Source organism: Chryseobacterium sp. SC28 (assembly GCF_003932955.1).
In the GTDB taxonomy this organism is placed as follows: Bacteria; Bacteroidota; Bacteroidia; order Flavobacteriales; family Weeksellaceae; genus Epilithonimonas.
In genome coordinates this window covers 1-57,283 of record NZ_QOVY01000005.1, presented here as the reverse complement: position 1 = coordinate 57,283, position 57,283 = coordinate 1, and the positions used below count along the sequence as shown (strand labels likewise).

62 protein-coding genes and 1 pseudogene are annotated in these 57,283 nt (G+C 38.6%); 39 read left to right on the top strand and 24 right to left on the bottom strand.

Annotated elements, in window-relative coordinates:
• Positions 1–193 precede the first annotated feature (193 nt).
• Positions 194–556, bottom strand: coding sequence for a diacylglycerol kinase (locus DTW91_RS04620; RefSeq protein WP_125202227.1), 363 nt, complete (start codon positions 554–556; stop codon positions 194–196).
• A 118-nt stretch (positions 557–674) separates the two neighbouring features.
• Here DTW91_RS04620 and dnaN point away from each other — a divergent pair, with 118 nt between their 5' ends.
• The 16 genes from dnaN to DTW91_RS04540 all read left to right on the top strand — a co-directional run bounded on the left by dnaN (position 675) and on the right by DTW91_RS04540 (position 16,839).
• Entirely contained in the window at positions 675–1,805 is a 1,131-nt protein-coding gene (gene dnaN, locus DTW91_RS04615; RefSeq protein ID WP_125202226.1) for a DNA polymerase III subunit beta, read from the top strand.
• A 115-nt stretch (positions 1,806–1,920) separates the two neighbouring features.
• On the top strand, positions 1,921–2,154 hold the full coding sequence (locus tag DTW91_RS04610; protein WP_125202225.1) for a hypothetical protein: 234 nt from the start codon (positions 1,921–1,923) through the stop codon (positions 2,152–2,154).
• Positions 2,151–2,423 (top strand): Txe/YoeB family addiction module toxin, encoded by a 273-nt coding sequence (locus DTW91_RS04605; RefSeq protein ID WP_125202224.1) that lies wholly within the window; start codon positions 2,151–2,153, stop codon positions 2,421–2,423. The genes DTW91_RS04610 and DTW91_RS04605 overlap by 4 nt, the downstream gene beginning before the upstream one ends.
• 252 nt (positions 2,424–2,675) lie before the next feature.
• Entirely contained in the window at positions 2,676–5,075 is a 2,400-nt protein-coding gene (gene pheT / locus DTW91_RS04600) for a phenylalanine--tRNA ligase subunit beta (protein ID WP_125202223.1), read from the top strand.
• Positions 5,076–5,413: 338 nt separating this feature from the next.
• On the top strand, positions 5,414–6,664 hold the full coding sequence (locus DTW91_RS04595; protein WP_125202222.1) for a site-specific integrase: 1,251 nt from the start codon (positions 5,414–5,416) through the stop codon (positions 6,662–6,664).
• A gap of 630 nt (positions 6,665–7,294) precedes the next feature.
• A complete protein-coding gene (locus tag DTW91_RS04590; protein ID WP_125202221.1) occupies positions 7,295–7,672 on the top strand; it encodes a single-stranded DNA-binding protein in 378 nt (125 codons plus the stop codon).
• 34 nt (positions 7,673–7,706) lie between these two features.
• The gene (locus tag DTW91_RS04585; protein WP_125202220.1) at positions 7,707–8,780 is read left to right on the top strand and encodes a DUF932 domain-containing protein; all 1,074 of its coding nucleotides are present in this window, start codon (positions 7,707–7,709) and stop codon (positions 8,778–8,780) included.
• 52 nt (positions 8,781–8,832) lie between these two features.
• A complete protein-coding gene (locus DTW91_RS04580) occupies positions 8,833–9,357 on the top strand; it encodes a PRTRC system protein E (protein WP_125202219.1) in 525 nt (174 codons plus the stop codon).
• 30 nt (positions 9,358–9,387) lie between these two features.
• Positions 9,388–9,606 carry a PRTRC system protein C gene (locus DTW91_RS04575; RefSeq protein ID WP_125202218.1) on the top strand — a complete coding sequence of 73 codons (219 nt, stop codon included), beginning with the start codon at positions 9,388–9,390 and terminating at the stop codon, positions 9,604–9,606.
• Between the two features lie 17 nt (positions 9,607–9,623).
• Entirely contained in the window at positions 9,624–10,778 is a 1,155-nt protein-coding gene (locus tag DTW91_RS04570) for a hypothetical protein (RefSeq protein WP_094280377.1), read from the top strand.
• A gap of 10 nt (positions 10,779–10,788) precedes the next feature.
• Entirely contained in the window at positions 10,789–11,502 is a 714-nt protein-coding gene (locus DTW91_RS04565; protein ID WP_125202217.1) for a PRTRC system protein B, read from the top strand.
• A complete protein-coding gene (locus DTW91_RS04560; protein ID WP_125202216.1) occupies positions 11,502–12,308 on the top strand; it encodes a PRTRC system ThiF family protein in 807 nt (268 codons plus the stop codon). Before DTW91_RS04565 ends, DTW91_RS04560 begins: the two co-directional genes overlap by 1 nt.
• Before the next feature lie 394 nt (positions 12,309–12,702).
• On the top strand, positions 12,703–13,011 hold the full coding sequence (locus tag DTW91_RS04555; protein ID WP_002993154.1) for a helix-turn-helix domain-containing protein: 309 nt from the start codon (positions 12,703–12,705) through the stop codon (positions 13,009–13,011).
• A 23-nt stretch (positions 13,012–13,034) separates the two neighbouring features.
• Entirely contained in the window at positions 13,035–14,537 is a 1,503-nt protein-coding gene (locus tag DTW91_RS04550) for an SMEK domain-containing protein (protein ID WP_125202215.1), read from the top strand.
• Complete coding sequence (locus DTW91_RS04545; protein ID WP_002993156.1) at positions 14,534–15,982, top strand: argonaute/piwi family protein; 1,449 nt, start codon at positions 14,534–14,536, stop codon at positions 15,980–15,982. The genes DTW91_RS04550 and DTW91_RS04545 overlap by 4 nt, the downstream gene beginning before the upstream one ends.
• Before the next feature lie 5 nt (positions 15,983–15,987).
• The gene (locus tag DTW91_RS04540; protein ID WP_125202214.1) at positions 15,988–16,839 is read left to right on the top strand and encodes a hypothetical protein; all 852 of its coding nucleotides are present in this window, start codon (positions 15,988–15,990) and stop codon (positions 16,837–16,839) included.
• Between the two features lie 2 nt (positions 16,840–16,841).
• Here DTW91_RS04540 and DTW91_RS04535 read toward each other — a convergent pair whose 3' ends face one another.
• The 16 genes from DTW91_RS04535 to DTW91_RS04460 all read right to left on the bottom strand — a co-directional run bounded on the left by DTW91_RS04535 (position 16,842) and on the right by DTW91_RS04460 (position 28,157).
• Complete coding sequence (locus tag DTW91_RS04535) at positions 16,842–17,225, bottom strand: response regulator transcription factor (protein WP_002993158.1); 384 nt, start codon at positions 17,223–17,225, stop codon at positions 16,842–16,844.
• A gap of 273 nt (positions 17,226–17,498) precedes the next feature.
• On the bottom strand, positions 17,499–17,798 hold the full coding sequence (locus DTW91_RS04530; protein ID WP_002993159.1) for a helix-turn-helix domain-containing protein: 300 nt from the start codon (positions 17,796–17,798) through the stop codon (positions 17,499–17,501).
• Complete coding sequence (locus tag DTW91_RS04525) at positions 17,779–18,090, bottom strand: helix-turn-helix domain-containing protein (RefSeq protein WP_125202213.1); 312 nt, start codon at positions 18,088–18,090, stop codon at positions 17,779–17,781. The genes DTW91_RS04530 and DTW91_RS04525 overlap by 20 nt, the downstream gene beginning before the upstream one ends.
• Before the next feature lie 178 nt (positions 18,091–18,268).
• Positions 18,269–18,556, bottom strand: a complete 288-nt coding sequence (locus tag DTW91_RS04520; protein ID WP_125202212.1) for a molybdenum ABC transporter permease — start codon at positions 18,554–18,556, stop codon at positions 18,269–18,271.
• Between the two features lie 111 nt (positions 18,557–18,667).
• Positions 18,668–19,117: a DUF3872 domain-containing protein gene (locus DTW91_RS04515; RefSeq protein WP_125202211.1), complete on the bottom strand. Its 450-nt coding sequence runs from the start codon at positions 19,115–19,117 to the stop codon at positions 18,668–18,670.
• 13 nt (positions 19,118–19,130) lie between these two features.
• The gene (locus tag DTW91_RS04510) at positions 19,131–19,691 is read right to left on the bottom strand and encodes a conjugal transfer protein TraO (protein ID WP_125202210.1); all 561 of its coding nucleotides are present in this window, start codon (positions 19,689–19,691) and stop codon (positions 19,131–19,133) included.
• 20 nt (positions 19,692–19,711) lie between these two features.
• Positions 19,712–20,611, bottom strand: coding sequence for a conjugative transposon protein TraN (gene traN / locus DTW91_RS04505; RefSeq protein ID WP_047095550.1), 900 nt, complete (start codon positions 20,609–20,611; stop codon positions 19,712–19,714).
• Positions 20,612–20,635: 24 nt separating this feature from the next.
• Positions 20,636–21,976 carry a conjugative transposon protein TraM gene (traM, locus tag DTW91_RS04500; protein WP_125202209.1) on the bottom strand — a complete coding sequence of 447 codons (1,341 nt, stop codon included), beginning with the start codon at positions 21,974–21,976 and terminating at the stop codon, positions 20,636–20,638.
• The gene (locus tag DTW91_RS04495) at positions 21,963–22,247 is read right to left on the bottom strand and encodes a hypothetical protein (protein ID WP_024566592.1); all 285 of its coding nucleotides are present in this window, start codon (positions 22,245–22,247) and stop codon (positions 21,963–21,965) included. Before DTW91_RS04495 ends, traM begins: the two co-directional genes overlap by 14 nt.
• A gap of 18 nt (positions 22,248–22,265) precedes the next feature.
• Positions 22,266–22,694 (bottom strand): hypothetical protein, encoded by a 429-nt coding sequence (locus DTW91_RS04490; RefSeq protein ID WP_013632615.1) that lies wholly within the window; start codon positions 22,692–22,694, stop codon positions 22,266–22,268.
• A 12-nt stretch (positions 22,695–22,706) separates the two neighbouring features.
• Entirely contained in the window at positions 22,707–23,330 is a 624-nt protein-coding gene (traK, locus tag DTW91_RS04485; protein WP_125202208.1) for a conjugative transposon protein TraK, read from the bottom strand.
• Between the two features lie 19 nt (positions 23,331–23,349).
• Complete coding sequence (gene traJ / locus DTW91_RS04480) at positions 23,350–24,345, bottom strand: conjugative transposon protein TraJ (RefSeq protein ID WP_125202207.1); 996 nt, start codon at positions 24,343–24,345, stop codon at positions 23,350–23,352.
• Positions 24,346–24,348: 3 nt separating this feature from the next.
• Positions 24,349–24,981 carry a DUF4141 domain-containing protein gene (locus DTW91_RS04475; RefSeq protein ID WP_125202206.1) on the bottom strand — a complete coding sequence of 211 codons (633 nt, stop codon included), beginning with the start codon at positions 24,979–24,981 and terminating at the stop codon, positions 24,349–24,351.
• A gap of 28 nt (positions 24,982–25,009) precedes the next feature.
• Positions 25,010–27,514, bottom strand: coding sequence for a TraG family conjugative transposon ATPase (locus tag DTW91_RS04470; RefSeq protein ID WP_125202205.1), 2,505 nt, complete (start codon positions 27,512–27,514; stop codon positions 25,010–25,012).
• Positions 27,511–27,840, bottom strand: coding sequence for a DUF4133 domain-containing protein (locus DTW91_RS04465; protein WP_002978492.1), 330 nt, complete (start codon positions 27,838–27,840; stop codon positions 27,511–27,513). Before DTW91_RS04465 ends, DTW91_RS04470 begins: the two co-directional genes overlap by 4 nt.
• Before the next feature lie 11 nt (positions 27,841–27,851).
• Positions 27,852–28,157 (bottom strand): DUF4134 domain-containing protein, encoded by a 306-nt coding sequence (locus DTW91_RS04460; protein ID WP_002979435.1) that lies wholly within the window; start codon positions 28,155–28,157, stop codon positions 27,852–27,854.
• A gap of 257 nt (positions 28,158–28,414) precedes the next feature.
• Here DTW91_RS04460 and DTW91_RS12830 point away from each other — a divergent pair, with 257 nt between their 5' ends.
• Genes DTW91_RS12830 through DTW91_RS04425 form a run of 7 tightly spaced genes read left to right on the top strand, consistent with a single transcriptional unit; the run spans position 28,415 to position 36,396 of the window.
• Entirely contained in the window at positions 28,415–28,630 is a 216-nt protein-coding gene (locus tag DTW91_RS12830; protein ID WP_109570615.1) for a helix-turn-helix domain-containing protein, read from the top strand.
• Positions 28,631–28,637: 7 nt separating this feature from the next.
• Entirely contained in the window at positions 28,638–29,534 is an 897-nt protein-coding gene (locus DTW91_RS04450) for a hypothetical protein (protein ID WP_125202204.1), read from the top strand.
• The gene (locus DTW91_RS04445; RefSeq protein ID WP_124803739.1) at positions 29,531–29,821 is read left to right on the top strand and encodes a hypothetical protein; all 291 of its coding nucleotides are present in this window, start codon (positions 29,531–29,533) and stop codon (positions 29,819–29,821) included. Before DTW91_RS04450 ends, DTW91_RS04445 begins: the two co-directional genes overlap by 4 nt.
• A complete protein-coding gene (locus DTW91_RS04440) occupies positions 29,811–31,586 on the top strand; it encodes a DUF2326 domain-containing protein (protein ID WP_125202203.1) in 1,776 nt (591 codons plus the stop codon). The genes DTW91_RS04445 and DTW91_RS04440 overlap by 11 nt, the downstream gene beginning before the upstream one ends.
• Positions 31,587–32,399 carry an endonuclease gene (locus DTW91_RS04435; RefSeq protein ID WP_125202202.1) on the top strand — a complete coding sequence of 271 codons (813 nt, stop codon included), beginning with the start codon at positions 31,587–31,589 and terminating at the stop codon, positions 32,397–32,399. It abuts the gene before it with no gap.
• 31 nt (positions 32,400–32,430) lie between these two features.
• On the top strand, positions 32,431–34,572 hold the full coding sequence (locus tag DTW91_RS04430) for an ATP-dependent nuclease (RefSeq protein WP_125202201.1): 2,142 nt from the start codon (positions 32,431–32,433) through the stop codon (positions 34,570–34,572).
• A gap of 3 nt (positions 34,573–34,575) precedes the next feature.
• The gene (locus DTW91_RS04425) at positions 34,576–36,396 is read left to right on the top strand and encodes a UvrD-helicase domain-containing protein (protein ID WP_125202200.1); all 1,821 of its coding nucleotides are present in this window, start codon (positions 34,576–34,578) and stop codon (positions 36,394–36,396) included.
• Positions 36,397–36,419: 23 nt separating this feature from the next.
• Here DTW91_RS04425 and DTW91_RS04420 read toward each other — a convergent pair whose 3' ends face one another.
• The 5 genes from DTW91_RS04420 to DTW91_RS04400 are packed head-to-tail and all read right to left on the bottom strand — an operon-like array spanning position 36,420 to position 38,753.
• The gene (locus tag DTW91_RS04420; protein ID WP_125202199.1) at positions 36,420–37,055 is read right to left on the bottom strand and encodes a conjugal transfer protein TraD; all 636 of its coding nucleotides are present in this window, start codon (positions 37,053–37,055) and stop codon (positions 36,420–36,422) included.
• A gap of 11 nt (positions 37,056–37,066) precedes the next feature.
• A complete protein-coding gene (locus DTW91_RS04415) occupies positions 37,067–37,516 on the bottom strand; it encodes a DUF3408 domain-containing protein (protein WP_031504351.1) in 450 nt (149 codons plus the stop codon).
• A gap of 4 nt (positions 37,517–37,520) precedes the next feature.
• Positions 37,521–38,288, bottom strand: a complete 768-nt coding sequence (locus tag DTW91_RS04410) for a ParA family protein (RefSeq protein ID WP_013632629.1) — start codon at positions 38,286–38,288, stop codon at positions 37,521–37,523.
• Between the two features lie 34 nt (positions 38,289–38,322).
• Positions 38,323–38,511, bottom strand: a complete 189-nt coding sequence (locus DTW91_RS04405; protein WP_123842502.1) for a hypothetical protein — start codon at positions 38,509–38,511, stop codon at positions 38,323–38,325.
• Positions 38,511–38,753, bottom strand: coding sequence for a hypothetical protein (locus DTW91_RS04400; protein ID WP_125202198.1), 243 nt, complete (start codon positions 38,751–38,753; stop codon positions 38,511–38,513). The genes DTW91_RS04405 and DTW91_RS04400 overlap by 1 nt, the downstream gene beginning before the upstream one ends.
• A 299-nt stretch (positions 38,754–39,052) precedes the next feature.
• Here DTW91_RS04400 and mobA point away from each other — a divergent pair, with 299 nt between their 5' ends.
• The 9 genes from mobA to DTW91_RS04355 all read left to right on the top strand — a co-directional run bounded on the left by mobA (position 39,053) and on the right by DTW91_RS04355 (position 45,749).
• Complete coding sequence (gene mobA, locus DTW91_RS04395; protein WP_125202197.1) at positions 39,053–39,484, top strand: conjugal transfer protein MobA; 432 nt, start codon at positions 39,053–39,055, stop codon at positions 39,482–39,484.
• Between the two features lie 8 nt (positions 39,485–39,492).
• Positions 39,493–40,776 (top strand): conjugal transfer protein MobB, encoded by a 1,284-nt coding sequence (mobB, locus tag DTW91_RS04390; protein ID WP_125202196.1) that lies wholly within the window; start codon positions 39,493–39,495, stop codon positions 40,774–40,776.
• Positions 40,777–40,932: 156 nt separating this feature from the next.
• Positions 40,933–41,373, top strand: a complete 441-nt coding sequence (locus DTW91_RS04385; protein WP_125202195.1) for a DUF1801 domain-containing protein — start codon at positions 40,933–40,935, stop codon at positions 41,371–41,373.
• Positions 41,374–41,591: 218 nt separating this feature from the next.
• Positions 41,592–43,592, top strand: coding sequence for a conjugal transfer protein MobC (mobC, locus tag DTW91_RS04380; protein WP_125202194.1), 2,001 nt, complete (start codon positions 41,592–41,594; stop codon positions 43,590–43,592).
• 149 nt (positions 43,593–43,741) lie between these two features.
• Positions 43,742–44,119 (top strand): ArsR/SmtB family transcription factor, encoded by a 378-nt coding sequence (locus DTW91_RS04375; RefSeq protein ID WP_024566613.1) that lies wholly within the window; start codon positions 43,742–43,744, stop codon positions 44,117–44,119.
• On the top strand, positions 44,113–44,715 hold the full coding sequence (merTP, locus tag DTW91_RS04370) for a mercuric transport protein MerTP (protein WP_125202193.1): 603 nt from the start codon (positions 44,113–44,115) through the stop codon (positions 44,713–44,715). Before DTW91_RS04375 ends, merTP begins: the two co-directional genes overlap by 7 nt.
• Entirely contained in the window at positions 44,715–44,924 is a 210-nt protein-coding gene (locus DTW91_RS12825; RefSeq protein WP_125202192.1) for a GDCCVxC domain-containing (seleno)protein, read from the top strand. Before merTP ends, DTW91_RS12825 begins: the two co-directional genes overlap by 1 nt.
• A 69-nt stretch (positions 44,925–44,993) precedes the next feature.
• Positions 44,994–45,332, top strand: coding sequence for a hypothetical protein (locus DTW91_RS04360; protein WP_024566615.1), 339 nt, complete (start codon positions 44,994–44,996; stop codon positions 45,330–45,332).
• A gap of 6 nt (positions 45,333–45,338) precedes the next feature.
• Positions 45,339–45,749, top strand: a complete 411-nt coding sequence (locus DTW91_RS04355; protein WP_125202191.1) for a Fur family transcriptional regulator — start codon at positions 45,339–45,341, stop codon at positions 45,747–45,749.
• A gap of 485 nt (positions 45,750–46,234) precedes the next feature.
• Here the strand turns inward: DTW91_RS04355 and DTW91_RS04350 are convergent, their stop codons facing one another.
• Together DTW91_RS04350 and DTW91_RS04345 are read right to left on the bottom strand one after the other, a co-directional pair.
• Complete coding sequence (locus DTW91_RS04350; protein ID WP_125202190.1) at positions 46,235–46,489, bottom strand: hypothetical protein; 255 nt, start codon at positions 46,487–46,489, stop codon at positions 46,235–46,237.
• 86 nt (positions 46,490–46,575) lie between these two features.
• The gene (locus DTW91_RS04345; protein WP_228412649.1) at positions 46,576–46,845 is read right to left on the bottom strand and encodes a tyrosine-type recombinase/integrase; all 270 of its coding nucleotides are present in this window, start codon (positions 46,843–46,845) and stop codon (positions 46,576–46,578) included.
• Between the two features lie 202 nt (positions 46,846–47,047).
• Between DTW91_RS04345 and DTW91_RS04340 the strand changes: the two genes are divergently transcribed.
• The 7 genes and pseudogenes from DTW91_RS04340 to DTW91_RS04305 all read left to right on the top strand — a co-directional run bounded on the left by DTW91_RS04340 (position 47,048) and on the right by DTW91_RS04305 (position 57,200).
• Positions 47,048–47,944 carry a cation diffusion facilitator family transporter gene (locus tag DTW91_RS04340; RefSeq protein WP_125202189.1) on the top strand — a complete coding sequence of 299 codons (897 nt, stop codon included), beginning with the start codon at positions 47,048–47,050 and terminating at the stop codon, positions 47,942–47,944.
• A gap of 31 nt (positions 47,945–47,975) precedes the next feature.
• Entirely contained in the window at positions 47,976–49,376 is a 1,401-nt protein-coding gene (lpdA, locus tag DTW91_RS04335; protein WP_125202188.1) for a dihydrolipoyl dehydrogenase, read from the top strand.
• Between the two features lie 414 nt (positions 49,377–49,790).
• A pseudogene (locus DTW91_RS04325) lies at positions 49,791–52,667 on the top strand (CusA/CzcA family heavy metal efflux RND transporter); the annotation flags it as partial.
• A gap of 6 nt (positions 52,668–52,673) precedes the next feature.
• Positions 52,674–53,951 (top strand): efflux RND transporter periplasmic adaptor subunit, encoded by a 1,278-nt coding sequence (locus tag DTW91_RS04320; RefSeq protein WP_125202187.1) that lies wholly within the window; start codon positions 52,674–52,676, stop codon positions 53,949–53,951.
• Positions 53,952–54,115: 164 nt separating this feature from the next.
• Complete coding sequence (locus tag DTW91_RS04315; RefSeq protein ID WP_228412648.1) at positions 54,116–54,562, top strand: methyltransferase family protein; 447 nt, start codon at positions 54,116–54,118, stop codon at positions 54,560–54,562.
• Positions 54,562–56,688 carry a heavy metal translocating P-type ATPase gene (locus tag DTW91_RS04310; protein ID WP_125202186.1) on the top strand — a complete coding sequence of 709 codons (2,127 nt, stop codon included), beginning with the start codon at positions 54,562–54,564 and terminating at the stop codon, positions 56,686–56,688. Before DTW91_RS04315 ends, DTW91_RS04310 begins: the two co-directional genes overlap by 1 nt.
• Positions 56,689–57,023: 335 nt before the next feature.
• Positions 57,024–57,200, top strand: coding sequence for a hypothetical protein (locus DTW91_RS04305; RefSeq protein ID WP_228412647.1), 177 nt, complete (start codon positions 57,024–57,026; stop codon positions 57,198–57,200).
• Positions 57,201–57,283: the final 83 nt, after the last annotated feature.

The following is a 57,283-nucleotide window of genomic DNA, read 5'->3' as shown; positions in this document are numbered from 1 at the left end:
TAAAAACAAATGTAAAAATTTTATGTAAAAATCTGGGATTAAATCTTTCAAATTTTAGGTAGCGAATTTAAGTAAGTGTTGAGATTAGCCGACTTTTAAATCTTTGCTTAGTTTTACACCTTTGCGAACCTTAAAATTATTTTCAATAAATTCAAATAAATCTTGGCGGACATTGCGCTTAAATGAATTTTTTCTAAAAATACAACATCAAATAAGGCCAATAAACCAAAAATCCAACACAGATTGCAGAAATCGCTGCCAGTAAAACCGCTCCGCCAGCCAAATCTTTTATAATTCCAATTTCGGAATCCCATTCGGGCTGGATGTAATCGCAAATCTTCTCGATGCAGGTATTCAGAATTTCTGTTGCCAAAACAGAAAAGCAGCAAAGCAGTATCAATGCAGTGTCCAAATTGGTCAGATCCAGAAAAACGATCAAAAAAAGATTGATTATTAAGCCAAAAATTTGGATTTGAAAATTGCGTTCGTTTCGCAAAACCCACGCGATGCCTTGCAAAGTAAATTTTACACTTTTCTGAAAGGACTGTTTTTTCATTAGACCTAATTTCAACAAAGATAGATAAAACTCAAAAATTGTTAATAAATAACTACATACTGTTTTTAAAATAGAACGAGAATCATTATCTTTGTCAAATTGAAATAAATACAGGTTTATGAGATTTATTGTTGCCAGTGGCGATTTGCAGAAAGCTTTACAAACAGTTAGCGGCGTCATTTCCGGTTCGCAGTCCAGGCCTATTTTGGAGAATTTTCTCTTCGAATTGGATCAGAACCTTTTGACCGTTACTGCCTCAGACGGCGAAACTACTTTGGTCACTTCCCTGGAAGTGAAATCCGATGACAAGGGGAAAATAGCAGTTCCCGCCAAGACTTTTCAGGACTTCCTGAAAACCTATGGCGAGCAACCTTTGATTTTGGTCGTCAAAGATTCCGAAGACGGGAACGGAAGCATTCTGGAGATTTTGGACGAGAAAGACAACTTTTCCGTAGCCCTCGACAATGCAGACGATTACCCGGAATTGCCGGAATTCGACGCCTCTCAAAAAGTGACCATCTCCGGTGGCATTTTGGCAGAAGCTTTGGCCAACACGCTGTTCGCAACCAGCAACGATTCGCTTCGTCCTGTGATGACAGGTGTCTTATTTCAATTCAAAGAAGACGAGACCAATTTTGTTTCCACAGATTCTCACCGATTGGTGGTTTACAAAAGAACAGATGTCACAAATCCCGAACCGTTGGAATTTATCATGCCGAAAAAACCTTTGGCGATTTTCAAAAACATCCTTAGCAACTCCAGCGATGATGTCGTGATCGAGTTTAGCGATAATATGGCAAAATTCACTTTTGGAAACAACATCTGGATCTGCCGCCTGATCGACGGGAAATATCCAAATTATAACGCCGTAATCCCCAAAGAAAATCCAAACGTCTTGACCATCAACAGAAGTTTGCTTTTGAGTTCTATCAGGAGAGCATCCATTATGTCCAACAAATCTACCAATCAAGTAAGGTTCAAATTGTCCGGGAACGTGCTTCACCTTCACGCAGAAGATACCGAGTACGCGAACAAGGCAGATATGCAGATTCCGTGCGATTACAATGGCGAAGATATCAACATCGGTTTCAGCTCCAGATTCTTGACCGAGATGTTATCTGTATTGACGTCTGAAGATGTAAGGATGAAGATGTCGCAGCCCAACAGACCAGGAATCGTAGAACCCGTGGACGGACTGGAGGAGCACGAAAGTATCCTGATGCTGTCTATGCCGGTAATTGGTTTATAAGTGATAATTGATGAATGATTATTTATCAATTTTAAATAATTTACGATTTGAGATTTGATGATTCAAGTCTCAAATTTTGTTTAAATAATTTTTTTACCTAAAAAATAAACGGAAAATGACAACTTTTACATTTGAAGCGGATAAATCCGAAGTTGAAAAAATCCGCACTATATTAAAAGCACTTGGCGTCAAAAAACTTAAAATAAAAGAAGATCCTTCTGAGTCAACTGAAAAAATAAAGTATTCTCGGAAAGAATTTGACGAAATGCTGGATGAATCAAAGAAAAGCAAAAGTGAAAAAGTGCTGAAATCAAAAGATGATGTCAAGACTTTTTTTGATTCGATATGAGTTTTTCTTTAAACTATACCGATAAATTTCTTGATGACTTGAAAAAACACAAAAAGACGGGACAAAAACAATCGCTTTCAAAAGTCGAACGTTTGGTAACGGAATGTCTGGAAAATCCAAAAACTGGAACCGGAAAACCGGAACAACTCAAACATCGAAAAACAGAAACTTGGTCTCGTGAAATCAACAGACAACATCGTTTGGTTTATGAAATAGAATCGGATGATATTCTTTTTCTTTCAGCTTGGGGACATTATGATGATAAGTAAAAACCAGCTGAAAAGTGAAAAAAAAGAGTTGGGGATTCAAGTCTCAAATTTTTTTTAGATAAAGATTTTGCGCAGCTTAATCCGCTTTCCAATAAAATGAAATTTTGCCATTGCGTAGGAAAATAAATACATTGAAATTCTAACGGCGCCTGTAAAATCTATTTTAAGTTTACGCCTTTGTGAGACTTAAAAAATCAAAATAAATAAAAAATACTTTGTGCGCTTTGCGTTCAAATTTAAAAAATTCAAAAAATGAAAATCTCAAATAATTGGCTTAAGGATTACATCAAAACTGAACTTTCTTCGGAGAAAATCAGCGCTTATCTTACAGACATCGGTCTGGAAGTAGAAGGCGTGGATCAATTCGAAAGCGTAAAAGGCAGCCTTGGAGGCATCGTAGTCGGTAAAATCCTGACTTGCGAAAAACATCCAAATGCAGATAAACTCAGCAAAACAACCGTTGACGTTGGAGCCGGCAAGGTGTTGGAAATCGTCTGCGGTGCGCCAAATGTTGCTGCCGGACAAACCGTTCCCGTTGCATTGGTCGGAACCAAGATGTATGCAAAAGACGGAACGTCCTTCGATATCAAAAAAGCTAAAATCCGTGGCGAAGTTTCCGAAGGAATGATCTGCGCCGAAGACGAACTGGGCTTGAGCAACGATCACAGCGGAATTATGGTCTTGGATCCTGAAAAATTTGAAATTGGGAAAAATTTTGCCGATTATTTTGAATTGACGAACGATGAGGTTTACGAAATCGGATTGACACCAAACAGGACCGACGCGATGTCGCATTACGGCGTGGCCAGAGACTTGCACGCTTTCTTGGTTTCTAATAATTTAAAATCAGAATTTACAAAAATAGAATCCAAAATTCTGAACATCGAGGGATCACACGATTTCAAATTGGAAGTCGAAAACTCGGAACTCACGCCAAGATATCTGGGAGCCATCATCGAAAACGTACAAGTGAAACCCTCTCCGGATTGGTTGAAAGCAAGATTAAAAGCAATAGGACTTTCGCCAATTAATAATGTTGTAGATATTACCAATTACATCCTTCACGGCCTTGGGCAGCCGCTTCACGCTTTTGACGCCGACAAAATCTTGGGTAAAAAAGTGAAAGTCGGAACCGTAAAAGAAGGCACGAAATTCAAAACCTTAGACGGCGTCGAAAGAACTATGAACGGTTCCGAGATCATCATCAAAGACGGCCAGGACAATCCAATGTGCATCGGCGGCGTTTTTGGCGGCCTCGAAAGCGGCGTTTCTTCGGAAACCAAAACCATATTTCTGGAAAGCGCTTATTTCAATCCGGTGGCGATCAGAAAAGCGTCCAAATATCACGGATTGAACACCGATGCCTCGTTCCGTTTCGAAAGAGGTGTAGATCCGAACAACGCCAGAACGGCTTTGACCCACGCCATCACCTTCCTACAGGAATTGGCCGGAGGAAAACTGGTAGGCGAGATTTTGGAAAGCTATCCCGAAAAAATAAAAGACCATTACGTGGTTCTCAGATATTCGAAAATTGATCAAATTATCGGCACAAAAATTCATCGCGAAAAGATCAAAGAAATCCTGAAATCTCTTGAAATTACGATTCTTAACGAGATCCAAAACGGATTGGAACTCTCAGTCCCTGTTTACAGAGCGGATGTGACAAGAGAAATCGATGTGATCGAAGAAATTCTTAGAATCTACGGTTATAACAAAATTGAAGCACCAAAGAAAATTTCGTTCACGCCGGTAAAACTGGATTTCGAAGATCAAGATGCGCTGGAAAACGCTTGGGCAAGGACTTTGCAGGCCAACGGTTTCCACGAAGTGATGAACAATTCCTTGACTTCTGTGAAAGACGAAACCGACGCCGTGAAACTGCTCAATCCACTGAGCAACGATTTGGCATTTATGAGAAATTCTTTGTTAGAAGGCCTTTTGGAAAATGCCATCTTCAACATTAACCGAAAATCTCCAGACCTTAAGTTTTTTGAACTTGGAAAAGTTTATCATAAAAAAACAAAGTACCAAGAAAGAAAACAAATGGCGATTTTGACCACCGGCAGAGAGCTTCCAGAAAATTGGCTTCAGCCCAAAAGCGCCACAGATTTCTACCATTTGAAAGCTTACGTCAAAATTCTTTTGGAAAAACTGAATCTCGATCTCCACGAATCCGCTTTGGAAGACGACCGTTTTTCCGACGCGTTGGAAATCGCAGCAGAAGGCAAAACGCTGGCAAGACTTGGCAAAGTTTCCCCACAATTGTTGAAGGATTTCGACATCAGTCAGGAGGTTTTCTACGCAGAAATCGAGTTGGAAAATTGCCAAGCGCTCCGAACCAAAGATAATCTGAAATTCGTGGATATTCCGAAATTCAACAAAATAAGAAGAGATCTTGCATTGTTGGTTGACAAGACGATTTCCTACTCAGAATTATACGAAGTGGCGAAGAAAAACAAATCCCCTTTCCTCAAAAAAATCAACCTTTTCGATGTTTACGAAGGCCAGAATCTCCCCGAAGGCAAGAAATCTTATGCCTTAAGTTTCGAACTCCTGAACGAAGAAAAAACTCTGGAAGAAAAAGAGATTTCCGAAGTGATGACCTCGCTCATCAAATCCTTCGAAAAAGAACTGAAAGCCGAGCTGAGATAGCATCGCACACGTTCACCAATTATTTTTTTGAGGAGCTATTTCCCGCTTTCCGTTGCAATCTTTTTCTTTTTTTTGCAAAAAAAGATTAGAAGAAAGCAAAAATAAGCAAAATGGTTAAGACCATTCATATACAGTAGTTTATAAAACGTGAGGGAAAATTTGGGAGTAGGTGTCCGACAGGTTTTGAGCTTAAAATGACAAGGTTAGGTTACTAAATCGTTACTGACTATAATCCAATCGGCAACGGCATAATACGTTATATTTCAGTCATTTGCACTTGTTTTCATATCCCCTTGTAACTCAATAAAATTTAATTTTAAAAGTTAAACAATTGAGTTATGGAACAAGAGAAAAGATCCACGTTCAAACTGCTTTTCTACCTAAAGAAGAATGAACCTAAGAAGAACGGAAACGTGCCTGTTATGGGACGTATCACTATTGACGGAATACCAAAATCCTTTAGTACCAAACTGGACATCAACCCCAATAATTGGGATTTAAAGCACGGAAGAGTTTTAGGTAAAAGTGCCCAGGCCCTGGGTACCAATGTCAAATTGGACAATATTCGGGTGCGTATCAACAAGATTTACGATGATATGCTCAAGGATGAAGGCTTTGCAACTGCACAAAAAGTAAAGCTGTCCTTTTTAGGGGTTGGTGTAATGGATGATGCCATTCTTAAAGTATTTAAAGACCAGAATGAGGATTTTGAAAGGATGGTCAGCAAAGGAAAACGTTCTCAGAATACTTACAATAAATACAAGACTGTATACAACCATCTTAATGAATTTATCAAGGAACGCTATCACAGGGAAGATTTGGCATTTCGGGAACTTACCTCAGACTTTATCCGCGAGTTCGATTTCTTTCTACGAATAGATAAAGAATGTACACATAATACGGTTTGGGTTTATACCATGCCGGTTATTGCTTTGGCTGATCTTGCGATTAAAAAAGGCCTTATACGCCAAAACCCTTTTGAAGATTACGAAATCAGTATGGAAGAAACTGATCGCAGCTATCTTTTAAAGGAGAATGTAGAAAAGCTAATGCTTCTAAAACCGTCGAAGGACAAATATGAATTTGTAAAAGATATTTTCATTTTCAGTTGCTTTACAGGGCTTTCTTATATTGATATTCAAAAGCTGAAATGGAGCAACATACAGTCATTTTTTGATGGACACCAATGGATCATCAGCAGAAGAAAAAAATCAGATGTTGCGTCAAACGTCCGCCTATTGGAAATTCCGAAGCGTATAATTGAAAAATACAGGGGAGTTACACGTAGTGATTATGTTTTTCCGGTTCCTTCCAATGCTACCTGCAATAGCCATGTAAAGAAAATGATAGAAGAAGCAGAAATTGTTACAGAACAGAAAGTAACCTTTCATACTGCACGCCACACCTTTGCTACTATGTTCCTGACCGAAGGTGTTCCACTTGAAAGCCTTAGCAAAATGATGGGACATAAAAATATTTCTACCACACAGATTTACGCCAAGATTACAAGTCAAAAAATCAGCAAGGATATGGATTTGGTGGCTCCTAAATTTAAGGAGATTGAAGACGCATTTTTGACAGTCTTATAATTAACTTCTATCAATAACGAGCAGAACTTATCGGTTCTGCTTTTTTTATGCCCATACTTTTTGTAGCCAAAGCACATTTACTTTCCTATTCCCCTACTGTAAAAGAGCTTTTCGGCTACTCCTGGAACAGAAGATTAAAAAATATTGCCAACATCTTCTCCCATACAAAATAATTTTTTAATCCTCCGTAAGTGTGGCTCTAATAGCCACACAGCTTTGAAAAAGTGTTTTAAAAATTCAGCGAATTGGAAGTGTTATTTCAATTCACTGTAAACCATTTCTCAATGCCATCTTCTTGGCTTCCACATTCATTTTATCCAAAGACCCGTATGCTTTTTTGTCCCATTTCAAGAGCAAAGGTATTTCCGTGTTCTTAACGCATCACAAAGGTCAGGCAAGTTTGGAAAATAATCTCCACCCTTTGGGTAGTATTTTTTTCCAAAACCTTGGAGCTGCTAAACACGAACCTTTTATGCTCGTGAAACGAAACATAGCATACTCCGGCTCTTTAAACGAATAAAAAAATGTCAGACAGAAAGATTAAAAACATTGGAAATGGTAATGAAACGAAACAGCACCTCCTCTCATTGCCGAATAAATCTAAAAAATAATAACTAAAAATTAAAGAATATGAACATCACAGGAAGACTGACAAGAGATGCGGAAGTACGCACAACGTCACAGGACAAACAAGTAGTAAACTTTTCGATAGCGACCAACGACAGCTACCGTAACAAACAGGGCGAACGCATAGAGCAAACAACCTACTTCGACTGCTCATACTGGATAAGCCCCAACGTAGCGAAGATACTCACCAAAGGCACATTGGTAGAGCTGACAGGCAGGGTAAGTGCAAGGGCGTGGACTGGCAATGATGGAGAAGCACACGCAGGTCTGAATTTCCATACGTCAAACATCAAACTGCACGGAGGGGGCAAGAAATCAGAAACCGCACAAACTACCACAGAAACGAGCAACAACAAGGCTGAGGAAGACCTCCCATTTTAACAACAAATATTTCAAACATTTAAAATCATTTATCATGGCACATAATATCAATTTCAACGAGAGAACAGGACGTTATTCATTCTTTAGCGTACAACAAAAAGCGTGGCACGGTTTAGGGCAAATCGTGGAGCAATACCCAACAAGCGAGGAAGCTATCAAATACGCAGGGTTAGATTATGAGGTAGTAAAATCCCCACTGCTTACAAAAGGTTCGGGGATTATCGAAACTACCAATGGAATAGAGATAGGCAGTACTGAATTAGAAGTACCTAACTATTTCGCCAACATACGCACCGATAATAATGCAGTATTGGGAGTAGTCGGCAAGGATTACCACATTGTACAAAACCGTGAAGCCTTTAATTTCTTTGATGCCATTGTAGGCGGTGGCGAGGGCATTCTGTACGAAACCGCAGGAGCATTAGGCAACGGAGAACGCATTTTCATCACAGCCAAACTGCCCGACTATATTCGTGTGGGTAATGGCGATGATGTTACGGAAAAGTACATTTTCTTAACCACTTCGCACGATGGTAGCGGAAGTATCACAGCCGCATTTACACCAATCCGTATTGTTTGCCAAAACACCTTAAACGCTTCATTACGCAATATGACCAATGTTGTTCGTATCAAGCACACTTCGGGAGCAAAACAACGTATCGAAAACGCTCACAAGATTATGGGACTTGCCAACACATTGAGCAACCAATTAGAGGGGATTTTCAACGAATGGGCAAAAGTAAAGGTAACAGACCGAGAGGTTAAAAAGCTAATCCAATTGGCACTTTGCCCGAATAAGGAAACGCTTGACCTACTCAAAAAAGGTGCAGAAGATGAAATCTCCACCGTATTCAAAAACACCGTTGAAGATGCTTTTGCGTATGCGATGATAAGCGACACCCAACAAATGGACACTACTAAAGGCACATTGTTCGGAGCGTATAATGCGGTTACTGGCTACTATCAGAACGTAAGAAAGTACAAAGACGATGAAGCCAAGTTACAGAGTATTGTACTGGGTGGAACTGCTCAACTCAAGTCACAGAAAGCATTTGAATTGTGTAATGGCTTTGCATTAGACGGAGCAGAAATCTTTAATCTTAATTAAATAACAACAGGCTACCGCTTTAGTCGGTGGTAGCCTTACAAATTTCAGAACTATGAACGCAAATTTTTTCAATCAGATAGCACAGTTGGACTTTACAGGAGTTTTACAACTAAACATAGCCAAAGGAGCAGAAAGCAACCTAATTGTATCAGTAATACTCAACAACGAGCAATGCGGAGATAACGCCAAAAACCTCATTCCTCCATTGACATTTAACGCCACACCACAGGAGTTTGACGAGGGATTTTTTCAGCAGATAACCACACCTATACAAAAGGCTTCGGGCTTAATGGTGGATATGGAAGTATTTATGAAGCAATTGGAAGAAGCTAAAAAACAATCAGCAATGGAGAAAGAAAAAACAGAGAAAGAGAAAAAAGATAAGGAAACCAAAGACAAGAAGTATAAAGACGGTATGGCAAAGGCTGACGAACTGGAGAAAGACGGCAAATTCCGTGATGCGTGGATGAAAGTACCCGATATAACGGAGTTCCCCGAAAAAGCGGACGAAATCCGTAAACGCAAAACGGAATTATCGGAGAAGTTTTCAACACCGAGCCTTTTCGGAGCAGAGTAAACCAATTGTTTAACACTTAAAACGAACATTATGTTATTAGCAACGCAATTAGAGAGGGTATTTATACTCAACGATAAAGGACAACAAATTAAACTGACCGACCCCGAACCAAAATGGAGCGTGGAAGCCGTAATGAATTTCTATGCAAATTCTTATCCGATACTGACCACTGCCAAAGTATCTGCCCCTGTTATCCGTGACGATACAATACAGTACCGATTTGAGAGTGTAATGGGAACGAAAGGTTAAACCAAAAATCAAAAAAAATGAATTATGCAACGCAATATCATATCGGGCATCATCAAAACCCTACAGCAACCGAAACAGAAGACTTTGCACAAACAGTTGGGCGAGTTCGCAGATTGGATGCAAAGACCAAAGAACGCAGACGAAATAAGAAAAGACAAAATGAAATCGGTACCGATAACGGTACTACCAATGGTTTTCTAAAATGCTCATTTCTGCCTAAACTGCAAGAAGCACAAACCGTACAGGCTTGTGGAAAATCGGAAAAGACGGAAAGGGATTTTTATCAGTCCCTTTCCAAATTGGCAGGGCATTACGGTATACAACCTATGCAGTCCAGGCAGTACGGCTATCCCTACAATATCGCTTTAGCTTTGGATTCCACAGAGGAACAGTTAAGAAAGAAGTTTCGTGATTGGGAAGAACTCCGTTTGATACAGGATAGTAAGAAAACGTATTTCGTAAGTGAAGAACGGTACAGTACAGGTGCAACCCTGTATTACATTCCCGTAGTGCCATTGTACCGACTATCTAAGCATCCCAATCGCAAGCAAGCCGTACAGCTATTGCAATCCGTGTGTGCGTACCTATACCACATTGCAGATGTTCCTTACTATCGACAGGAAAACAGTTATCTGTATTGGATGTATGAAATGGTAACAGAGTGGATTGTAAGCGATGACGAGAATGAGGACACGACAACGTATTTAAGCGAGATTAGGCAATCAGAACAGATAGGCGAACGTATGGAGCAGAAAATTTACAACAAGCACAATTTGAGCCGATTTGCAGTCCGTTTAAACTCCTTTAAAATCAAAGACAGCTTTGACCAAGATTGCTACAAACTGGCAAGTGAAGCCTTTGCCTTGTATGAACAATACCCGAATGCTACCATAAACCGTAATGCCCTGCCAAGCGGAGAAGCAAGCGAAGAAGATATGGAAAATAGTATAGGTGTGGAAAAGTACGTTTCGTTCTGTGCCGATGCAAAAGGTATTTTGTTTCAAACACTTTTTGAGAGCGTGAACACCGAGTTGCAAGAATACGGACAAATGGAAGAACCCACCATTGTGAAAAGGTTTGATGGTAGTGATATTACTGCAAATACCCTTGAATTTGAAAACCGTGTTTTTGCCTTAATTGAGGAATTGATATACATACTGAATAACTTTTAGATACTCTAAAATGAAAGATATAACACAAAACTTTGGAACGCTTTACCACCCTTTATCGGCTTTGGTTTTTTACCAAACCAAAGGAAGTAATAGAACCACCTATGTAGAGCATTTTGATATGGATAGGAACGGTAATCCAATCAACGCCCATCCTTTGACCGAGAGAGAAGCTAAAGAATTGGCAAAAGCACTCAATACGGAAAAGGAAAAGAGCAAGGCATTTTTAAAATCTAACGGCATTCTGCCTACCAACGTCCTGCACATTAATCCGAGTGAAAACGGTACGGTACTTTGGTACACCAAAGCACGAAAAGTCAAAATGTTCTTTACTGAAAGTCTTGAAATACCAAACGGTACGGCGAAAGTACCTGCAATGCTTTGGTATGCAAGCAAGCAGAGCCTTATTGTTTTTGCACTTGAAAAAGACAGCAGACCTACCGAGAAAACCGCATTGTTTCACGCTCCGTTTTTCAATGTTTACGAGGACGGACACGTATGTATGGGGACTGTAGATATCAATATCAAAAATTCCGCTTCGGTTGAAGAATTTATGCAAGCGTGGGAAAGCTACTTCTTTAACAGCTATTTCAGCCACTTGGTAAACGAACACAACCCCATAAAAGGAAATTGTGTAAGCCTTTGGAAAGACCTCATCGGCACAGACAAAGCCTTTCCTAAAGATGTATTGAAAAAGACAAACAAGACCATAAAAACGATATTGTAATGAGCAAAGAAATTTTAAAAGTCCATTTTACGGACAGCGATTTGATAAATCCTACCAATCCCATAACGGTAAACGTAATCGGTGCAGGTGGTACAGGCTCAAAAGTAATGACTGCCTTGCTTGAGATGAACCACAGCCTAAACGAGTTAGGACACGCAGGGTTGTTTATTCGTCTTTGGGATGATGATGTAATTACCCAAGCCAATTTAGGAAGACAGCGTTTTGCAGAAAGTGAGGTCGGTTTGTACAAATCTGTTGCTATCATTAACCGTATAAATCGCTTCTCAGGTACGAACTGGAAAGCGGAAGCAAGGAAATTTGAAAAAGACAATAGCGACAGTTTCTCCGAAAATGCAGGAGCAAGTATTTATATTTCCTGTGTGGATAGCGTAAAAGCAAGATTTGAAATTGCGGAAATATTAAGTGAATTGAGCAATGGAAGACCCTATTCCAACCGCCCACGTTATTGGTTGGACTTCGGCAACAGTCAACATACAGGACAAGTTTTACTATCTACCATAGGAAAAATTCGCCAACCCAATTCAGAGAAATATGAAACGGTGGCAAGCCTGCCAATGGTTACGGATGAATTTGGCGAACTGCTTAAACAATCCGAACTGGAAGACGATACACCGAGCTGTTCACTTGCCGAAGCGTTGGAAAAGCAGGACTTGTATATCAATTCCTCATTGGTTCAGATGGGTTGTTCACTGTTATGGGGTATGTTTAAAAATGGTTTGACACCATACAGGGGATTTTTTCACAACCTGAAAGATTTCCGAACCCATCCTATAAAAGTCGCCTGATTGGAAAATCGGGCGGCAAAAAGACACTCCCTCCCGATGGTCGGGACAGTCTTTTTGCATAAATCGGAGCAACCTCTTTGGCAAAATGGGATGCCTACCCACCATTCATTCCGGCACATTTTACCAAACAGGTTGCGACATTATTTGAGGGATGTTCATTATCCCTTTTGTTGTTTTAGGGAACTTCTTTTCTTGCCACATTGGCGACCAAAGAAAAGAAGCAAAAGAACGCCGCATTATTTACCGCCACACAGTTATTAATTTTATCAGATAATTACCTTGAAGAGCCACAATAACTGGTTAATAATATATTGCCTGCTCAATGCGATTAATAGTTAAAGGAATAACGTATATTTGACATTATTTGTCAAGTAGAATATTTCAAATACACAAAATGGATTATAAAAAAACAGTTGGAGAAATATTACGTGCTAAACGAGAGGAGAAAGGGCTTCTCTTAAGGCAAGTTGCTGCTTTGCTCGAAATGGATACAGCAATTCTGAGTAAAATTGAAAGAGGGCAAAGAAATATCAATAAGGAACAGGTTTTTAAACTCGCAGATATTTTGGGCATAGAACGAGAAGAATTACTTATTCAATACCTCAGTGAAAAAATTGCAATTGAGCTAAAAGACGAATCGTTGGCGGATAAAACTCTTAGAGTTGCCGAAAAGAAGATAAAGTATATGTCACAAACTAAATAATAAACCTCGAAATATTTCAAAAATTGAACAGGATTGAATACATCAACAAGATCACTACTTGTGCAGCGAGATTTGTCCACGAAGTGGAAGGGTTTAATGCAATAGGAAATTATCATATTAATATCCATGCAGAGAATTTTTTGGTACCGTTATTAAATGAGGTTTTCGGGTTGGAACTTGAAAATCTTAATTATACAAAAAAGAAAAATTTTCCAGCAATTGATCTGGCCGACTTTAAGAATAGGGTGGCTTTTCAAATTACGTCAACATCTTCTCTTGATAAAATTAGGACTACGCTCGAAACATTCTCAAAGTATGACCTACAAAATGAGTTTGATGTACTCTACTTATATATTCTCACAGAAAAGAAGCCGCAATACAATGATGCAAAACTGAAAGATGTAATACCCGATAGTTTTGGGTTTGAGTCAAGTGACCATATTATAGACAAGGACGTTATTCTTCAGAAAATAAATGCTATAAGCTCAACGCCCAAAATTCAAGCGATTTCTAAATTATACGAGCATGAGTTTTCGGATATACAGATTGAACAGCGCCAGCTTAAGTTCGAAAATGGATACTTGAATAACGAGCCAGAAGATATTTCGCCTAACATGGTTAAAATATCATTTCCGAAGGTTTTGTATAAGGCAGAATTGTTTATTAATGAAGAAGCTATCCTCGAAAATCTAAACGATTATTTGGAGAGTATTGGAAAAAGGAAAGTGAAAAAGTTGAAGCCAAACACACTGGTCAAAAAGGCTTTAAAACAAAATAAAGTATATTTTGAAGATTGGATTTTACATGAAAAGTGTATTTATACTTTTCGGGATTTATCTAAAAACAACGAACCATTGAGAAAAATTATAGATGCTGGCACAATAACTACTTTGGATTGTAAAGACTTCTACGAACAAGATGAAGCGAGTAACAGAGTATTCAAAAACCTTTTAAGAAAATCTCTGATCCAACTTTGCTATTATAAAGGAATAGAATTCTTCCCGCCAAGAGGAATTTTCAGATTTGCCAATTCAAGACCTCCTAAAGCAAAGCAAATTAGATGGAAGGGTAAAAAAGAGTCTACCAAGACAGTAATATTCGAAATGACAAATAAGAAGGAGGGGCACATAATCTGTTATAGACACTTAGCATTCAAAGCATCTTTTTTAAATTTTGAAATAGATTGGTATTTGGTCATAAATCCAACATGGAGCTTTACAAATCCGGGTGGATATAGGGAAAGTCGATTTGAATCAGCATATATGGCAGGAATAAAACGACTTGAGAATAACAATTCTGTTTACAATTACTTTAGATTCTTTGCGTACTACTTATCTTATACGGACCTGTTTGTTACTGAATATCCATACCTGCAGACCTCGAAAAATGAGCCATTAAGTTTATCTCCCAGCCTAGATGAACAAAAATGGATACCCGTTAAAATCGTTGAAGAAACATCTGAGTTTACTCCAACGGAAATAAGCCTTGATAACGAATTAACCAACTCAATTTTTTCTGATCAATGAAATTAAGATATATAGAAGAACCATCATTACAATTTGGCTTAGGACATCAGATTTGTCCTAAAAGTGGCATTTACAATTTTAATCCATTTGATATTGATCAAGTTAGACCTGAAAAAATCACCATTGGAGTAGTTGGAAAATCTGACAGTGTTGATGCAGTTTTAGAATGGATAGAATCATGCAAAACCCATATTGATGGAAAACAAAGTAAAACCCCACATCCCAACCTTTTTCTAAATTTTTGCGGTTTCAATAAAAGTATAGGCTTTAAGTGCGAGATCAATTATGATGATACATACCTAAGAAAGTTAAATAACTCTGATTTAGAGAAAATCGTCAAGAAAAGCAACTCCCTGGAAACGATAATTGCAGAAATTACAGAACTCTATTTAGCTGAAATCAAATTCTTATCTAAAAACAAAAAACCAGATGTAATTCTTTGCGCTTTGCCTGAAAATTTAATGAAACATATTACCGAAGCTAAGGCAAAAGCTTCTGGTGAAGATGAAGAAGAAACTGAAGTTCATGAACGTGATTTTGATGAAGATGAGGTTTCTTCAAAAGAACAGAATTTCAGGAGAAATCTTAAAGCAAAGGCAATGCAATATAATGTGCCTATCCAAATCATTAGGGATAGAGTTGCAAAACCAACTAAAGAGATGCAAGATCCTGCAACGGTTGCTTGGAATTTTTTTACAGCATTATACTATAAAGCTTCAGGAACGCCTTGGGCATTGATCAGAAAAGACACTGCTGAAACTACTTGTTATGCCGGTATAAGCTTCTTTAAAAGTAGAGATAGAAGCTCAACACAAACAAGTATTGCCCAAATATTTAATGAGTTAGGGAAAGGTGTCATTTTAAGAGGTGAGGAAATTACTTTGAAAAAAAACGATAGAACACCACATCTAAGTGAAGAACAAGCATTCAATCTTCTAAAGCAGTCCCTAACTGAATATTATGAAGCCGTAAAAATTTTTCCGAAAAGACTAGTAATCCATAAGACCTCTAACTTCAGTGAAGATGAAGTTTACGGGTTTACCCAAGCAGCTCGTGATTTGCATATAAATCAAGTTGACTTAGTTTCTATACAAACATCTGATTTAAGATTATACAGGAATGGCAATTATCCGCCGATGAGGGGAACACATTTCGCTATGAGTTATAAACACCACTTGCTATATACAAGAGGATCTGTGCCGTACTACGAAACGTATCCAGGTAGATATATCCCTCGAGCCATTGAAATAAAATTAGCACAACATGATGAATCTCCAAACATCATTTGCGATGAAATCCTTGCATTAACCAAAATGAATTGGAATAATACACAATTTGATAGGCAGATGCCTATTACAATTGAATGTGCGAGAAATGTTGGAGAAATATTAAAATATTTGAACCAAGAAGATAGTATGCAGCTTAAATACAGCTTTTATATGTAGAGACTATGGAGAAAGCCGAAAAAATAAAACAATTACTATCCAACCAATTTGAGTTGGATTTATTTGAAGCTTCAATTGCTAGCTTAAATGATCGAACAAACAAACTTCGCTTTAATAATTTTGCATACTCTATAAGGGAGTTGTCACGACATTTTTTATATAACCTTGCTCCGGAAGAACGTGTGAAAAATTGTGTTTGGTTTAGCCCCGAAACTGCAGACGGAAAACCTACAAGAAACCAAAGAATTAAATACGCAGTCCAAGGTGGAATAGACGACACTTTTTTAGATCGTTGGGGATTTGAGGTTGACGAACTCAAAGACATGATAAAGGATGTAAAAGAAACAATCAATACTTTAAGCAAGTATACCCATATTAATCCTGAGGTGTTTAATATTAGCGATTCTGAAATTGAGCGTATGAGCCAAGATGTACTTAACTCTTTTATTAGTTTGGTAGAAACAATTGAGAACTATCGTGAAGATCTTAAACAATTCCTTGATGGACATATCGAAGAGCATATGGTATCATCCGTTGTAACTAATTTTTTTGAGAATGTTGATCGACTTGCACCTCACCATTCACTGGAATATAGTGAAGTGTCAGAATATCATATTTCAGAAATTAATGAATATGAAATTGTAGTGGACGTCTTTGGAGATTTACATGTGATTCTTGAATATGGGTCTAATAAAGAAAGACGTGAAGGTGATGGATTAGACTTGCCAGAAACATTCCCTTTTGAAACGAAGATACGCTATCAAATTGAAGAGGATTTTCCGTCCTCTAAGTTTGAGGTCGATGACTACGATGTGGATACTTCAAGTTGGTATGGAGACGATGATGATGAAATATAGTCTTAAGCACTGAAGATAGCTTTCTTGAAATCATCAACATCGCTTCCAAGTAGTAGATAACTTGAAAACCCAATCTCTAAAAGAGATTTCCCAACTTTCTCATCATCAATATCGCTATGGGCAACCAGTTTGATTGCAGGGTACTCTTTCCTTAATTCTTGAAGCTGTTTAAGCACATTTTGGTCGTAAAAATCCAAGTCAATAATACAGACTTTGGGGAGTTCATTCAATGAAGACAACTGTGTTAGCCCATTTTCAATGCTTTCTGACCGAGATAGTATTTCCATTCCAGATGCAGCGAGATCTTTGCAGATGTTATCGGTTACAGGGCTTTTGTCATTGATAAAAGACAGGGAGATTGTTTCTTGTACAGTACCAGTTTTCATACGTTACCTTTTTTTGAGTTAGATGAAGTTCCTGCACAAAAAGAAAGCGCAGGCAACTACACTTACCGCACATTGAGGTACTGGTATACCCGACAACGAATAAGCGAGCGCCCACGCCTATGGCATGAGCGTTCTTCCTTATCGTCCCGTTGTCTAAAAATTACCAGTTTTCAATGTGGGACTTAAAGCAAAAACACTTTAAGTATTTCTATATTTTACATAGCAAAGATACTAAACTCGTTTCGATATAGAAATATGATTGCTTGAAATCCGTTACTTGTTCTTTTGTCCATTGCAGACATAGTTTTGTTCAAGTATCCGTAAAAGGTCGGTTTGCTTAAAAATGATTTTGCCGCCTATCTGGATGTATGGGAGTATTTGGTCATCACGATATTGCTGTAAAGTCCGTCTGCTGATATGTAACAGCTTGCACACATCTTCGCCCGAAAGATATATTTCACCGTTCATTACAGGACGGTAGTTTTTTAATATCTGTTCGATACGATTTCGTAGCTGTGTAATCATTTCCCTGTGGGCGATGATATCGTCACTATCATTCGTGAATAAATCCATTTTCAGTAGTATTGTCCAGCTGTCCGGCTTCGAGCAAAGCCTGTACATCTGAGCGTTTATAATAATTTTTACGGTTCAGTTTTGAATACGGTAATAGTCCTTTGCTTTTGTAGGTCTGTAAAGTCCGCTTGGTAATGTTCATCATCAGACATACTTCCTGGTTATCGAGCCATTGTTCCGCTTTAAAAATGGGCGTATATTTCTGTGTGGCATTTTCGGTCAATTCCAAAAGTGCTTTTAGCTCATTTTTCATTCCGTCTAGTGCCGACTTTTGTATTGCAATTACTTCCATTGTTTGCTCAATTTTTCTGTGGAAGTCGAATTTAGCAAGGCTTATTATGGGGTTGAGAAATGTTGTACCTATTGGCATTCAAAGGCAGTGTTTGGCGGTTTACTTTGATGTAAACAAAAAAATCGGATAGCCCAAAAGGTTATCCGATTTTACTTTAAGTATTATCAGAAAATTTGTGTCAGCGTTGGGCGGGTTGTTCTGTTTTTACTTTTTTCTTTTCCTTGTCTTTTTTCATTTGTGTATATGACCAAATAAATAGAATACCGATGATAATCAAAGCGTAGGCAATCCATTTGCCGATACGTTCTATAAAACGGGTAAATACAGATGCTTCAAAGCTCGAAAATCCCTCTGCACCTACGTCATTACGCCTGTAAAATTTTCTACGGCTTATCCAATAGACAAGTCCTATCCCTATAACGAGAGGAATAATACCCAGCACTAATTGAGAAGTAACCGCATCCATATTTATTGAGATTATAAATCAAGTAAATTTAAACAAAAACATCTTATACCGAAAGCCGGAAAGCAAAAAAACCGACCTGTACAGTCGGTTTTGCTTTTATTTAAGTAGCATTTAATCACTACTGTTAAACTGAAAGCTCAATTGCTTTTCATTTCCAAAACCATCCGAAATCCAAACATCAAAAGATTGTGATACGGTAGATGTTGAAGTGTAATACAACCGGAACTGCTCCGTTGGCAATTGATATAGGTCATTGGGCTGATACGGCGGTTCATTGTAGTATTGCAATGTTCCCTGTCCATCAAACTGGAAGTAACGGAGAAAATATTGCGTGTTGCTGTAATTGCCTGTACGCTGTATGGTAATACGTATTTCTACGGTCTGTCCGTTGGCAACATCTTTGGGTACTGGCATCACGTTTACCTCGAAAGGAAAATCGTTCTGTATTTCAAGTTCATCATCTTTGCTACAAGATACCAAAGAAACCGAAGCTGTGAGGATTGCCAGCAATACGTATATCGGCAGTAATCCTATTCTGAATTTATTGAATATTGCTATCATTGTTTTTTACGTTTTAAAAGTTAAACCTTAATCCCACACCTGCCGACGGTCGGAATTGTTCTAAGTCTGTCCCCCATAAAACCTTTGTGCGCCCTTGTAGGACTAATACAAAACGGTCGGACAGGTAGGTTTCAAAAATGAGGCGACCGCCTGCTCCGTAGATAAAATTATCTTCGCTCAATATTTTCGCACCGTCGTACAGCATCGCTTCGCCCCGGTTGATGGCTTCGTAACCGACCACGCCCGTTACGGCGAAATTCAGCGTAATGTTCTTACGGGCATCTCCCAACAAAAAGAAGCTGTAACCGCCCTCTGTGGAATAGGTTTCCTGCGGTATGCGCAGGTCTTTGTAATCGTGGTACTGGTGGGTATATTCCAACGCCCAAAGCTGGTAATTACCATTTTTACCGTTTATGGTCATTGCTGCGCTGATGTAGTAATCATTGCCAATCTTATCATTGGACAATAAACCTGCACTTATTTCCAATCCTTTTTGCTTCGGCAGCATCCTTTGCGCCTGTGCAGCCGTGATGCCTATCAGGACAAGCAGCACGGTATAGATATACTTTTTCATATTCTTGCTTTAAAGGGTTATTAAAATTTCAGGTGCATATCGTCAATCAAACGGGCTTTGATTAAATCGGAATTTTCGACCTGCAATGTTTGATGCCTGCCGCCGTTCTTCTCGAAAATCTCAATCAGCAACACCTTATCATCGGCAATGGTAAACTGGTCTAACAGGAAAACATTTTGTTCGGTCGATTTTCCGGCAATACCGTCCAATGGCTTGTAAGTTCTCAACGGAGTTAAAGGGCGTTCCTGGACTACGGTGCGTTTGGCTACCTTTTTATCCACGACTTTGAAATTGATAAAATCAATCTCGAAAGGCACATTGGTACGGTTTCTCAATTCCGTATGGAAATAGTATTTGCCGTTGTGTATGTAAATCCCTTTCAGGATAAACTGAATGCCGAAACTTTTAGCCCCGATATGCTTTACAATGCGCTTGTCTTTCTTGTAAATGGTTTCCAGTAACAAGCCTGCCAGTGAGGGCGAATTGTTGCCCAGTTCCTCGAAAAGCACGTCGTTACCTTTGGCTTTATCCACCGCTTTTTGCATTGTGAGCAGGTCGTAGCTCAAAGCCTCCGGGTAGGAACTGTAATACACGTTGAAGCTGTAAAAACGCCCGTCATTCGTGATAACGGAAAAATTCGTTTCCGGCTCAAAGTCCCTTACCGATGCTTTTACACGCAATACGTTTTCGGCATCTTCAGCCTTACCTGCAATCAGGTATTCGCTGCCCAAATCCACGTAACGAATGGCGGTCGGGAAAATCAGGTGCGAAGTTTTATCGTAGGTCACTTCCATACGGTACGGTTCTATCTTGCCCAATGCAAGCGGTGTTTTTGCAGTTGCACTGTCCTGTGCATAAGTTGTTACGGCAAAGCCGAGTATCAGAGCAATAGCCCAAAAGGTTTTTAAATGATTTTTCATTGTTTTATTTATTTGAGTTCAACATTATTTTTTAGATACAAGGAAGACCTGATAGCCTGCTTTCAGCGTAACCTTTGGCGTTCTTACTTTCTTGGCGAAATAGCCCGAAATACCCTGTACCACGCCACGGCTAAGGTCAGCCGCCACCTGCTGTCCGGCATTCTGCGTGAGCATTACGCTTGTTCCTCCGGTCTGGCTCATATTGCCCGCCATTTCAGTAAGGGCATTGATTTCCGGCGAATACGGAACGTACAAACCTTGTTGCCCGTCCAAATCGTAAATGGTAATATCTACCGGGATGATGTTGCCCTCCAGTTCTACGGAGGTAACTTTTAATTGCAACCTGCCATTCTGAAATTTTGCATTAGCCGTTACAATCGTTCCTTTGGGGATGGTACGCTGCGGAGTTTTAGCAGGCTCTAACAGGCGTAAACGCACACCCGTTTCGCCAACTACCGTTTGGGCTTCGTGTACACAGGCTTTGATACTGTTTTTAGGCTGTACCACCTCTTCAGTAGAACCTGCGGTATAGAACCCCCTGTTTTTTGTTTGGCTCCAATCGGCTGCAAAGGCACTGTCCGACGGTTCACGGTACAAGGCTGATACAATGTTCTTTCTTGTTGGTGTGAACGATACAAATTGCTCTTTTTGGTTAGCACCCGCAGCAGCAGGAGTTGCACCGATGGCAGGAGCAGCGTTTCCGGTATTGGCATTTTGGGGAAGATACTTTGCTGCCATTTCATAGGATTTCTCCATTAATTTGAGTTGGTCGTCAACGGTGGCCACAGGTGGCACATCTTTTTCCGACAACTTTGCTTTCAGTTCGTCCACTTGCTTACGGAGTTCCATTGTTTCAGCATTGTCATTATTATAAAATGAACCCAGTGTGCTTTGTGCATTACGGTAGCTGTTCAATGCAGAATTTCCGTTTCGTCCCGAATTTCTGCCACCACCGCCAAAGCCGTTGCTTTCTTCATCTTCTTCAGGTAAGTTTTCTTCATTGTCAGCAGATGCACTGTCTTCAGTATTCCAATAATCAGAAAGCGTGGTTAGCGCATTCCGCTTTTCCTGCTCTTTGCGTTCGAGCATTTCCTGCTCATACGCCTTGCTTTTATCATCGGGCATCCCTGCTCCGGTAGCCTGCGGTACAGCATCGTTCAACCCGATATTTTCAACCGCTTTTTTATCTTTCGACGGTTTAAATATGAGGTACATACAGCCGAGAAATACCACGCCCATCAAAAGGAATATGATTGGCTTTTTGAGCTTATCCTTATTGCTCTTTTTATTATCCGGCAGATTTGATGCTCCGTTTTGGTCTTCTCCCTCAACGAGAAAGCTGACCCTTTTTTCATTTTCTTTCATAAATCTGATTTTTTAAAATTGTTGATACACTATCCTGCAACCTTGCAGGATTTTTACTTTTAAGGACAGGGTTCTCGATATGCTCTATGACCATACCGTTACCGGACTTTGAGGTATCGTACATCACTTTGCCAATGACCGCTACGGTAAGCAGCAGATAACCCACAAAGAAGTACAGCGTATATTGGTGCTGTTTGCGCAAGGGCAACGCCCGCCAACGTTCGTCCAGCTTGTCAAAGTACCTGTCCATATTTGCTCTTAATTTTTTCATAGCCTTACTATTTCTGTGTTACAGCTTGAAACGCTTAGGACTTTTACCCGCCTGTTGCTTCGGCGCATCGTTAACCAGTGCGACCGCTTCCGTTAATTTGGGTGCGGACATTACGGACAGGTTTGCCAGTTCCGTTTTTTTGAGTAATTGCCCAAAGCCGTCTTTCTTGGCTATTTCCATTCGGCTAAGAGAGAATTTTCCATTCAGGTATTTTACCCACATATTGCATTCTACACAGGGCTTGTCATCGCCCGACCATTGTAGGTAGCCTGTCAGCAGTAAGTCCTGCTTAGGCAAACTGTCTGCACCTTTTTGGCAGCTTTCGAGGTATTCGCTGATGCTGTCTTTCAGCTTTCCGGCATACGCTCCCTGCGTATGGAAATACCCGTTATATCCTTTGTCGGTAAGGATTTTTGCGAACGTGCTTAAATCTGATAATGCTTCCATAAGATTGTTTTTTTAGCGTTCGATGACCTCTATATCCTTATTTTCCACGACTGCAAATTTTTCAATATTGAAGCCCTGCGGATTATTGTCGGAACGAACGGAGTTGACGAGATAGCAGGAAGTAATCAGGTTACGCCTGGTTACGTTGCTTGACCGGATAATGAACTGTTTGGCATAGGTACGCACTGCATACGGGTAGTTGTCGAAGTTGCACACGACACTATCCACCTCTATGCGTTGCTGCACGTTCCCCGAAATGATACGGCTGTAATAGCCCTTTTCCGACAAGTCTTTGTAGTAATCAAAAGCACTTTTATCGGCAAGGTTGAATGCCCTGCTCATATTGCTTTCAATAGCGTTCTTGTCGGGCGCAAGCGTAAAGAACAGTTCGTGAAATCTCCTTACGTGTTCCCTTGCCTCAACCGGGCGGTTGATGCTCGCATCCTGCGATAAGGCAAGCATCAGGGATTTGCCGTTATCCAGTACATAGATTTTTTGGCGTTGTTCTTCTGCAAAGCGGTAGGAACGCCATACGGTGTAACCTACCACGATAATGCAGAGAACCGCAAACACAATGGCATATAATCTTATCTGCCTAAAGCTGTTTTCGATATTTCTTAGCGTTTTAAATTCCATTTTTTAGAATGATTAATGATTATTTATTCATCAGTTTACCGCCGATGTTTCCAACTGTTGAACCTGCGCCTGCTCCGGCGATGTTTCCGGCTTTCATTGCTGTGGAGTTTACATTGCGGGTAAAGTTTCCTGCGCCTCCGGCTTGGATTACCCAACCTGTTACTGTCGGGATAGTGAAGTACCCGATGATGCCGATAATCATAAAGATGATGTACACGGTATTGCTTGTATCAGGTATATAGGTAGGGTCGGCAAGCATTGCTATATCCCGTTCTAAAATGAGGGATTGTATTCTTGCCAACATTGAGCTGAACAAATCCGAAACGGGAAGCCATAGGTAAACGCTGACGTACCTCGTGAGCCATTGCGAGAGCGTGGACTGAAAGCCGTCCCACACGGAAATAGCAAAGGCTATTGGTCCGAGTATGGACAGGACTATCAGGAAAAACGTTCGTATGGTATCAATGACCAAAGCCGCCGCCTGAAAGAGTATTTCCAATAGATTGCGAAACCAATCTTTTAAGGCTTTCTCTATCTTGTAGGCTTGCCTGTCCATATACATACCCGCCATCGTACCAATGTCGGAGGGCGACCATCCCAGTTCGTCCAGTTTTTTATCAAACTCTTCGTCTGATACCATATAGGCGGTTTCGGGGTTCCTGACCATTGCCTCGTATTCCAACTGGTCTTTCTGCTGTTGCAGCTTGTTAAGGTCAAGCACCTGGTCTTCGAGTATTTGGTGGGTTCCTACCACCACCGGGCTTAATACCGCATTGATGGTTCCCAAAACAATGGTTGGGAAGAACATAATACAAAGCCCCAAAGCAAACGGGCGCAGCAAAGGGAACATATCAATAGGTTCGGCACGGCTTAAAGCCTGCCAAACCTTTAATGCCACATAGAACAATGCTCCCAATCCCGCCAAACCCTTAGCAACTGCCGCCATATCGCCTGCAAGTGGCATCATATCATCATAAAGCGACCGCAGGAGTTCGTGAAGATTATCCCATTCCATAGTTTACCAGTATTTTTGGTTAGCAGTTCCGTAGAGTTCAAGCACTCTTTGGGCATCGTTTTTCTTTTTCGCTCTTAGGTAGCTTACAGAAATGTTTTTGTTGGTGTAGTAACGTACAAGGCTGTGGTAATCCTTTACCTCTTTGTACACACGGTCAATAACATCCATACGCTCTTTGTCATTGAGTGAAAGGTCTGTGGCGGTTATAATCTGCTTCAACTCTTTTAGCAGTTCGGTACTTTCATTAAGCAGTGCAGAATAACCGTTGCCGATAGCGACCAATTCCTGCGGTGTGAAATTTGGGTCGTTCATCATCTTGCCAAAATTCTGCACGTACATTTCGGACACATCCCCGACCAACAATACCGTTTGCTGCACCTTACGGGCATCTTTTACAAGGTTGTTGATGGCTTTCAGCTTGTCGTAGTATTCCTTACCCTGGTCGTACACTTTCTTCACTTCGTTGAAGTTCTTTATCACATTGCTCACGGTCGAAGAAGTCTGTATGATTTCGTTCGCAGAGTTGATAATGCCCGAAGCCAAATTAGCCGGGTCGGTTACAACCCACTGGGCTTTTGCTGACGGTGCTACGGCGAGCATCAGTGCCGTACACACCAGATACAATACTTTTTTCATTGTTTCTGAATTTTTAAATTGTTAATGACTATTGATTTGAATTGTCCCGCCTTTGCATTGCGATATGCTTAATGGCGAGTTCTACATTACCATCCAGTTCGGAAGCAAGCTGCATTACTTCCATTTTTTCGGTTTCTTCTGTCGTGTAGGCGAGGTATTCCTCCAAACTAACTTCGGTGGCATAGACTGCCGAGTGCGTACCACCTAAGCCAATCCAAACCTCTTTGTAAAGTCGGCTTGCATCGTTGTTCATATTGATGGAAAGTACCTGCCCTTTCTCTTTGTCCGTAAGTCCGAGCATCGCCTGTATGTCATCAAACTTGTTCATATACTTGCGTTGGTCAAGCAGGATTTTACAGTCGGAGTTATTGATGATACTTTCTTTCACAATGGGCGACTGGATGATGTCGTCAACCTCTTGTGTTACTACAATCGCTTCCCCGAAGAATTTGCGGACGGTCTTAAACAAATACTTGATGTATTCCGCCATTCCCTCTTTCGCTATCGCTTTCCAAGCCTCTTCAATCAGGATGAGCTTACGAATACCTTTCAGTCGGCGCATCTTATTGATGAACACCTCCATAATGATAATCGTGACTATGGGAAAGAGGATTTTGTGGTCTTTAATCGCATCAATCTCAAACACGATAAAGCCTTTGGATAAGAGGTCTAACTGCTTGTTGGAGTTCAGCAGGTAATCGTATTCCCCGCCTTTGTAATAGGGTTCGAGTACGTTCAGGAAGTTGGCAATATCAAAGTCCTTTTCCCTGACCTGCTTTTCTTCCAGTACCTTGCGGTAGTCGCCTTTTACATACTCATAGAAACCGTTGAATGACGGGTAAACATCTTCCGTTTTGATACGCTCGATATAACCGCTTACTGCATTGGAAAGGGCAACTTCTTCCGAACGGGTTGGCGGCTCATCATCACGTTTCCATAAAGTCAGTATCAAAGTCTTGATACTTTCCCTTTTCTCAATGTCGAACACGCCATCATCGGTATAGAAAGGGTTAAAGGCAATCGGGTTATCTTCGGTATAAGTGAAGTAAACACCGTCTTCGCCTTTGGTCTTTCCTTTGATGAGTTCGCATAAGCCCTGATAAGAGTTACCCGTATCTACCAACAGTACGTGTGCGCCCTGTTCGTAATACTGCCGTACCATATGGTTAGTGAAGAATGATTTACCACTGCCGGAGGGACCAAGTATGAACTTGTTCCGGTTCGTGATGATACCACGCTTCATAGGCAGGTCGGAAATATCCAAATGGATAGGTTTTCCTGTAAGCCTGTCAGCCATCTTGATACCGAACGGCGAGGGCGAATTGTGGTAGTTGGTTTCTTCCGTAAAGAAGCACAATGCAGGCTCAATAAAAGTGTAAAAACTTTCCTCACTGGGGAAGTCGCCCGCATTGCCCGGCATTCCCGCCCAATACAAAGTTGCTACGTCCGTCGTGTTGTGCCGGGGCTTACACTCCATCAGTGCCAACGCACTACCGCAATCATTCTTTAGCTGTTTCAGTTCCGCAGGGTCTTCCGACCACGCCATAATGTTGAAGTGCGCACGGATAGATGACAGCCCGAAGCTGTGGGCTTCGTTCAAATACTTTTCTATCCACTCTTTGTTGATTTGGTTGGCACGGCTGTACCTTGCCAGTGAGTGCATATTCCTTGCGGACTTCTCAAACTTTTGCAGGTTGTCTTCGCTGTTATCCAAAAAAATGTACTGGTTGTAAATGTGGTTACAGCTTAACAGTAAACCCACAGGTGCGGCGAACGACAGACGGCAGTCGCTTCGGTCGGTGGACAGCTTCTCAAAGCGGGTATCTGCCGATACCGTTCCGGGCAGGTCGTCCGTATCGGAAAGGGTGTGCAGGCTTAACCTTTTGTTGCCGATGCGTACTTCTTCGTTTCCGAGTGCGATGTCCTGCATTGGTGTTCCTGCTCCCCTCGATAACGTGAGGTATTGCTCCAATAATCCCTGTGTATCGTCCATTCCGATAATGTCCTCTTCGGTCAAACGCCGCAGGCTGACAAAACCGCTATCGTTCACGATACGCTCAAACTGGGCAACCGCCTCCATAAAGCGGTGTATCGTTTCCTTGTTCCTGATTTCCTTTGGTATCAGCGTACCTTTGCAAAGCGAACTGAAGTTGCTTTGCATCCGCATTCTTTCCTTTGTAGTCTTTGTCAGAAACAGGTAACAGTAATGGTTTAAGAATGGTCGCTCGTTGAAATGACGTTGATAAGACTTCGATAAAAAACTCTGGTCTTCAATTGCCAAATCAGGTGCATAGCTTTCCTTGATGTACCAGTCCTGCTTGTGAATGACCGTAAAATCAGGCAGGGTTTTGATAGCCTTGTGCCAGGCGGAATGTATCGCTTCATATTCCGCAGAAGCTACCGTGAACAGTTCCGGCAAGCGCACTTCAAAGCAGGCGGTAATGTCCGCATCTTTGGATAAGATGCAGTTGTTCTCTACTGCCAACAAAGGAAATTTGTTTTCCAGTGTGGTGGTCTTTGCTACATTTCTCATACGGCATTCTGTTTAGGTGTGAATTTTAAATAGCGGTGTACAGGCTTGCGGCAGATGATGTAGCGGGGATGCCTTTTATTGGCTGCAATTTTCATTAGCCCGTGTTCGCCGTACTTCCTGTTGAGCGAAAAGGTCTGCCATACGATGAGCGAAGCACCGCCTGCCCCGAGGAACAGGCAGATGTAAGAGTTTACGCCTGCCATATACAGTATCATCACGAGGATAAGCGTACCGAGCAGCCCACCTGCGAAAATGAACAGGTATTGTGCCTTTAGCCCTTTAAATTCCACCGTCCTGCCGATGCCTTTGTTGATATTGTAATTCATAAGGCAAAGGATTAAAGGAAGAATGAACGCAGGATAGTAGCGGCAACAATCAAGAAGATACACGCACCAAACCACGAAGCTGCGGTCTTACTCGTGTCAGGGTCGCCGGAACTGAATTTGTTGTACACTTTAACGCCCCCGATTAACCCGACTACCGCACCGATGGCGTAGATTAATTGCGTTGCGGGGTCGAAATAACTTGTTACCATTTGGGTAGCCTCGTTGATACCTGCCGAGCCGTTTCCCTGTGCGAACGCACCAATTCCTGACAGCATTGCCACGGCTGCCAGCAAAACTTTTTTTCTCTGTTTTTCCATAATTGAAACACATTAATTTGTTACTGTTTATCTCGCACCTTGCGAGCTTTCGGGACAAATGTCTTGTGGAAAAAGAGGCGTTATAAGAAAGTGGCAGTCAAAGGAAGTGTTTGGCTGTGAGTGGCTTTGTTGGTGGGGACTTCCAGAACGGAAGTACAAATGATGGGAGGCTTTTATTGCAATTTACAGTTGGTTCAATGCAACTTTTAAATTACATTTGTACATTCATAATAAAGTCAATTTTAATCCTTTTTGAGATGAAAATATCAGGCAGACATATTGGAGAAATGCTGAAGGAAGCCAGAGAACAAAGACAGCTAACTCAAGAACAATTAGCCCAAAAAGTGGGTAAGAAAAGGAGTTACATTTCTAAGGTCGAAACTGATTATGGCAATAATATCAAACTTCAAACCCTTAAAGAGATAGTAGAAAAGGGATTTGACGGTACGGTTAAAATTAATTTGGAACTCTGATTTGTATATGGATAAATTATTGAAAAACGCTTTTAAAATGCAAATTCAATCCAAAGAAGGATTTGAGTTCGAAGAATTTATTGATGAACTGTTTCTTTTGAAATATGGTGTTGATAACTATACGCCCATCAGGAGAAATAAGGATAAAGGCAATGACGGTACTATTTTACCCGAACAAAAAATATTGGCTTGTTATGCGCCAAGAAAATATAGCAAAACTGATTTTGAAACAAAAGTTTTAGGTGCAGTAAACAAAGAAGGAGATTTCGAAAAATACAAGAAAAACTGGAAAGATAAATTTCCAAATTGGGAAATGTATGTAAACCACGAAGTATCACCGGAACAATTTACGCTAATTCAGGGTTTGGATGGCAATACTTCGATTAAGGGCATAGACCAACTTCTTTCTATTGTTGATGAACTTGTATCAAGTAAAAAAAGAAAACTTGCAGCCTATTTGGGGATTGAAAACTTTTTTATACAGGACTATATTCAGGTAATCATCAATGATTTATTGAACGCTTCCAACGAAGAAGACAAGGCTCTGCATTTCGACAAGAAATCATTAGTTCCTCCCCAAAAGAAAATCGAACTCAACTTTGAGCAGGAAGATTGGGATGGAATGAACTCGGAAATGGTATTGGTTATGGCGGAGTTTAATACGATTACCAATATACTTTCGGGATATAATGATGATGAGATTAATACCCTAAAAAGAAGGGTTATAAATGATTACAATAAACTTTCAGGAAATTTCAAGGAGAGATTATATAACCTGACCGACCAATATACAACGGCATATGGAAACATTAAAGATGATGAATATGTAAAATGCGTAAAATCTATATTGTTGTATATGTTTGAACAGTGTTTAATAGGCAGAAAAACAGAAAATGAACTATGATATTACCGCAGCCAGAAAGCAATCTTAAAACCAACCTTATGGTATTGGGAGCAGATATTATTAGTATTATGGGTAATTCTCCGTTTAAAAACAAATATATCATCGTGGATGATATAATGAATAAGTTTTTAAACAGGGATAAAGATAGAACACCCGACCTTTTTCTATATGCTTTAACCTTTTTGCATACAATTGGCAGTATTGAGAAAAAAGGGTATAAAATCAAATTGGTGAAGAAAGAAATCCAAGAGGAAAATCAAACAAGTTTATTCGACAATGTTAATTAGAATATATTCAGAAACCAACCTTATAGATGCCGTTCCATTTCACAATGGAATAAACATCATATTGGGTAAATACTCTGGGGATAAAGAGGCACGAGGGATAAATGGTATTGGCAAATCTACGTTGGTCAGGCTTGTTGATTTCACTTTATTAAGCGGTAAAGCGGAAAAAAGATTTGCTCAAAAAAAGTATGACTTTTTACGGGATGATGAACACTCTATTACTTTAGAATTTGAAGTGCAAGAACAAAAGTATTTTATTAAGAGAGGCTTTGCCGATACTAAAAAAATATTTTTCGGGAAGCGACCTGATACTCTTGATGAGTATGAAAAATCTGAAATGCCAAAATTGTTAGAAGGAATATTTTTCCCGACAGAGAACAACGAAGTGTTTTTTGAAGGAAAAAGGTATGGAACCTTGATGGAATTTTTTGTTAAGGATGATTTGCAAAGTCAGCAAAGAGTTGACCCTTTAAATTTTGTTTCTTACAATGCCAATGCAAGAGAAAAGGCATTGTACAATTTTTATTTGCTTAATCTTCCAACTAAAACACTTTTAAAGTATAATGAAGTTTCTTCTGAATATGAAAGGTACAATAGCACAGTAAAATTATTATCTGAAAAAGTTAAAGCAGATACAGGTAAAGACATTCAGGAGTTTAGAACCGAGCGGCTAAAAATTGAAAAAGATATTTCAGCACTTGAGAATAGTTTGAAAGAATACAACTTTCTTGCTAACCACAAAGAAATAGAACAAAAATTAAATCAGGTTATATCTGAAATTAATGAGCAATCTATCATCTATCATAATACAAACCGGAAATTAGAAAAACTGAAATCCTCTTACAATGATGTATCATCTATTGACCTGGATAAAATTCGTAAGCTCTACAATGAAACGGTAGCAACATTTGGCAACTTTGTAAAAAGAAGTTTAGACGAAGTTATCGACTTTAAAAAACAACTTCTGGCAAATAGGAACAAATATCTGTTAGAGGAAGAAAAGAAATTGCAATCATCAATAGACCAAAGTTTAACACAGCTTGAAAAATTAGAAAAGAACAGGAGCCAATTATTTTCATTACTAAAAGAGAGAGGTGCATTGGACAGGATTGAAAGTACCTATGAAAGATTAGTCAATGAAAAAACACTTTTAGAACGGAATACCTCAATTGTAAGGGAAATTGACGAAATAGAGGAAATATTAGGAAACTCCAATATTGTCATCGCTGAATTAAAGAGAGATATTGTCAGCGAGCTAAATAAGCATCAAACCTATCTTGATGAGTTGAGATTATTATTTCAGCAAATTCTCGAGAATGCTATTTATTTGGATGAAGAATTTGATAACTCTTATTTTAATATCACATTAAACTCTACTTCGCCGAGAAACCAATTACCTTTTAAAATAAGTTTGGAAATTCCCAAAGCTGATGCTTTAGGACAGGAGCGTTTGAAAATTGTAGCGTATGATTTAATGGTATTCTTAAAAAGCAGGATTGACAAACGGAATATCCCAGATTTTCTTGTACACGATGGTGTATTTCACGCCATATCATACAAAACAATATCCAATGTTCTGAACTATATGTACCACAAATCAAACGAGCTGCATAACTTTCAATATATCCTTACTTTCAATGAAGATGAAATTGATTTAAACGGGGATGAGAATAAGTTTGGCAAGTTTGATTTTGACTGGTCTAAACAAGTAATTGCTGAATTTTCAGATACCGAGCAGGAAACAATTTTTAAACGATTTTTTTAAATGGCGAAATATCAATTACCACCTTTAAAAGATGAAAGGTTATTCGAGGAACTCACTTGTGATTTATTCAATTTTGTAGAGAATACCTCGTCATATGTGAATACAGACTTTCAGACGTTTGGTGTGAAAGGACAAAATCAGAAAGGTATTGATGTCTTTTCTTCTAAAACCAAAACGGTAATTCAGTGTAAATTGAAAAGCATTGGCAGAAAAGACGAAACTATTAGGAAAAATCTAATTCAGGATATAAATGCCGATTTAGAAAAAGCAAAGGATTTGGCGATTGATTTCGACAAATTTGTTTTTGTTTCTACATTCCGTGACGATGCTCAAATACAGGAGTACCTAAATCAAATTAAAAGAGAACAGGAACTGCCCTTTCATCTATATTATTGGGGATGGGATACCATAACAAAGCATATTGAGCAATCAGAGGCGTTACTGCATAAGTATTTTCCAAAGTTTGTAAAGAAAGCCAAGCCTGTAAAAGCAAAAATTGAATTACCCGACGGAGCGTTGGGTAAAGAGCTTTCCAAGAAGAACTACATTGATTATTTAAAAAAGCGATATGGCGATTGGAAACAAATTGAATTAAGTAAAAAGGGAGAAAAATTCAATTGGGCTGCTTTTACTATTTCATTGTCTAAAAGATATAAAGCGTCAGGGATTAATTATGTTGATGTTCGGCATTTTGATGACTTAGTATCGTATCTAAAAAGCCGGATTGATGGAACAATAATGGGGAAAGTGAATAAGTCTAAAGGGATAAAAAACTATTCCGTGTTTGAAGAGTTTTCGGAAACTGAAATCTAATAGGTTTCAAACTTAAAAACCTTATCTTCTAATGTATATTTCTAAAGTCAGCTTGGTCAATTATAGAAATTTTGCAAATGCAAGTTTTCAATTTAACAAAGGAATAAATACCATAATCGGAGAAAACGGTTCTGGAAAAACAAATGTATTTAGAGCAATAAGGCTATTATTAGAAGATGCCTCCTTGCAATATGCTTATAAACTGACCGATGGAGATTTTAATAGGTCTTTGGACAAGGGAAAATGGAGAGGTCATTGGATTATTATCAGTATTGAATTTGATGAGCTTAACGATGAAGAGGCAATACAGTCATTGTTCATTCACGGTGTTGGAGTTGCCGCAGAAGATTATGTAAAAAAAGCTACTTACAACCTTTTCTTTCGTCCTAAAGCGGACATCAGACAAAAACTTTCCGAATTAGCTGAAGGAGATACCGTTGGATTACAAGCCATACTTGACAACATAACAATCCAGGATAATTACGAAACTTTCTTTACTGGCAAAAGCACCGCTGATTTTAATGACCCTGATGTATATAAAGAACTTGTAGGCGATTTTGAAAATGTTATTTTTCCATCTACAATTGATACTTCTAAGTTTGGCTCTAAAATTCCACATCAGTTATCTGTTTCCAAAGAAATATCGTTCACATTCATACAAGCGTTAAGAGATGTAGTAAGTGATTTTCATAATAATAGAACTAATCCTTTACTAACTCTTCTAAAAAATAAAAGTGGAGAAATCAAAGAGGAAGATTACCAACCTATAAGCGATTTGGTTGAGCAATTAAATGAAAGCATTGAAGATTTGCCCGATGTACAAAATATAAGGTCAGATATAAAATCAACCATTCAGGATGCTGTCGGTCTTACCTATTCCCCATCTTCATTGTCTATTAAATCGAGTGTTCCCAATGAAGCCGAAAAATTGTTACAATCATTAAAACTTTTTATCGGAGAACCAGGGGAAGATTACGAAGGGGGTATTCACGAATTAAGTTTGGGAGGTGCTAATCTAATATTTTTAACCCTTAAATTACTTGAATTTAAGTATAGAAAATCAAAAGATACATTTGCCAATTTCCTTATTATTGAGGAACCGGAAGCCCATATACATAACCATATTCAAAAGACCTTATTTGACAAATTGGATTATGGAGATACTCAAATTATCTATTCTACTCATTCTACACAAATTTCCGAAGTAAGTAATGTTGAGAATATAAACATCCTTGCAAAGAAATTAAATTTTGCGGAAGTATATCAACCATCAACTGGTTTAACACCTGAAAGCATCAATCAAATACAGCGTTATCTGGATGCTGTAAGAACCAACCTGTTATTTGCAAAAGGAGTAATATTAGTTGAAGGCGATGCAGAAGAGATTTTAATCCCTATAATGGTCAAAAAAGTATTTGGAGTAAGTCTTGACGAACTTGGAATTAGCCTCATCAATATACGAAGTACAGGCTTCGAGAATGTAGCCCAACTTTTCCACGATAGCCGTATAAGAAGAAAATGTGCAATTCTAACAGATTTAGATGATGCGATTTGTGATACAACTATTAATGACGATGATAGCGACCGATTAAAAAAATACAAGAGAAAAGTGGAGGCATCTAAACAAAGGGGCTTAGAACGTAAAGCTAAATTAGATGCTTTTGAAGCGGGGAATGATTGGATAAAAGCATTTTATGCTGATTATACTTTTGAAGTTGATTTTATAACCGAAGGTAATGAGGAAGAGGTAATAGCTATACTTGACCAAGTATATACAGACCAACCAACAAGAGTACAAGCTAAAACTGATATTGAAGATGATGATGTTGCGGTTTATGGAAAGCGTGTGCTTACAATGGCTAAACAGGAAGGTAAAGGTTGGTTTGCTATAATGTTAGGCAAGCATATTTCTTTCAAGACGGAAATTCCAAACTACATATTTGATGCCATTCTTTTCGCCAAAGAAACATACTCCAACAATATTATTGCCGACATCATTGAATATAGGATGAACAAACATTTTTATGATGATGATGCTTTGGATTTTTCATCTTGTAGGGAGAACCTAACGAAGTATAGAGCCGAAGAAGCAACTTTAGATGACCTTGCTTTTGACTTGGACTTGGTAATACCAGATGACCAACTATTAACATTCATAGATAAATTGAAATAGGCTATGTTCATTTGGGAAAAAGGAAGTTTGAATGATGAGCAAGAAGTTGCAATCTTGGAGAAAGATAGTGTACTCTTGATTGCCTGTCCTGGTAGTGGAAAAACGAGAACGCTTACATACAAAATCGCTTACGAATTAAGCAGGCTAAATTCCAATAAAGAGTTCGTTATTGCAATTACATACACGAATAACGCTGCTGATGAAATTAAAGAACGGGTTGAATTATTGGGGGTTGATACTACACAATTATGGATTGGTACAATTCACTCATTCTGTATGGAATGGATATTAAAGCCTTATCATCTGTATTCTGAAAGGTTGAAAAACGGGTTTAAAGTTTGTAATTCCTTTGATACTGAAAAGCTCCTAACCGAATTATGCAAAAAATATAGCAATCCAAAAGTTACTTTTTATGATTTTCAATATTATGCTACCATAAATGGTACATATAAGTTTACATCAAAAAATAGTAATCAGAATAAGCATATCAAAGCTATTCTTCAAGAATATTTCGGAATATTAAAAGAGAATAATCAATTGGATTTTGAGCAGATACTTTTTTATGCTTATGAATTATTGAAATCAAAGCCAATCATTTGTACCATCTTATGCAAATTATTTCCATTTATTTTGATTGATGAATATCAAGATACTAAAGAGATACAATACCATATAATATCAAAAATATTAAGTGCAAACAACGGGTGTTCAAAAACATTAATTGTTGGCGACCCTAACCAATCTATTTATCATTCTTTAGGTGGTTATCCGATGCCAAAGGATGATTTGGAAAAACTTTTGGGGTTTAACTTGATACAGCTGAGTTTAGACAAAAATTACAGGTCATCTGAAACCATAATAAATTACTTCGATTATTATAAAACATTTGCTACCCCTATTATAGCATTCGGAAACGAAAAAGATTATAATAGTTTAATCACATATAACTTATCGGTTTCGTTAGATAATTTGATAGAAGAAATTACAAAATTGATTTTGTTTAATGTCCGTGAAGCCGGAATTAGCCCTAATGAAATTTGTATTGCAGCACCTCAATGGGTTCAGATTGCAAGTATTACAAGGAAGCTAATGATTAGACTTCCGGATTTTAGTTTTGACGGACCCGGTATGGCTCCGTTTTCACGGGACATTGAGAATTTTTGGTTTAAAGTTGCAAGAATTGTTTTGACAGAACCATCGCCCTATATGTACGTTCGTCGTTTACGTTGGAGTAAAGAAGTTTTGAACGAACTTGATGCTGCGGGAGTAGATGTATCAAACTTATCAAACAAAGAGTTTTTGAAAATCTGCAATTCAATTGAAGTGAATGAAAATGATGGTTTAACCTACTTACGTTCTTTCTTTGAAAGAATTTGTGAAAACCTGAAAATACAAATTCAGAATTTCCCGTTACTTGAAGAACATCACACATCATTTTTTGCAAGTTCTGAAAATAGAATACAAAGGCTTATTGACGAGGGAAATCCATTTATTGGAGAGATTGAAAATTTTAGAAAAGTTTTCAGGCAAAGAGATGGTATAACCGTTTCAACTATTCACGGTGTAAAGGGAGAGGAATATGATACAGTAATAGGCTTTGCTCTCCTTGATGATTATGTCCCGCACTTCAACGATGCGAACGGATATGAAAATTCCAAAAAATTACTTTATGTTTTAGCTTCAAGAGCCAGAAAAAATTTGCATTTAATTTCTGAAACATCAAGGGGTATAAATTATTATAATCCAGAGGGGAAAAGCCCAACTCCTCATTTGCTCGAATATAATTATGAATATTCGATTGTTGCACTTGACAATTTCGATTGAATAAATAACAAAAGGGAGTTTGCTCACACAAACTCCCCAATGTCAAAATCACTCAAATCATTTTTCCGCAAGGTGGAAGAACCGTCGTCGCCTTCAGATGAAAGTGTGCTATCCAAAAGCTCGGTAATTTTTCGGGAAGCACCCTCAATGGAATTTTCCAGTAAGCTGAATAATTCGGTTCCCTGTAATTTCTGAACTATGGCTACCGCTGTTTCCTTTTGAGCCTGTTCCAAATTCTCTTTTTGGAGCAATGCCCCTACGGAGCTTAGTTCGTCGTAGGTAACCCCTTGGGCAAAACCGTTATCGCCACCGGATATTCCGTACCTGTTCCATTCTTCTTCCTCTTCCTCCAAATCAGGAATATTGCTGAAAACTTCGTCCAGTTCTTCCTGCGGAATTTGAATGCTGACGTTTTCGTTTTCGTCGTATTCAATGTCTAAATTATCAGGGTTTATCTCCGGTTCCGTTATTTGGCTTTCATTGGCAGTGTTTGGCAGGGAATGGCTTTTTACAGGCTTCGGCTGTCCCATAATATCGGGCAGGTTCGGGTTAACTTTTCCCTGTGTGGGCTTTTGCTGCGACCTTTTATGAATGACAATCTTATCCTGCAATAGCAGCACAATGACTATCAGCAGGCAAATCACAATTACTATTTCCATAATCAGATGCTTTAAAAAATGGGTTTAAACTTTTCGTTGAAATCATCGGTAATGGCTTTTTCAAACAGTTCAAAATGATGTTCCAGTATGTTGTCAAGATAGGCATACAGGGGTATGGCATCTTTACCAATGACCTGTACAATACGGGATAGCCGTTCGTGGTATTCCTGCCGGATATAAATACTTTTATCGCCCCGCTTCGTCATCGAGTGGGTTTTCAAAAAATGTTCGCCGTAGCTTCCGTCAAGATTTTTCTTTGTGCGGTTCCTTTCCCGCTGTGCAGGCTTGCTTTGTGGTAATTCTTCCTGCTGCACCTCGTCTTTTGCCGCTTCCTTTACCTGCTCTTCAGCAGGTTCGGGCGGTAGCTGTAAGCCGTCCTTTTTAACGCCGTCCACCATCAGGTTCATCATCATTTCCTCGTTAATGTCCGGCGTGACTTTTCTTTTATTATCTTTTTCCATAGCACTACGATTGAATGATGTTTAAAAATTCGCTGATGAACAGGTCTAACTGGCAGGCTTTCATCAAACGCTCATCGGGTGGCATTATCGTAGAACGGAAAACTGTTTTGCTGTCCACTTCACTTTCCTTGCGAAAACGGGTGCTGTTCTTGATTTGGCTTTGCATCAGGCTTAACCCCAGTTGCCCGATAAGCTGATTATACACGTCATATAAGGGCGTGCTTTCCCTGCCGTCCACCTGGTTCCAAAACAGGTTAATGCTTTGTATGGAAGTTTCGCCTTTTTTCATAATTACATCCTGTAAAAGCTGTGTGAAGATGAGCGTACTTTCCATTACCACACGGTCTGCCGTGATGGGCGTGAAAATGTGGTGCATACCTGCCAATGCTTTCAGAATTCCGGGCGTGTTCACGGTTCCGGGCAGGTCGAAGAACAGCACATCAAGCGGAACAGGGGAAGTGTTTACAAATTCGTGCGCCGCATCGAGTACGCTATCCGCTTTGTGCTGCATAATGGGATAGGCTTTTTTATTGATGGTGGTAAACTGCTTATATGCCAGTTTTTTCAACGCCTCATTTTCCATTACCATTGCCAAATCACGGGTTTTCATTTTCATCAGGCTGTGCTGCGGAAAATCCGCATCAAAAACGGCTACGTTGTAGCCCAACCGATAGTGCATCGTACTGGCGACAAGCGTGGTAAATGTGCTTTTGCCAACACCGCCTTTTTGAGAAGAAAAAGCGACAAACAGAGGTTTCTTTCTTGTGTCCATATTTTTAAAATTTAAAGTTTACATCTTACTGTTTTCAGTCTTGCAGGCTTTCAGCCGTGCAGTCCTGATTTCGTGCTGTCTTTCTTGCAGGATAGCTATCAGGCTTGCCTGCGGGAATTGCTGATTGCCTGCTTTCCTGCTGTACAGCAGCAATGCTTTCATTCAGGCATCCTATCAGGCGTGATTGCGTTCTTGCATTCGTTCCGTCCGTCATTCTATCCATCACGCAGGCTTGATTGTCTGATAGCAGGCTGTCACGCTTTCCGTCATTCCTGCGCTCTTGGTTTCTTGCATTCCTGCAATCTTGCAGGCAGGATAACCTGCCATCTTGAATGTATGCCGTCTGCTCGTCCTGAAGCACGGGCTGCCTGCCTGCCTGTCAACATTCAGGGGCAAAGAACTCATCAAATTCAATCGGTTGTATAGCGGTGGCAGTGTTTGGCGTTCAGAGGCAGCATTTGGCACTGTGTCACAGTGCAACGCTATCGTAAACAGGGCTTTACTTTGTATTGTGATTTTTATTAACGGATTTATGCAAAAGTCTTTTGACATATCAGGGGGTAACGGGAACGGCAACGAGCCGTTTTTCCCTGTTACATTCAATCCGTCCCGCAGGGCGGATTTTTGTGTTCACCGGAACACGGCAAGTTGTGTTTTGAGCATCTCGGAATGATTTCCGATGCTCAAAACAACTTGCCCTTTGCAGGGGGCAGAAAACACCTTCCAAAGTCAGGGTTTTGTATGGATTTTAAAATGGATTAGTGATGAACGATAACAACAAAAAGCAATTGAAAAAGACCGGACGTCGCCCCAAAGAAGACCCGGCGACCATCCGCTATACGATTTCCTTTAACGAGCAGGAACACGCCCATTTTCTTGCCCTGTTTGATAAATCAGGTATGCAGGTAAAGGCTCATTTCATAACGTCCTGCATCTTTGACAAGACCATAAAAACCATTCAGATTGACAAGGGAACGGTTGATTTTTATATGCGGCTGACCTCTTTTCACAGCCAGTTCCGCTCCATAGGTGTAAACTATAACCAGATTGTAAAGCTGTTGTACAAGAATTTTTCGGAGAAAAAAGCCGCAGCGTTCCTGTACAAATTGGAAAAACAAACGGCTGAAATGGCGATGCTATGCCAAAAAATTATCCAAATAAGCGAGGAATTTGAAGCCAAATACCTGAAAAAATAGCGGTAGAAATGATAGCAAAAATTGGAAGAAGCGCAAATTTATACGGTGCATTGGCGTACAATCAGCTTAAAGTAGAGAATGAAAACGGGCAGATTTTGTTTGCCAATAAGATGATTGAAACGGCAAGCGGTCATTATTCCGTGGCACAATTAGCACAATCTTTTGCACCTTACCTGATTGCCAACCGCAATACCGAGAAACACACGTTGCATATTTCGCTCAATCCCGACCCGAAAGATAAGGTTAGCGATGACAGGTTTCGGCAAATGGCGGAAGAATATATGCGGGAAATGGGCTACGGCGAACAGCCTTTTGTGGTATTCAAACATACCGATATCGACCGCAGCCATATACACATTGTATCGGTTTGCGTGGACGAGCAGGGCAAAAAGATTTCGGACAAATTCGAGAAAATGCGGTCTATGAATGTGTGCCGTGAACTGGAAAGACAACACGGCTTGATACCCGCAACCGATAAAGAACACAAGCAGAACGACAAGATTTTCCGTCCGGTAGATTATCGGGCAGGCGATGTGAAAAGCCAAATCGCTTCGGTTGTCCGCCACCTACCGAATTATTATAAGTTTCAGACTTTGGGCGAATACAATGCCTTGCTTTCCCTGTTTAATGTTACCACCGAAAAAGTGGAGGGCGAATTGCAGGGAAAAATGCGGCAAGGCTTATTATATATTCCGCTAAATGAAAAAAGCGAAAGAGCAGTGCATCCGTTCAAGGCTTCGTTGTTTGGTAAAAATGCAGGGCTTCCGGCTTTGGAACTGCATTTTGCGAAATGCAAAACGGATTTGAAAGGCCACCCAAGCAAGCAAACCCTAAAGGCTGCCGCTACCATTGCCCTAAAAACGACGAGCGATGAACAGGCTTTTAAACAGCAATTAGCTGAACAGGGCATTAATGTAGTGGTGCGCCGGAATGATACAGGTCGCATTTACGGAATGACTTTTATAGACCATAATTCTAAAGCGGTTTGGAACGGTTCACTATTGGGAAAAGAACTTTCTGCCAATACCTTTAATGATTATTGGAACAATAACATCAAACCGGATATTAAAGAACCTGCCGTTTTACAACCCAAACTATCCACATCAAATGATGCGGATCTTCCTGCTGAAGAACCACATCATTTGTTCGAGTTTCTGAGTTTTCCTGAAAAACACGAGGACGGACTGATTGAAACGTTTGGCGGCTTATTGCCAAAAGCACAGGGTGAAGATTACGAGGAACAGGACTTTGCCAACAAGATGAAGAAACGCAAACACAGAAGAAATCAATAGTTTTTCTGTGAGCCTTACAGAAACGAAATGACAATCATTAAGGCAGGAATGCGCGTTTATCAAAGGGGGCAAATTTTTAAAATTGAATATTTAAAGAGAAATTTATAAAAAGGTTTTTTTATAAATTTGTTGCAGATAAAATATTTACAAATAAATATGGCTGCAAAAAATAAAACAACTTATACAGAAGTTAGTGTTGCTGATTTTATCAATTCCTTCGTTGATAAAGACCAAAAGAAACATGACAGTTTTCGACTTATTGAATTAATGCGAGAATGGTCCGGTTTTGAACCCAGAATGTGGGGACCAACCATTATAGGTTTTGGAAACTATCATTATAAGTATGCCAGTGGACACGAGGGAGATGCTCCCATAATTAGTTTTTCACCTCGCAAAGCCGAATTCTCTCTGTATGTTTACACACCAAGTGATGAAAATGCGAAGCTTCTTGAAAGATTGGGAAAATACAAAATGAGTAAGGCTTGTATATATTTTAAAAAATTAGAAGATATTGATCTTGGTATATTGGAAAAACTTAGCAAATCGACTATTCAATATATAAATGAAAATCACGAATGTGGTGTGTGTAAAGCATAAAAAATTGAGGCTTATAGCAAAGTAATTTATGCCTCATAAAAAATCTGTTGCGAGACTTGGTCTTTAACTCGCTTTTACAATAAAATGTAGCAAAACCGCTACTTTTTCATTTTATACTAATTGGCTAAATACTGCCATAGAATGCCACTGGCTGCCACATTCTTATACTCACTCCATAGAGCCTTTAAATTCACGTCCGAACATTAAAACTTAAAATAATGCAGGGAGAAGACGATTTAAGAGGGCTTGCTAAGATCATGGCTTTTATGAGAGCAGTCAGTATTCTTTTGGTGCTGATGCACCTTTATTGGTTCTGCTATGGGTTCTTTTTAGAACGTGGTTGGACATTGGAAGTCATCAACAAAATACTGGGCAATTTCGACCAGACGGCAGGTTTGTTCTCACATACCTTATATACAAAAGTCTTTGCTTTGGTTTTGTTGGCTTTGAGTTGTTTAGGGACAAAAGGCGTAAAGAATGAGAAGATAACCTGGACTAAAATTTACGTGGCTTTGGGTGTTGGCTTTGTGCTGTTCTTCCTGAACACACCGTTGCTAAAGCTATCTCCGGCAACAGGCACATTCTTATATATCCTTACTATCTCGTTAGGTTATATCGCCTTGCTGATGGCAGGCGTATGGATGAGCCGATTGCTTCGTACTAATTTAATGGACGATGTTTTCAATAACGAGAACGAGAGCTTCCAACAGGAAACCAAGCTGATGGAAAACGAGTATTCCGTCAATCTGCCCACCAAATTTTACTACAAAGGCAAATGGAACAACGGTTGGATAAACATTGTCAATCCTTTCAGGGCATCAATCGTGTTGGGTACTCCGGGTTCAGGTAAATCTTATGCCATCGTAAATAATTACATCAAGCAGCAAATAGAGAAAGGCTTTAGTATGTACATCTACGATTTCAAATTCGATGACCTTTCGACTATCGCCTATAACCATTTACTGAAGCATCGGGATAAGTACAGAGTTCAGCCTAAATTTTACGTGATAAATTTCGACGACCCACGCAAGAGCCACCGTTGCAATCCACTCAATCCTGATTTTATGACGGACATTTCAGATGCCTACGAAGCGGCATATACCATAATGCTAAACCTCAACCGAAGCTGGATACAGAAGCAGGGCGATTTTTTCGTGGAAAGCCCAATTATCTTATTGGCTGCCATTATTTGGTATCTGAAAATCTACGATAATGGTAAGTATTGTACGTTCCCACACGCTATAGAATTACTGAATAAAAAGTATTCGGACGTATTCACGATTTTAACCTCATACCCTGATTTGGAGAACTACCTATCGCCTTTTATGGATGCGTGGCAAGGTGGAGCGCAAGACCAGTTACAAGGACAAATCGCATCGGCAAAAATTCCATTATCAAGAATGATTAGCCCGCAATTGTACTGGGTGATGACAGGCGATGATTTTACGCTTGACATCAACAACCCGAAAGAACCTAAAATTTTGTGCGTAGGTAATAATCCCGACCGTCAAAATATTTATTCGGCAGCTTTAGGCTTGTATAATTCGAGGATTGTAAAGCTGATTAATAAAAAAGGACAGCTAAAGAGTTCCGTTATCATAGATGAGTTGCCCACAATTTATTTCAGGGGACTGGACAATCTTATCGCAACGGCGAGAAGTAATAAGGTAGCGGTATGTTTGGGCTTTCAGGATTTTTCGCAATTAACAAGGGATTACGGCGACAAGGAAAGCAAGGTAATACAGAATACTGTCGGTAATATATTCAGTGGTCAGGTGGTTGGCGAAACAGCAAAAAGCCTTTCGGAACGTTTCGGTAAAGTATTACAGAAACGCCAAAGTATGACCATTAACCGCAATGATAAATCTACCTCTATTTCGACACAGTTAGACAGCCTTATTCCGGCTTCCAAAATCTCAACACTTACACAAGGTTTGTTTGTTGGTTCTGTATCAGATAACTTTGATGAACGTATCGAGCAGAAGATATTTCACGCCGAAATTGTAGTGGACAATGAAAAGGTAGCGGCAGAAAGCAAAGCCTATCAGCAAATACCGCAAATCTTATCTTTTGTAAATGAGCAGGGCGAGGATAAGATGAAGCAGGAAATAGAAAACAATTACAAGCAGATAAAATCAGACATTCTGAATATTGTTGTTAGTGAAATGGAGCGTATCAAGAATGACCCTAACTTACAGCATTTGGTGCAGAAAGAATGATTATACTAAATATTTTTGTGATTTTTCTATTAATATATTGTTAGAAGAATTAAAAGTAACAGCACCATTACGTCAACATATAAAATGCCAAATTTTAATACTCATAATTTAGCATTTGCTTAAATAAACAAATTAGTTACATTTGCATTATGGATAATACTTCTTGTACACGACAACAGGCAGACATTAAACAAATCAATCGCTGTAAAGAAAGAGTTTCGGAACTCCACAGTTCGTTTGACTATTTGTCGAACGCACTTGAATTGACTGGAAACAATGTAAGACTGAAAATTCTGTTTCTTCTTTATGAAGAAAAACGACTTTGTGTTTGTGATGTGAGTGAAATTCTTGGAATGACAATTTCAGCGATTTCTCAGCACTTGAGAAAACTTAAAGACCGAAAGCTTATTGAAACCGAAAGAGAGGCGCAAACCATTTTTTACTCATTGACAAAAGAGTATGAGAAAATGTTGGACCCATTTTTTAAAATACTTGACGATAAAAAAAATTTAGAAACAATATGGTAACGGACGGAAAACTAATTGGGACTGGACTTTTGACAGCAATAGCAGCTTCATTGTGTTGTATTACACCAGTGTTGGCTCTAATAGCAGGAACAAGCGGACTTGCTTCAACTTTTTCTTGGCTCGAACCTTTCCGACCATATTTTATCGGTTTAACAATTTTAGTGCTTGGTTTTGCTTGGTATCAAAAGTTGAAACCACAAAAGAAAATTGACTGTAAATGTGAAACAACTGAAAAACCAAATTTTATGCAAACAAAATCATTTTTAGGAATTATTACCATTATGACGGCTTTACTTTTATCATTTCCAATTTATGCCCACATCTTTTTTCCAAAGACTGAAAGTAAAGCAATTATTACCCAAACTTCAAAACTTCGAAAAGTTGAGTTTACAATTAAAGGAATGACTTGTTCAGGTTGTGAACACCACGTTAAAGCAGAGATTAGCAAACTAAAAGGAATTGTGGAAGTTGTGGTTTCTTATGAGAAAGGCAATGCCATTGTTAAGTTTGACAACAAACAAACAAGTATTATAGAAATTGAAAAAGCTATCAATTCGACAGGTTATAAATCACTAAAAAGTAAAATTATATCATAATGGAAATTAAATTACAATCAATTATAACTTGCCCAAATTGCGGATACAAAAAAGAGGAAACAATGCCGACAGACGCTTGCCAATATTTTTACGAATGTGAAAAATGCAAACAAGTTCTAAAACCAAAACAAGGCGACTGCTGTGTTTATTGTAGCTACGGAAGTGTTGCTTGTCCACCAATTCAGCAGGACAAAAAATGTTGCTATTAGAAACCAATTAAGAGAAAAAAATGTTCAGTTTTTTCAAAAAATATTTTCAAAAATTTAAGAAGAATACTTATGCTATCAACAGAAAAAACATTATCAGAAGTAATTGAAGTACTAAGACAAAGGGGTTATACGGAAGACTTTAATCTATTGGAAGAAAACATTTCGTACAAAATAGACGGAGAGAAAGTTAATTTAAGGGACATTGTTATTGATAAAATTTATCGTTTTACTGGGCTTAATGACTTGGAAGATGAGGCTATCTTATATGCGATGAGAAACCAAAAAGATGGAGCAAAAGGTGTTTTCGTAAATGGTTATGGTACATACTCTGACAGTGCAGCAAACAGCATCATTGAGCAAATATCAGTTGACGAGGACGATAATGATGATTGGACGATAGAAAATTAAATCACAATGACTGAATTAGAAAAAATTTTACAGCAAAAAGCTATAAAACCCACCGCTATGCGTTTGTTGGTGGTTGAAAAGTTATTGAAACAACAATATGCAGTAAGTCATAAAGAGCTGGCAGAACAGTTTGAAAAAGCAGATAATATTACTCTCTTCAGAATACTTAAAGTATTCCTGGAACACAAACTTGTCCATACCATTGATGATGGAAGCGGAGTGATTAAATACGCACTTTGCCAATCAGGATGCAATTGTAATTTATCAGAACTGCACACACATTTTTATTGTACCGACTGCAAACATACTTTTTGCCTTACTGAAACAGAAATTCCGAACATCGAAGTTCCTCAAAACTTTAAATTAGATGGAGCTAATTTAGTTCTTAAGGGGAAATGCGACAAATGTAACAAATAGATTTTTTCAACTTTGCAATTCTATTGCACAATCTATTTATTTATATTTGTAGCTGATGAAACTATTTATATTCATATTCAGTATATATTTTCTGGCATTATCCGTAATGCTGTGTACTGATGCGTGTGGTATGGATACCAGTAATACTTCAAAATCAGAGCTTTCTAATACAAGCAATGGTCAAACGAAAAAGGCGATTTATGCAGTCCTTTTTGTTCTTGTGCTACTTGTCATACCGTTGTGAATTTTACGTTTCAAACGTTCAAAATAAACGAGGCAAAGCCAAGTCTTAGCAAGATACAAAAATTCCCACTTCAAAATTTCAATTTCATGAATCGCTAAACAACCTTACCCCGGCTGATGTTTACTTTGGAAGATCCGAGCAGATCCTGAAAAAAAGACAGCAAATCAAAACCGATTCACTGAGAAAAAGAAGACAATTGTTTAATCAACAAAAATTACTAAGTTTATAACCCAAATCCTCCTTAAGAAATTAATGATATTTGTCCGAGTTTGTTTGAAGACATACATTTTAAATCCTGCGTAATATTAACTAACTTATATAAATTCATATAAGAAAAGATAATGATATTTCCTTTTTGAAACGAAAGGTTTTTTCCATTTATTTCCAAGGTAACCGAACCATTATATATAACTATAAATGCAAGGTTTTCTGGTCGAAATGACTGACCTATTTTAGTGCCTTCAGTTAAAATATTTTCGTCTAAAATTCTAAGCATAATTCAGAAGTGAAATAAAATTTATATGATTTATTAAAACGTAAAAATATAATAATATTTTTTTCAAGAGCCTACTACTCTATAAATTATTTAATAAAGTTAACCACCGCTTTATCCAATTCTTCACTTATAACCTTTGGATAAATCTGCGTGATGCCGATATCTGAATGATCCATTAATTTTGAAACATACTCTATCCGCATTCCATTATTTAAAGCATTGGTAGCGAAAGTATGACGGCTTAAATGAAACGATAAAGTAAATGGAAGCTCCATAGCTTTGCGTAATCTACGTAGTTTTTGACCGCATAAAATATTTTTCGCATTGATGATATGTGCTTCGGTATCTTTATTCATTTCGAACAATTCTTTTTCTTCTATAATTGGAGAGATAAAATCTGAAACTCTAAAAAGAAGAAAAAAGGAATATTACAAAAGAAAATTAATCGAAACCTAATTTTTTTCTTTTTAAAAGCAAAAAACTAAACTTTAAATTCTATATTTGAAACAGAAAACACTCTCTAAGAAATAGTACACTTTTTGCTGACGATTTACAATTATGAATGACAATACTATTAATACTGTTTCGGCATCCGGAAAACACAAGAAGAGCCTATTGATTGTTCTTTGTCTGAGTGGAAGTTATATGATTGCTGAAGTTATAGGCGGTTTTGCCACCAAAAGTCTGGCATTACTTGCCGATGCGGCACATATGATGACAGATGTTGTCGGTTTATTTCTGGCATACATGGCGATCAAAATCGGAGAGAAAAAAGCCAATTCCAAAAAGACCTTTGGTTACTACAGAACAGAGATTCTTGCTGCCGTTATTAACGCAGTGATCCTGCTGGGTATTTCAGTATATGTGTTATTTGAAGCATATCAAAGATTCAAAAATCCTCCAGAGGTTCAAAGTGGTGCCATGATGATTGTTGCAGGGATAGGATTGGTTGTAAATATTGTCGGAATTTTCATTATCAGGAAAGGTTCCGATGAGAGCCTTAATATGAAAGGTGCTTATTTTGAAGTTCTATCCGATGCTCTTACTTCAGTGGGAGTCATGATTGCGGGAATTATAATGCTTACAACTGGATGGTATTATGCTGATCCGCTCATTTCGGCGGCAATAGGCCTACTGATCTTTCCAAGAACATGGCGATTGCTAAAAGAAGCTGTTAATGTTTTACTGGAAGGAACACCGAAAGATGTGAATATTGAAGAACTCAGGAAGTCTCTGGAATCCGTTCAAGGCGTAAAAAAGTTACACGACCTTCATGTCTGGTCACTTACCTCCGGACTCAATGCAATGAGCTCACATGTCATAGCTGAACACAGTGAAGATCTCAATGTTTTGTTAAAAACACTTTCCGATAAAGCAACTACAGAATTTAAAATTTCACACACTACGTTCCAGATCGAGACAGAAGGTCATCAGGAAGGCGAAGTTCATCTATAAGTTTTTGTTAACCATTTTAAACAACAGAAGTATGGAAAATCAGTTCGATGTAATTATTATTGGTTCAGGACCTGGAGGTTATGTAGGAGCAATCCGTTGCGCTCAACTCGGTCTGAAAACTGCGATTGTAGAAAAATATGCCGTTTTGGGAGGTACCTGCCTTAATGTAGGCTGCATTCCTTCTAAAGCTATGCTCGACAGCACCGAGAGGTTTGCCGGTATTCAAAATGATATGAGTGAACACGGTATTTCAGCAGAAAATGTGACAATAGATTTTGATAAGATGGTACAACGTAAATCCCAGGTAGTTTCCAAAATAAACGGAGGTGTTAAGTTTCTGATGAAAAAAAATAAAGTGGAAGTTTTTCATGGTCTTGGTTCTTTTATTAATAAAAATACTGTGTTTGTCAAGAGAGAAGCAGATACTATTGAGCTATCAGCTAAGAATATTATCATTGCGACAGGATCAAAACCTGCGTCATTACCGGGTATTACAATTGACAAACAACGTATTATAACTTCAACGGAAGCTCTCTCTCTGAAAGAAATTCCTAAACATTTGATTATTGTAGGCGGTGGGGTTATCGGAATGGAGATGGGATCTATTTATGCAAGGCTCGGTGCCAGAATTACTGTTCTTGAATATATGGACAGACTCATTTACGGAATGGATGGAAAGATGGGTATTGAGCTGCAGAAGTCGCTAAAAAAGCAGGGCTTTGAGTTTTTGATGAAACATAAGGTCACAGAAGCTGTTCACACCCCCACCGGAATAATTGTGCGTGCTGAAAATAGTGAGGGCGAGCAGGTATTTATTGAAGGAGATTACTGTCTTATGGCAACAGGAAGAAAACCTTATATCGAAGGTTTGAATCTTGAAAATGCCGGAATTCAGCTATCAGCAACAGGACAGATTGTAACTGACAAAAATCTTGAGACCAATATTAAGGGAATCTACGCAATAGGTGATACTGTAAAGGGAGTTATGCTGGCACACAAAGCATCTGAAGAAGGTGTTTTTGTGGCTGAAACTATTGCAGGGCAGAAACCTCATATCAATTACAATCTTATTCCAAGTATTGTTTATACAAGTCCAGAAGTTGCAGGAGTGGGAAGTACAGAGGAAGAGTTAAAATCTTCCGGTAGGCTGTTCAGGGTAGGTGAATTTCCGTTCTCTGCATCAGGCAGAGCCATAGCCAGCAGCCATACCACAGGACTAGTAAAAGTTCTGACAGATGAAAAGACCGATGAAATTCTCGGAATCCACATTATAGGGGAGCGTGCATCGGATATTATAGGACAGGCTACAACCGCAATGGAATTCAGAGCTGCTTCTGAAGATATTGCAAGAATTTCACATGGACATCCCACGTATTATGAGTCTCTTCGTGAAGCTTGTCTGGCTGTTCATGGGATTGCTATTCACATTTAATTTTAAACAAATCTATTCTCGGCATGAAACCCAAAAGCTTTTTTAAAAGCACCTACACTGTAAATCGTCAGCAAAAAGTGTACTGATTTAGTTCAGAACTAAGATAGTGTTTTCATAATAAACAGAACAAAAAAAATAATTAAATTTGATTTATTATGACAGCCAAAAAACCCATCAGCAATCCTGAAAANTTTGCCAGCCTAAAATCGGTTTTTAAATGTCCGATGATAGGTTCTATTGCCGCTCTGGTTCTAAATTTTTTGCGCTTTGTCTGCTTTTGATAAGCAGTGTCTTTTTTTCTTGGAGTGCTTGGGATGGAGATTTTCACGCCCTTTATTTCTGATTTTCCTCTGCCACCTCTATCGTAAACGAGTTCTTTTTGGAGCTTTGATTTTATCCTTAACATACATACCAATGATGTGTGCTTTGTTCTTATCCAAAAAACCTACGTATAAAGAAACCTTTTCTGACAGAATGATGAATTGGTTACAAAAAAAATATCAGCCTTTGCTTGAAAAAGCGATTAGCATAAAGTATTGGTTCGTTGGTATCGCCATTGCCATATTTGCAATTAGTATTTTCTTGTTTAGCCGAATGGGAGGAGAATTTATACCCCAGCTACAAGAAGGAGAATATGCGTTTGAATTTAAAATGCCTATTGAAACCTCATTATCACAAAGTATAGAAACTTCGATGCTTGCTTCGAGAATTGCCAAACAATTTGATGAAGTAAAAATGGTGGTAGGTAGAACTGGAGCTGGTGAAGTACCTACTGACCCAATGCCTCCGAGTGCAACAGATTTAATAATTATTCTTAAGCCTGAAAGTGAATGGAAATCCGGAAGGACATACGATGAATTAGGCGATGAAATAGAAGAAAAAATAGCCGTAATACCTGGCGTCTTTGTAGAAAAAAGCCAGCCCATTCAAATGCGTTTTAACGAACTTATGACAGGGATAAAACAAGATGTTGCAATTAAGATTTTCGGAGAAAATTTAGATACACTAGCGTTAAATGCCGATAAGGTTAGCAAAGTTATACAAACAGTAAAAGGAGTTACAGTACCTCAGGTAGAACAGGTAAGCGGATTACCGCAAATCAATATTGAATATGACCGTACTCGTTTAGCCAATTACGGAGTAAATGTAGAAGATGTAAATAATGTTGTGAGTACTGCCTTTGCAGGAAAAAGTGCTGGTGTAGTTTTTGAGAATGAAAGGAGATTTGATTTGGTAGTTCGATTAGATAGTGTTTACAGAAGCAGTATTGAAGACGTAAACAATCTGATGATACCCACTTCAACAGGTAATCAAATACCATTATCACAAGTAGCAAATATTGATTATAAGTTAGGTCCGTCACAAATAAGCCGTGAAGCTGGAAAACGTAGAATTGTAATCGGATTCAACGTTGCAGATAGGGATGTACAAAGTGTGGTAGAAGAAATTCAACAAAAATTAAATACACAGGTAAAATTACCACCGGGGTACTATTTCACGTATGGCGGTCAATTTGAAAACTTGCAGGAAGCCAGTAACCGATTAATGATAGCCGTTCCTATTTCCTTGTTATTAATTTTTGTGTTGCTCTATTTCACGTTCCGTTCCTTTAAGCAAGCAGGTTTAATATTTACCGCAATTCCGATGAGCGCCATTGGTGGCGTATTGGCTTTAATGCTTCGTGGAATGCCTTTCAGCATCAGTGCAGGAATTGGTTTTATCGCCTTGTTTGGTGTAGCCGTTCTTAACGGAATTGTATTGATAGGCACTTTCAACCAATTGGAAAAAGAAGGAATAAAAGATGTTTTTAAACGAGTAATAGAAGGAACTAAAATCCGACTGCGACCAGTATTGATGACAGCAACTGTAGCCAGTTTAGGATTTTTACCAATGGCATTAAGCAGTAGTGCTGGTGCAGAAGTACAAAAGCCTTTAGCCACGGTAGTAATTGGCGGATTAGTTACAGCAACATTCCTTACCCTGTTTGTACTGCCATTACTCTATATCATTTTCAATTCAAAAATTAAATTAAAAAGAAAGCCACAAGTGAAACCCATTGTAACCATAATTGTATTGCTTTTATCAATGGTAGGCTTTACAGCAAATGCACAGACAAAAAGTTTAACTAACGTTGACGATGCGATAAATATTGCACTTCAAAATAATCAAACCTTAAAAGCTTCAGATTTAGAAATTGATGCCAGCAAAGCTTTGAAAAAAACAGCTAGAGAATTACCCAAACTTGATTTTAATGCACAGCTCGGTCAATACAACAGTACCAAATTCGACCAGTCTTTTCAGGTGTCACAAACCATTCCGTTTCCATCATTATTTGGAGCAAAAAAGGAGTTGATTAATGCTGAAATTAAAGGTAAAGAATTGCAAAAAAACCTTACTGTATTGGAGTTGAAAAATCAAGTGCGTACTTATTATTATCAAATTTTGTACCTACAACACAATGAAAAACAGTTACAGCAATTGGATAGTTTGTACAACGATTTTATTAAAATAGCCCAGGTTCGTTATAAAACTGGCGACACCAAAAAAGTGGACATCAGTACAGCGGAAGCTAAGAAAGGCGAAATCAATTTATTGTTAAAACAAAATGGAGTGTTCTTATCCAATGCTGTTGCCAATCTGAAAACATTGATGAACACAAAAGACGATTTTACCATTGTAGAAAACGGAATATTTCAGCCTCTACAAATCAGTAATTTGTTGGATAATGAAGCCGTAGCAAATCATCCTGCCATTCAATCTTTGTATCAGGATGCCATTATTGCCGAGCAAACAAAAAAAGTAGAACGTTCGCAAGGTTTACCAGATTTTACGATTGGCTACGTCAATCAGTCTTTAATTGGTTTTCAAAATGTAAACGGATCCGAACAATTTTTCAATGGTGGAAACCGATTTAGTTCTGTAAACATCGGCATTGCAATTCCCATTACTTACGGTGCTACCAAAGCCAGAATAAAATCTTTGGATTATAGAAAGCAAGCAGCCGAAGCCAATGCACAACAGCAACAGAGAACGTTGGCAACGCAAATGCAAAATGCTTTGTTGCAATACCAGCAGGATATGAAGCAGTTCAATTATTTTCAGCAAGAAGCTTTGCCTAATGCTAAAGAAATTGTTTCAGCAGCACAATTAGGTTACAAAACAGGCGACATCGGTTATGTAGAATATCTTTTTGCCTTGCAAACCGCAACCGATATTCAGTTGAATTACCTCAAAAGTATTCAGCAGGTCAACCAATCTGTAATCAATATTTATTCATTCATCAATCAATAAGTACAAATGAAATTCAATATAAAAAAAATCACGTTGATGACAGCCATAGCTGTTTTACTATTTGCTTTTTCTGCCTGTAAAAATGATAAGAAAGCAGAAGATAAATCTGCCGAAACCAAAACTGCAGGAAAAGAAGAAGCACCACACGAGGAAGAAACGCCAACCATTGCCACACTTACCGAAGAACAAATAAAAACGGTAGGCATACAATTAGGCACCATTGAACACAAGGAATTAACAGCAACCATCAAAGCAAACGGAAATCTGAAAGTTCCCAATAACAATAAAGCCAACGCCACTTCTTTGTATGGCGGTATGATAAGAACACTGAAAGTTCAAGTTGGAGATTATGTAAGAAAAGGTCAGGTTATTGCAACCATTGTCAATCCGCAGTTCATCCAATTGCAGGAAGAATATTTGAGTACAGCAAGCAGAATTACGTTTGCAGAACAGGAATTAGCAAGGCAAAAAGAACTGAATGAAGGCAATGCAGGTGCAAAGAAAAATCTGCAAAGTGCTACTGCCGAATTAAGCAGCTTAAGAACCCGAAGAGCTTCCTTACAACAGCAGATACAATTAATGGGCATCAATCCGGGTTCTGTATCAAACGGAAATATAAAATCTGCCTTGGTCGTAACCAGTCCGCTGAATGGTACGGTTAGCAACGTTTTTGCCAAAATTGGAAGTTATGTAGATGTTTCTTCGCCGGTTATCGAAATTGTAGATAACAGTTCATTGCATTTAGATTTACAGGTGTTTGAAAAAGATTTACCACAGGTAAAAGTTGGACAAACTATTCATTTTACTTTAACCAATAATCCTACTGCTGAGTATGATGCTACAGTTTTCAGCATTGGTTCATCCTTTGAAAACGAGAGCAAAACCATCGCCGTTCATTGTCGTGTAAATGGTAATAAAAGTGGTTTAATTGATGGAATGAGCATCACTGGTATTGTCAGTCTTAGCAATGTAACAACTCCAGCTGTACCCAATGATGCGATTGTAAATGCCGATGGTAAATACTACATTTTTGTACAAACCGATAAAAAAGCAGAAGAGCATCACGAAGAAGGCGAAGAAGAAGGAAGTCAAAAAGAGGGCGAAGAAAAAAAACATAAAAACAGTAAGAATTTTGAAAAAGTAGAAGTACTGAAAGGCGTGTCTGATATGGGTTATACCGCAGTAACTTTTGTAAACGAAATTCCTGCAAATGCAAAAATTGTAACAAAAGGAGCATTCTTTGTAAATGCAAAATTGAGCAATACTGGTGGTCACGAAGACTAAAAAAAGAAACAATGATTTGGCTAAAATTTTATTTGCCGGTGTATTTGGTGTTGTATATTATGGTAGCTTTTGTGCCACCATAATACCGAACCTACAAGCAAACTGGCATCAATCCCATAACTTTTGGCAAAACAGATATTGCACACGACTATATCGGTTTTGTGATGAAAGTATTGATAGCATTGCTTTTCGTTGCGGTATTCATCTATTCGTTCAGCGATAAAATGTATCAATATTTAGTACCGATTTCTAATTTAATGAAAGACGTGTTTTTAATCATTGCATTAATACTGATACACCTTTCATTACTATGGATTTCAGTAGCGCAATATCAAATGAGTAACAGTTGGCGTGTCGGTATTGATGAAAATAACAAAACCGAATTAATCACAAAAGGATTATTCTCTTACAGCCGGAACCCGATTTTTTTGGGAATGATAATCAGTGTTGCAGGAATATTTTTTATACTACCCAATACACTTACATTTTTCCTGATGCTTACTACCTATATCGTTATTCAAATTCAGATAAGACTGGAAGAAGAGTTTTTGGAAAAACAACACGGAGAACAATATTTAATTTATAAAAAAACAACTAAAAGACTACTCTAATGGAACACAAACATAAATACGATGCACAAGGCAAGCAAATTTGCTGTTCGCCGCAGGAAGCAAAAATAAATGAAAAAGCCGATGAAAAATTGGTGCAGCAGGAAGGTGCCAAAGCCTTACCCGTTATTGAAGAAAAAACAAGAGAGCGCCACTTCAAAGGCGATGGTCATTTTCACGGTACAAGGTTCAAAGAAGAATTAGACCACGACCACAGCAACGAACATTCAGACGATGATGGACACGACCATAGCCACGATGAAAATAAGTCCACCCTTCAAATGTTCTTGCCTGCAATCATTTCATTCGTGCTATTGATGATTGCTATTGCTTTTGATAATTGGCTACCGCAATCCTGGTTTACAGGTTGGGTAAGAGCTGTTTGGTATATAATAGCTTATGCACCAGTCGGATTTCCTGTAATAAAAGAAGCTTTTGAAAGTATTGGTAAAGGCGATGTTTTTTCAGAATTTTTATTGATGAGCATTGCCACCATCGGAGCTTTTGTCATTGGCGAATACCCTGAGGGTGTTGCTGTAATGTTGTTTTATGCCGTTGGCGAAGTATTCCAGACTTTGGCAGTAACAAGAGCTAAAACAAATATTAAAACGTTGCTCGATCAAAGACCAGATGAAGTAACTATTTTAGAAAATAATCAAGCTAAAACTGTAAAAGCAGCAACTGTAAGCATCGGCAATATCATTCAATTAAAACCCGGAGAGAAATTAGGATTAGATGGCGAATTATTATCCGAAACGGCAGCATTCAACACCGCTGCACTTACAGGAGAAAGCAAGCCGGATACCAAAACCAAAGGCGAAACTGTTTTAGCAGGAATGATAAATTTAAACACAGTTGCACAGGTAAAAGTAACCACGGCATATACCGATAGCAAGCTTTCAAAGATTTTGGAATTGGTTCAGAATGCTACTGCACAAAAAGCACCAACAGAGTTATTCATCCGCAAATTTGCAAAAATCTACACACCGATTGTTGTGTTGTTGGCAGTGCTAATTACTATAGTTCCTTATTTTTTTGTAGGCGATTACGTATTTAGTCAATGGTTGTACAGAGCGTTGGTGTTTTTGGTTATTTCTTGTCCTTGTGCTTTGGTTATCAGTATTCCTTTGGGTTATTTTGGTGGAATTGGTGCTGCTTCAAAAAATGGAATTTTGTTTAAAGGAAGCAACTTTTTAGATGCCATTGCCGAGATTAAAAACGTAGTGATGGACAAAACGGGTACAATGACCGAGGGCGTTTTCAAGGTACAAGAAGTGGTATTAAAATCTGAATTTAATAAAGATGAAATCCTGAAAATGGTCAACGCTTTAGAAAGCCAAAGTACACATCCGGTCGCGACCGCTATTCATCAATACGTAGGCGAAATTGATAACTCAATAAGGTTAGATAATACCGAAGAAATTGCAGGTCACGGTTTGAAAGCCAACGTAAACGGAAAAGAATTATTGGTAGGTAATTTCAAATTGATGGACAAGTTCAATATCAGTTATGATTTAGACCCAAGTACGATTGTTTACACTTTAATCGCCATTGCTTACGATGGAAAATTTGCAGGATATATTACCATTGCAGACAGCATCAAAGAAGATGCACAGCTAACCATAGACAAACTGAAAGCATTAGGCGTAAAAACCACAATGCTAAGCGGAGACAAAAGCACCGTAGTAAAATTTGTTGCCGATAAATTAGGAATTAATAATGCCTTTGGCGATTTATTACCTGAAGACAAAGTAAATAAAGTAAAAGAAATAAAAACCAAAAATGAAACAGTTGCCTTTGTCGGTGATGGCGTGAATGATGCACCCGTTGTGGCATTAAGTGATGTTGGTATTGCTATGGGCGGTTTAGGAAGCGATGCCACCATCGAAACGGCGGATGTAGTGATACAAGACGACAGACCGAGTAAAATACCTATGGCAATTAATATTGGAAAACAAACTAAAAAAATAGTTTGGCAAAACATAGCTTTAGCATTCGGAGTAAAAGCTATTGTACTAGTTTTAGGAGCTGGGGGCTTAGCGACTATGTGGGAAGCTGTTTTTGCCGATGTTGGGGTTGCCTTATTGGCTATACTAAACGCAGTAAGAATACAGCGGATGAAATTTTAAGATTAGAACATCCTAATGATGAATAAAACAGACAATTCGTAAGAAAGGCAAAAGTTATCAAATGTCAATTTGTCGAAGGAGAAGAAGAAGAAGAAAAGACCTTCGCTCTTTATGATACTTTTTGGGATATTTTTTAGCTCTGTGTCTTATTGCTTTGATATACATAAAATTAGACACTATTATATCTATCCCTATCACTAAAAATGGACTTATTAGTTCTGTATCGAGCAAAAACCAAAGTTCCAAAAGAGAAACCCGAAAATGCAAATTTCTTTCAAATATGACAGTATTTGGGCTTCTCTATTATTGTTTAAAAAATAGATTTAGGATAACGGATGGATAAATTTTATAACGAAACGCTGGCTAAGCTGGAAAACGAAATCAAAGAATTTGAGATTGAAGCAGACTGTTCGATAGAACGCATTGAAGCAGTTATACAACTTATTATCAAATGTTTATTCGACGTAAAAAAATATATTTTAAAACCTGTTGTGCATTTAGGAATTAAATAAAAAAAAGATTGTTCAATTGGATAAAAATCCGTATATTTAATTGATTATCAAATAATTAAATAAATGAACAATCTTACTCAAAA

What these genes read in the sequence shown, in the direction of transcription:
- DTW91_RS04585 (WP_125202220.1), top strand. Translation starts at nt 7,707, where the DNA reads ATGGCACATAATATCAATTTCAACGAGAGAACAGGACGTTATTCATTC.
- DTW91_RS12830 (WP_109570615.1), top strand. Translation starts at nt 28,415, where the DNA reads ATGAAAATATCAGGCAGACATATTGGAGAAATGCTGAAGGAAGCCAGA.
- DTW91_RS04590 (WP_125202221.1), top strand. Translation starts at nt 7,295, where the DNA reads ATGAACATCACAGGAAGACTGACAAGAGATGCGGAAGTACGCACAACG.
- DTW91_RS04360 (WP_024566615.1), top strand. Translation starts at nt 44,994, where the DNA reads ATGCTATCAACAGAAAAAACATTATCAGAAGTAATTGAAGTACTAAGA.
- DTW91_RS04310 (WP_125202186.1), top strand. Translation starts at nt 54,562, where the DNA reads ATGGAACACAAACATAAATACGATGCACAAGGCAAGCAAATTTGCTGT.
- dnaN (WP_125202226.1), top strand. Translation starts at nt 675, where the DNA reads ATGAGATTTATTGTTGCCAGTGGCGATTTGCAGAAAGCTTTACAAACA.
- mobA (WP_125202197.1), top strand. Translation starts at nt 39,053, where the DNA reads ATGAACGATAACAACAAAAAGCAATTGAAAAAGACCGGACGTCGCCCC.
- DTW91_RS04535 (WP_002993158.1), bottom strand. Translation starts at nt 17,225, where the DNA reads ATGAAAACTGGTACTGTACAAGAAACAATCTCCCTGTCTTTTATCAAT.
- DTW91_RS04495 (WP_024566592.1), bottom strand. Translation starts at nt 22,247, where the DNA reads ATGAAAAAATTAAGAGCAAATATGGACAGGTACTTTGACAAGCTGGAC.
- mobC (WP_125202194.1), top strand. Translation starts at nt 41,592, where the DNA reads ATGCAGGGAGAAGACGATTTAAGAGGGCTTGCTAAGATCATGGCTTTT.
- DTW91_RS04345 (WP_228412649.1), bottom strand. Translation starts at nt 46,845, where the DNA reads ATGAATAAAGATACCGAAGCACATATCATCAATGCGAAAAATATTTTA.
- DTW91_RS04610 (WP_125202225.1), top strand. Translation starts at nt 1,921, where the DNA reads ATGACAACTTTTACATTTGAAGCGGATAAATCCGAAGTTGAAAAAATC.
- DTW91_RS04375 (WP_024566613.1), top strand. Translation starts at nt 43,742, where the DNA reads ATGGATAATACTTCTTGTACACGACAACAGGCAGACATTAAACAAATC.
- mobB (WP_125202196.1), top strand. Translation starts at nt 39,493, where the DNA reads ATGATAGCAAAAATTGGAAGAAGCGCAAATTTATACGGTGCATTGGCG.
- DTW91_RS04525 (WP_125202213.1), bottom strand. Translation starts at nt 18,090, where the DNA reads ATGGAAGTAATTGCAATACAAAAGTCGGCACTAGACGGAATGAAAAAT.
- DTW91_RS04460 (WP_002979435.1), bottom strand. Translation starts at nt 28,157, where the DNA reads ATGGAAAAACAGAGAAAAAAAGTTTTGCTGGCAGCCGTGGCAATGCTG.
- DTW91_RS04450 (WP_125202204.1), top strand. Translation starts at nt 28,638, where the DNA reads ATGGATAAATTATTGAAAAACGCTTTTAAAATGCAAATTCAATCCAAA.
- DTW91_RS04470 (WP_125202205.1), bottom strand. Translation starts at nt 27,514, where the DNA reads ATGAGAAATGTAGCAAAGACCACCACACTGGAAAACAAATTTCCTTTG.
- DTW91_RS04305 (WP_228412647.1), top strand. Translation starts at nt 57,024, where the DNA reads ATGGATAAATTTTATAACGAAACGCTGGCTAAGCTGGAAAACGAAATC.
- DTW91_RS04435 (WP_125202202.1), top strand. Translation starts at nt 31,587, where the DNA reads ATGGCGAAATATCAATTACCACCTTTAAAAGATGAAAGGTTATTCGAG.
- DTW91_RS04545 (WP_002993156.1), top strand. Translation starts at nt 14,534, where the DNA reads ATGAAATTAAGATATATAGAAGAACCATCATTACAATTTGGCTTAGGA.
- DTW91_RS04510 (WP_125202210.1), bottom strand. Translation starts at nt 19,691, where the DNA reads ATGAAAAAGTATATCTATACCGTGCTGCTTGTCCTGATAGGCATCACG.
- DTW91_RS04465 (WP_002978492.1), bottom strand. Translation starts at nt 27,840, where the DNA reads ATGAATTACAATATCAACAAAGGCATCGGCAGGACGGTGGAATTTAAA.
- DTW91_RS04425 (WP_125202200.1), top strand. Translation starts at nt 34,576, where the DNA reads ATGTTCATTTGGGAAAAAGGAAGTTTGAATGATGAGCAAGAAGTTGCA.
- DTW91_RS04475 (WP_125202206.1), bottom strand. Translation starts at nt 24,981, where the DNA reads ATGAAAAAAGTATTGTATCTGGTGTGTACGGCACTGATGCTCGCCGTA.
- DTW91_RS04440 (WP_125202203.1), top strand. Translation starts at nt 29,811, where the DNA reads ATGTTAATTAGAATATATTCAGAAACCAACCTTATAGATGCCGTTCCA.
- DTW91_RS04405 (WP_123842502.1), bottom strand. Translation starts at nt 38,511, where the DNA reads ATGGATAGAATGACGGACGGAACGAATGCAAGAACGCAATCACGCCTG.
- lpdA (WP_125202188.1), top strand. Translation starts at nt 47,976, where the DNA reads ATGGAAAATCAGTTCGATGTAATTATTATTGGTTCAGGACCTGGAGGT.
- DTW91_RS04555 (WP_002993154.1), top strand. Translation starts at nt 12,703, where the DNA reads ATGGATTATAAAAAAACAGTTGGAGAAATATTACGTGCTAAACGAGAG.
- DTW91_RS04530 (WP_002993159.1), bottom strand. Translation starts at nt 17,798, where the DNA reads ATGGATTTATTCACGAATGATAGTGACGATATCATCGCCCACAGGGAA.
- traM (WP_125202209.1), bottom strand. Translation starts at nt 21,976, where the DNA reads ATGAAAGAAAATGAAAAAAGGGTCAGCTTTCTCGTTGAGGGAGAAGAC.
- DTW91_RS04565 (WP_125202217.1), top strand. Translation starts at nt 10,789, where the DNA reads ATGAAAGATATAACACAAAACTTTGGAACGCTTTACCACCCTTTATCG.
- DTW91_RS04595 (WP_125202222.1), top strand. Translation starts at nt 5,414, where the DNA reads ATGGAACAAGAGAAAAGATCCACGTTCAAACTGCTTTTCTACCTAAAG.
- DTW91_RS04620 (WP_125202227.1), bottom strand. Translation starts at nt 556, where the DNA reads ATGAAAAAACAGTCCTTTCAGAAAAGTGTAAAATTTACTTTGCAAGGC.
- DTW91_RS04350 (WP_125202190.1), bottom strand. Translation starts at nt 46,489, where the DNA reads ATGCTTAGAATTTTAGACGAAAATATTTTAACTGAAGGCACTAAAATA.
- DTW91_RS04420 (WP_125202199.1), bottom strand. Translation starts at nt 37,055, where the DNA reads ATGGAAATAGTAATTGTGATTTGCCTGCTGATAGTCATTGTGCTGCTA.
- merTP (WP_125202193.1), top strand. Translation starts at nt 44,113, where the DNA reads ATGGTAACGGACGGAAAACTAATTGGGACTGGACTTTTGACAGCAATA.
- DTW91_RS04570 (WP_094280377.1), top strand. Translation starts at nt 9,624, where the DNA reads ATGAATTATGCAACGCAATATCATATCGGGCATCATCAAAACCCTACA.
- traK (WP_125202208.1), bottom strand. Translation starts at nt 23,330, where the DNA reads ATGGAATTTAAAACGCTAAGAAATATCGAAAACAGCTTTAGGCAGATA.
- DTW91_RS04355 (WP_125202191.1), top strand. Translation starts at nt 45,339, where the DNA reads ATGACTGAATTAGAAAAAATTTTACAGCAAAAAGCTATAAAACCCACC.
- DTW91_RS04605 (WP_125202224.1), top strand. Translation starts at nt 2,151, where the DNA reads ATGAGTTTTTCTTTAAACTATACCGATAAATTTCTTGATGACTTGAAA.
- DTW91_RS04580 (WP_125202219.1), top strand. Translation starts at nt 8,833, where the DNA reads ATGAACGCAAATTTTTTCAATCAGATAGCACAGTTGGACTTTACAGGA.
- traN (WP_047095550.1), bottom strand. Translation starts at nt 20,611, where the DNA reads ATGAAAAATCATTTAAAAACCTTTTGGGCTATTGCTCTGATACTCGGC.
- DTW91_RS04430 (WP_125202201.1), top strand. Translation starts at nt 32,431, where the DNA reads ATGTATATTTCTAAAGTCAGCTTGGTCAATTATAGAAATTTTGCAAAT.
- DTW91_RS04520 (WP_125202212.1), bottom strand. Translation starts at nt 18,556, where the DNA reads ATGGATGCGGTTACTTCTCAATTAGTGCTGGGTATTATTCCTCTCGTT.
- DTW91_RS04415 (WP_031504351.1), bottom strand. Translation starts at nt 37,516, where the DNA reads ATGGAAAAAGATAATAAAAGAAAAGTCACGCCGGACATTAACGAGGAA.
- DTW91_RS04340 (WP_125202189.1), top strand. Translation starts at nt 47,048, where the DNA reads ATGAATGACAATACTATTAATACTGTTTCGGCATCCGGAAAACACAAG.
- DTW91_RS04575 (WP_125202218.1), top strand. Translation starts at nt 9,388, where the DNA reads ATGTTATTAGCAACGCAATTAGAGAGGGTATTTATACTCAACGATAAA.
- DTW91_RS12825 (WP_125202192.1), top strand. Translation starts at nt 44,715, where the DNA reads ATGGAAATTAAATTACAATCAATTATAACTTGCCCAAATTGCGGATAC.
- DTW91_RS04320 (WP_125202187.1), top strand. Translation starts at nt 52,674, where the DNA reads ATGAAATTCAATATAAAAAAAATCACGTTGATGACAGCCATAGCTGTT.
- DTW91_RS04560 (WP_125202216.1), top strand. Translation starts at nt 11,502, where the DNA reads ATGAGCAAAGAAATTTTAAAAGTCCATTTTACGGACAGCGATTTGATA.
- DTW91_RS04515 (WP_125202211.1), bottom strand. Translation starts at nt 19,117, where the DNA reads ATGATAGCAATATTCAATAAATTCAGAATAGGATTACTGCCGATATAC.
- DTW91_RS04385 (WP_125202195.1), top strand. Translation starts at nt 40,933, where the DNA reads ATGGCTGCAAAAAATAAAACAACTTATACAGAAGTTAGTGTTGCTGAT.
- DTW91_RS04410 (WP_013632629.1), bottom strand. Translation starts at nt 38,288, where the DNA reads ATGGACACAAGAAAGAAACCTCTGTTTGTCGCTTTTTCTTCTCAAAAA.
- DTW91_RS04540 (WP_125202214.1), top strand. Translation starts at nt 15,988, where the DNA reads ATGGAGAAAGCCGAAAAAATAAAACAATTACTATCCAACCAATTTGAG.
- DTW91_RS04315 (WP_228412648.1), top strand. Translation starts at nt 54,116, where the DNA reads ATGAAAGTATTGATAGCATTGCTTTTCGTTGCGGTATTCATCTATTCG.
- DTW91_RS04490 (WP_013632615.1), bottom strand. Translation starts at nt 22,694, where the DNA reads ATGGAAGCATTATCAGATTTAAGCACGTTCGCAAAAATCCTTACCGAC.
- traJ (WP_125202207.1), bottom strand. Translation starts at nt 24,345, where the DNA reads ATGGAATGGGATAATCTTCACGAACTCCTGCGGTCGCTTTATGATGAT.
- DTW91_RS04445 (WP_124803739.1), top strand. Translation starts at nt 29,531, where the DNA reads ATGATATTACCGCAGCCAGAAAGCAATCTTAAAACCAACCTTATGGTA.
- pheT (WP_125202223.1), top strand. Translation starts at nt 2,676, where the DNA reads ATGAAAATCTCAAATAATTGGCTTAAGGATTACATCAAAACTGAACTT.